The sequence below is a fragment of the Bradyrhizobium sp. UFLA05-108 genome (assembly GCF_059803455.1).
Genome location: NZ_JBANAZ010000009.1, coordinates 55410 through 107244, shown reverse-complemented (window position 1 = coordinate 107244; position 51835 = coordinate 55410). Strand labels below are relative to the sequence as shown.

The 51835-nt window shown below is 61.9% G+C and carries 73 protein-coding genes (2 of these 73 only partly in view); 70 read left to right on the top strand and 3 right to left on the bottom strand.

The window, feature by feature from the left end:
- Nucleotides 1-113: the beginning of an XRE family transcriptional regulator gene (locus SO140_RS09320; protein WP_498542505.1), read on the bottom strand. Its footprint begins 622 nt before the window's first position; 113 of the gene's 735 nt are visible here — the first part of the coding sequence; it begins with the start codon at nucleotides 111-113; the stop codon falls past the left edge of the window.
- 15 nt (nucleotides 114-128) lie between these two features.
- On the opposite strand from SO140_RS09320, the gene SO140_RS09315 reads away from it, so the two are divergent.
- The 38 genes from SO140_RS09315 to SO140_RS09130 all read left to right on the top strand — a co-directional run bounded on the left by SO140_RS09315 (nucleotide 129) and on the right by SO140_RS09130 (nucleotide 27071).
- Complete coding sequence (locus SO140_RS09315; protein WP_498542504.1) at nucleotides 129-383, top strand: hypothetical protein; 255 nt, start codon at nucleotides 129-131, stop codon at nucleotides 381-383.
- Nucleotides 380-793 carry a hypothetical protein gene (locus SO140_RS09310; protein WP_498542503.1) on the top strand — a complete coding sequence of 138 codons (414 nt, stop codon included), beginning with the start codon at nucleotides 380-382 and terminating at the stop codon, nucleotides 791-793. Before SO140_RS09315 ends, SO140_RS09310 begins: the two co-directional genes overlap by 4 nt.
- Nucleotides 790-957: a hypothetical protein gene (locus SO140_RS09305; RefSeq protein WP_498542502.1), complete on the top strand. Its 168-nt coding sequence runs from the start codon at nucleotides 790-792 to the stop codon at nucleotides 955-957. Before SO140_RS09310 ends, SO140_RS09305 begins: the two co-directional genes overlap by 4 nt.
- A gap of 107 nt (nucleotides 958-1064) precedes the next feature.
- Nucleotides 1065-1358, top strand: a complete 294-nt coding sequence (locus SO140_RS09300; RefSeq protein WP_498542501.1) for a hypothetical protein — start codon at nucleotides 1065-1067, stop codon at nucleotides 1356-1358.
- Between the two features lies 1 nt (nucleotide 1359).
- Nucleotides 1360-1698: a hypothetical protein gene (locus SO140_RS09295; protein WP_498542500.1), complete on the top strand. Its 339-nt coding sequence runs from the start codon at nucleotides 1360-1362 to the stop codon at nucleotides 1696-1698.
- On the top strand, nucleotides 1695-2228 hold the full coding sequence (locus tag SO140_RS09290) for a hypothetical protein (protein WP_498542499.1): 534 nt from the start codon (nucleotides 1695-1697) through the stop codon (nucleotides 2226-2228). The genes SO140_RS09295 and SO140_RS09290 overlap by 4 nt, the downstream gene beginning before the upstream one ends.
- Nucleotides 2225-2413: a hypothetical protein gene (locus tag SO140_RS09285; protein ID WP_498542498.1), complete on the top strand. Its 189-nt coding sequence runs from the start codon at nucleotides 2225-2227 to the stop codon at nucleotides 2411-2413. The genes SO140_RS09290 and SO140_RS09285 overlap by 4 nt, the downstream gene beginning before the upstream one ends.
- Before the next feature lie 40 nt (nucleotides 2414-2453).
- Nucleotides 2454-3356 (top strand): hypothetical protein, encoded by a 903-nt coding sequence (locus SO140_RS09280; RefSeq protein WP_498542497.1) that lies wholly within the window; start codon nucleotides 2454-2456, stop codon nucleotides 3354-3356.
- A gap of 21 nt (nucleotides 3357-3377) precedes the next feature.
- On the top strand, nucleotides 3378-3815 hold the full coding sequence (avd, locus tag SO140_RS09275; protein WP_498542496.1) for a diversity-generating retroelement protein Avd: 438 nt from the start codon (nucleotides 3378-3380) through the stop codon (nucleotides 3813-3815).
- A 365-nt stretch (nucleotides 3816-4180) separates the two neighbouring features.
- Nucleotides 4181-5188: a reverse transcriptase domain-containing protein gene (locus tag SO140_RS09270; RefSeq protein WP_498542495.1), complete on the top strand. Its 1008-nt coding sequence runs from the start codon at nucleotides 4181-4183 to the stop codon at nucleotides 5186-5188.
- A complete protein-coding gene (locus SO140_RS09265; RefSeq protein WP_498542494.1) occupies nucleotides 5188-6264 on the top strand; it encodes a DUF5131 family protein in 1077 nt (358 codons plus the stop codon). Before SO140_RS09270 ends, SO140_RS09265 begins: the two co-directional genes overlap by 1 nt.
- Nucleotides 6254-7009, top strand: coding sequence for a hypothetical protein (locus SO140_RS09260; RefSeq protein ID WP_498542493.1), 756 nt, complete (start codon nucleotides 6254-6256; stop codon nucleotides 7007-7009). The genes SO140_RS09265 and SO140_RS09260 overlap by 11 nt, the downstream gene beginning before the upstream one ends.
- Nucleotides 7010-7015: 6 nt before the next feature.
- Nucleotides 7016-8110: a hypothetical protein gene (locus tag SO140_RS09255; protein WP_498542492.1), complete on the top strand. Its 1095-nt coding sequence runs from the start codon at nucleotides 7016-7018 to the stop codon at nucleotides 8108-8110.
- A complete protein-coding gene (locus SO140_RS09250; RefSeq protein ID WP_498542491.1) occupies nucleotides 8107-8544 on the top strand; it encodes a hypothetical protein in 438 nt (145 codons plus the stop codon). The genes SO140_RS09255 and SO140_RS09250 overlap by 4 nt, the downstream gene beginning before the upstream one ends.
- A 24-nt stretch (nucleotides 8545-8568) precedes the next feature.
- Nucleotides 8569-8874, top strand: a complete 306-nt coding sequence (locus SO140_RS09245) for a hypothetical protein (protein ID WP_498542490.1) — start codon at nucleotides 8569-8571, stop codon at nucleotides 8872-8874.
- Nucleotides 8874-9371, top strand: a complete 498-nt coding sequence (locus tag SO140_RS09240) for a hypothetical protein (protein WP_498542489.1) — start codon at nucleotides 8874-8876, stop codon at nucleotides 9369-9371. Before SO140_RS09245 ends, SO140_RS09240 begins: the two co-directional genes overlap by 1 nt.
- Nucleotides 9368-9592, top strand: a complete 225-nt coding sequence (locus SO140_RS09235) for a hypothetical protein (protein WP_498542488.1) — start codon at nucleotides 9368-9370, stop codon at nucleotides 9590-9592. Before SO140_RS09240 ends, SO140_RS09235 begins: the two co-directional genes overlap by 4 nt.
- On the top strand, nucleotides 9592-9813 hold the full coding sequence (locus tag SO140_RS09230; RefSeq protein WP_498542487.1) for a hypothetical protein: 222 nt from the start codon (nucleotides 9592-9594) through the stop codon (nucleotides 9811-9813). Before SO140_RS09235 ends, SO140_RS09230 begins: the two co-directional genes overlap by 1 nt.
- A complete protein-coding gene (locus SO140_RS09225) occupies nucleotides 9813-10361 on the top strand; it encodes a hypothetical protein (RefSeq protein WP_498542486.1) in 549 nt (182 codons plus the stop codon). The genes SO140_RS09230 and SO140_RS09225 overlap by 1 nt, the downstream gene beginning before the upstream one ends.
- Nucleotides 10358-10888 carry a hypothetical protein gene (locus tag SO140_RS09220; protein WP_498542485.1) on the top strand — a complete coding sequence of 177 codons (531 nt, stop codon included), beginning with the start codon at nucleotides 10358-10360 and terminating at the stop codon, nucleotides 10886-10888. Before SO140_RS09225 ends, SO140_RS09220 begins: the two co-directional genes overlap by 4 nt.
- Nucleotides 10885-11229 carry a hypothetical protein gene (locus SO140_RS09215; protein WP_498542484.1) on the top strand — a complete coding sequence of 115 codons (345 nt, stop codon included), beginning with the start codon at nucleotides 10885-10887 and terminating at the stop codon, nucleotides 11227-11229. Before SO140_RS09220 ends, SO140_RS09215 begins: the two co-directional genes overlap by 4 nt.
- On the top strand, nucleotides 11229-11501 hold the full coding sequence (locus tag SO140_RS09210; RefSeq protein ID WP_498542483.1) for a hypothetical protein: 273 nt from the start codon (nucleotides 11229-11231) through the stop codon (nucleotides 11499-11501). Before SO140_RS09215 ends, SO140_RS09210 begins: the two co-directional genes overlap by 1 nt.
- Nucleotides 11502-11566: 65 nt before the next feature.
- Nucleotides 11567-12070, top strand: a complete 504-nt coding sequence (locus SO140_RS09205; protein WP_498542482.1) for a hypothetical protein — start codon at nucleotides 11567-11569, stop codon at nucleotides 12068-12070.
- Nucleotides 12071-12077: 7 nt separating this feature from the next.
- A complete protein-coding gene (locus SO140_RS09200; RefSeq protein ID WP_498542481.1) occupies nucleotides 12078-14000 on the top strand; it encodes a ParB/RepB/Spo0J family partition protein in 1923 nt (640 codons plus the stop codon).
- Between the two features lie 30 nt (nucleotides 14001-14030).
- Nucleotides 14031-14303, top strand: coding sequence for a hypothetical protein (locus tag SO140_RS09195; RefSeq protein ID WP_498542480.1), 273 nt, complete (start codon nucleotides 14031-14033; stop codon nucleotides 14301-14303).
- A gap of 151 nt (nucleotides 14304-14454) precedes the next feature.
- The gene (locus tag SO140_RS09190; protein WP_498542479.1) at nucleotides 14455-14742 is read left to right on the top strand and encodes a hypothetical protein; all 288 of its coding nucleotides are present in this window, start codon (nucleotides 14455-14457) and stop codon (nucleotides 14740-14742) included.
- Nucleotides 14732-15454: a hypothetical protein gene (locus SO140_RS09185; RefSeq protein WP_498542478.1), complete on the top strand. Its 723-nt coding sequence runs from the start codon at nucleotides 14732-14734 to the stop codon at nucleotides 15452-15454. The genes SO140_RS09190 and SO140_RS09185 overlap by 11 nt, the downstream gene beginning before the upstream one ends.
- A 3-nt stretch (nucleotides 15455-15457) precedes the next feature.
- A complete protein-coding gene (locus SO140_RS09180) occupies nucleotides 15458-16312 on the top strand; it encodes a phosphoadenosine phosphosulfate reductase domain-containing protein (RefSeq protein WP_498542477.1) in 855 nt (284 codons plus the stop codon).
- Nucleotides 16309-16596, top strand: a complete 288-nt coding sequence (locus SO140_RS09175; RefSeq protein ID WP_498542476.1) for a hypothetical protein — start codon at nucleotides 16309-16311, stop codon at nucleotides 16594-16596. The genes SO140_RS09180 and SO140_RS09175 overlap by 4 nt, the downstream gene beginning before the upstream one ends.
- The gene (locus tag SO140_RS09170) at nucleotides 16593-19382 is read left to right on the top strand and encodes a phage/plasmid primase, P4 family (RefSeq protein ID WP_498542475.1); all 2790 of its coding nucleotides are present in this window, start codon (nucleotides 16593-16595) and stop codon (nucleotides 19380-19382) included. The genes SO140_RS09175 and SO140_RS09170 overlap by 4 nt, the downstream gene beginning before the upstream one ends.
- Nucleotides 19383-19704: 322 nt before the next feature.
- Nucleotides 19705-20286 carry a transcription termination/antitermination NusG family protein gene (locus tag SO140_RS09165; protein WP_498542474.1) on the top strand — a complete coding sequence of 194 codons (582 nt, stop codon included), beginning with the start codon at nucleotides 19705-19707 and terminating at the stop codon, nucleotides 20284-20286.
- Between the two features lie 188 nt (nucleotides 20287-20474).
- Nucleotides 20475-20819: an HNH endonuclease signature motif containing protein gene (locus SO140_RS09160; RefSeq protein ID WP_498542473.1), complete on the top strand. Its 345-nt coding sequence runs from the start codon at nucleotides 20475-20477 to the stop codon at nucleotides 20817-20819.
- A gap of 61 nt (nucleotides 20820-20880) precedes the next feature.
- Nucleotides 20881-21363, top strand: coding sequence for a hypothetical protein (locus SO140_RS09155; protein WP_498542472.1), 483 nt, complete (start codon nucleotides 20881-20883; stop codon nucleotides 21361-21363).
- The gene (locus SO140_RS09150) at nucleotides 21347-23140 is read left to right on the top strand and encodes a terminase large subunit domain-containing protein (protein WP_498542471.1); all 1794 of its coding nucleotides are present in this window, start codon (nucleotides 21347-21349) and stop codon (nucleotides 23138-23140) included. The genes SO140_RS09155 and SO140_RS09150 overlap by 17 nt, the downstream gene beginning before the upstream one ends.
- A complete protein-coding gene (locus tag SO140_RS09145) occupies nucleotides 23100-23336 on the top strand; it encodes a hypothetical protein (protein WP_498542470.1) in 237 nt (78 codons plus the stop codon). The genes SO140_RS09150 and SO140_RS09145 overlap by 41 nt, the downstream gene beginning before the upstream one ends.
- Complete coding sequence (locus SO140_RS09140; RefSeq protein ID WP_498542469.1) at nucleotides 23333-24616, top strand: phage portal protein; 1284 nt, start codon at nucleotides 23333-23335, stop codon at nucleotides 24614-24616. Before SO140_RS09145 ends, SO140_RS09140 begins: the two co-directional genes overlap by 4 nt.
- An 8-nt stretch (nucleotides 24617-24624) precedes the next feature.
- A complete protein-coding gene (locus tag SO140_RS09135; protein ID WP_498542468.1) occupies nucleotides 24625-25119 on the top strand; it encodes a hypothetical protein in 495 nt (164 codons plus the stop codon).
- 164 nt (nucleotides 25120-25283) lie between these two features.
- Nucleotides 25284-27071 carry a hypothetical protein gene (locus tag SO140_RS09130; RefSeq protein ID WP_498542467.1) on the top strand — a complete coding sequence of 596 codons (1788 nt, stop codon included), beginning with the start codon at nucleotides 25284-25286 and terminating at the stop codon, nucleotides 27069-27071.
- Nucleotides 27072-27087: 16 nt separating this feature from the next.
- On the opposite strand, the gene SO140_RS09125 is transcribed toward SO140_RS09130, so the two are convergent.
- Complete coding sequence (locus tag SO140_RS09125) at nucleotides 27088-27273, bottom strand: hypothetical protein (RefSeq protein ID WP_498542466.1); 186 nt, start codon at nucleotides 27271-27273, stop codon at nucleotides 27088-27090.
- A 125-nt stretch (nucleotides 27274-27398) separates the two neighbouring features.
- Between SO140_RS09125 and SO140_RS09120 the strand changes: the two genes are divergently transcribed.
- The 32 genes from SO140_RS09120 (at nucleotide 27399) to SO140_RS08965 (ending at nucleotide 51702) form a co-directional block, all read left to right on the top strand.
- A complete protein-coding gene (locus SO140_RS09120; protein ID WP_498542465.1) occupies nucleotides 27399-28472 on the top strand; it encodes a site-specific integrase in 1074 nt (357 codons plus the stop codon).
- Between the two features lie 14 nt (nucleotides 28473-28486).
- A complete protein-coding gene (locus SO140_RS09115; protein ID WP_498542464.1) occupies nucleotides 28487-28744 on the top strand; it encodes a hypothetical protein in 258 nt (85 codons plus the stop codon).
- Entirely contained in the window at nucleotides 28741-29496 is a 756-nt protein-coding gene (locus tag SO140_RS09110) for an HK97 family phage prohead protease (RefSeq protein WP_498542463.1), read from the top strand. Before SO140_RS09115 ends, SO140_RS09110 begins: the two co-directional genes overlap by 4 nt.
- 10 nt (nucleotides 29497-29506) lie before the next feature.
- Nucleotides 29507-30886, top strand: a complete 1380-nt coding sequence (locus SO140_RS09105; protein WP_498542462.1) for a phage major capsid protein — start codon at nucleotides 29507-29509, stop codon at nucleotides 30884-30886.
- Nucleotides 30887-30970: 84 nt separating this feature from the next.
- On the top strand, nucleotides 30971-31408 hold the full coding sequence (locus SO140_RS09100) for a hypothetical protein (RefSeq protein ID WP_498542461.1): 438 nt from the start codon (nucleotides 30971-30973) through the stop codon (nucleotides 31406-31408).
- An 80-nt stretch (nucleotides 31409-31488) separates the two neighbouring features.
- Complete coding sequence (locus SO140_RS09095; RefSeq protein WP_498542460.1) at nucleotides 31489-31935, top strand: hypothetical protein; 447 nt, start codon at nucleotides 31489-31491, stop codon at nucleotides 31933-31935.
- Between the two features lie 15 nt (nucleotides 31936-31950).
- On the top strand, nucleotides 31951-32637 hold the full coding sequence (locus SO140_RS09090) for a phage head-tail connector protein (protein ID WP_498542459.1): 687 nt from the start codon (nucleotides 31951-31953) through the stop codon (nucleotides 32635-32637).
- 17 nt (nucleotides 32638-32654) lie between these two features.
- Nucleotides 32655-32888 (top strand): hypothetical protein, encoded by a 234-nt coding sequence (locus SO140_RS09085; protein ID WP_498542458.1) that lies wholly within the window; start codon nucleotides 32655-32657, stop codon nucleotides 32886-32888.
- Between the two features lie 2 nt (nucleotides 32889-32890).
- Complete coding sequence (locus SO140_RS09080; protein WP_498542457.1) at nucleotides 32891-33292, top strand: hypothetical protein; 402 nt, start codon at nucleotides 32891-32893, stop codon at nucleotides 33290-33292.
- Nucleotides 33293-33342: 50 nt separating this feature from the next.
- Nucleotides 33343-33726 (top strand): hypothetical protein, encoded by a 384-nt coding sequence (locus tag SO140_RS09075; protein ID WP_498542456.1) that lies wholly within the window; start codon nucleotides 33343-33345, stop codon nucleotides 33724-33726.
- A 7-nt stretch (nucleotides 33727-33733) separates the two neighbouring features.
- Nucleotides 33734-34201, top strand: coding sequence for a hypothetical protein (locus SO140_RS09070; protein ID WP_498542455.1), 468 nt, complete (start codon nucleotides 33734-33736; stop codon nucleotides 34199-34201).
- 2 nt (nucleotides 34202-34203) lie between these two features.
- Entirely contained in the window at nucleotides 34204-34596 is a 393-nt protein-coding gene (locus SO140_RS09065) for a hypothetical protein (protein WP_498542454.1), read from the top strand.
- A complete protein-coding gene (locus SO140_RS09060) occupies nucleotides 34596-35207 on the top strand; it encodes a hypothetical protein (protein ID WP_498542453.1) in 612 nt (203 codons plus the stop codon). The genes SO140_RS09065 and SO140_RS09060 overlap by 1 nt, the downstream gene beginning before the upstream one ends.
- A gap of 3 nt (nucleotides 35208-35210) precedes the next feature.
- Entirely contained in the window at nucleotides 35211-35621 is a 411-nt protein-coding gene (locus tag SO140_RS09055; protein WP_498542452.1) for a phage tail terminator-like protein, read from the top strand.
- A 42-nt stretch (nucleotides 35622-35663) separates the two neighbouring features.
- Nucleotides 35664-37154 (top strand): phage tail tube protein, encoded by a 1491-nt coding sequence (locus SO140_RS09050; protein WP_498542451.1) that lies wholly within the window; start codon nucleotides 35664-35666, stop codon nucleotides 37152-37154.
- 41 nt (nucleotides 37155-37195) lie between these two features.
- On the top strand, nucleotides 37196-37627 hold the full coding sequence (locus tag SO140_RS09045) for a phage-derived protein YdaY family protein (RefSeq protein WP_498542450.1): 432 nt from the start codon (nucleotides 37196-37198) through the stop codon (nucleotides 37625-37627).
- 86 nt (nucleotides 37628-37713) lie between these two features.
- Nucleotides 37714-37956: a phage tail assembly chaperone gene (locus SO140_RS09040; RefSeq protein WP_498542449.1), complete on the top strand. Its 243-nt coding sequence runs from the start codon at nucleotides 37714-37716 to the stop codon at nucleotides 37954-37956.
- Nucleotides 37943-40459, top strand: coding sequence for a hypothetical protein (locus SO140_RS09035; protein WP_498542448.1), 2517 nt, complete (start codon nucleotides 37943-37945; stop codon nucleotides 40457-40459). The genes SO140_RS09040 and SO140_RS09035 overlap by 14 nt, the downstream gene beginning before the upstream one ends.
- A gap of 24 nt (nucleotides 40460-40483) precedes the next feature.
- Nucleotides 40484-40837 (top strand): hypothetical protein, encoded by a 354-nt coding sequence (locus SO140_RS09030; protein WP_498542447.1) that lies wholly within the window; start codon nucleotides 40484-40486, stop codon nucleotides 40835-40837.
- A complete protein-coding gene (locus SO140_RS09025) occupies nucleotides 40837-41364 on the top strand; it encodes a DUF1833 family protein (protein ID WP_498542446.1) in 528 nt (175 codons plus the stop codon). Before SO140_RS09030 ends, SO140_RS09025 begins: the two co-directional genes overlap by 1 nt.
- Nucleotides 41361-41627 (top strand): hypothetical protein, encoded by a 267-nt coding sequence (locus SO140_RS09020; RefSeq protein ID WP_498542445.1) that lies wholly within the window; start codon nucleotides 41361-41363, stop codon nucleotides 41625-41627. Before SO140_RS09025 ends, SO140_RS09020 begins: the two co-directional genes overlap by 4 nt.
- A complete protein-coding gene (locus SO140_RS09015; RefSeq protein WP_498542444.1) occupies nucleotides 41624-42043 on the top strand; it encodes a hypothetical protein in 420 nt (139 codons plus the stop codon). Before SO140_RS09020 ends, SO140_RS09015 begins: the two co-directional genes overlap by 4 nt.
- A 219-nt stretch (nucleotides 42044-42262) precedes the next feature.
- Nucleotides 42263-45805: a host specificity factor TipJ family phage tail protein gene (locus tag SO140_RS09010; protein WP_498542443.1), complete on the top strand. Its 3543-nt coding sequence runs from the start codon at nucleotides 42263-42265 to the stop codon at nucleotides 45803-45805.
- Nucleotides 45802-46245, top strand: coding sequence for a hypothetical protein (locus SO140_RS09005; RefSeq protein WP_498542442.1), 444 nt, complete (start codon nucleotides 45802-45804; stop codon nucleotides 46243-46245). The genes SO140_RS09010 and SO140_RS09005 overlap by 4 nt, the downstream gene beginning before the upstream one ends.
- Nucleotides 46245-46661 carry a hypothetical protein gene (locus SO140_RS09000; RefSeq protein WP_498542441.1) on the top strand — a complete coding sequence of 139 codons (417 nt, stop codon included), beginning with the start codon at nucleotides 46245-46247 and terminating at the stop codon, nucleotides 46659-46661. The genes SO140_RS09005 and SO140_RS09000 overlap by 1 nt, the downstream gene beginning before the upstream one ends.
- On the top strand, nucleotides 46662-47069 hold the full coding sequence (locus SO140_RS08995) for a hypothetical protein (RefSeq protein WP_498542440.1): 408 nt from the start codon (nucleotides 46662-46664) through the stop codon (nucleotides 47067-47069). It abuts the gene before it with no gap.
- A 2-nt stretch (nucleotides 47070-47071) separates the two neighbouring features.
- Nucleotides 47072-47500, top strand: a complete 429-nt coding sequence (locus SO140_RS08990) for a hypothetical protein (protein WP_498542439.1) — start codon at nucleotides 47072-47074, stop codon at nucleotides 47498-47500.
- A complete protein-coding gene (locus SO140_RS08985) occupies nucleotides 47497-47862 on the top strand; it encodes a hypothetical protein (protein ID WP_498542438.1) in 366 nt (121 codons plus the stop codon). Before SO140_RS08990 ends, SO140_RS08985 begins: the two co-directional genes overlap by 4 nt.
- 1 nt (nucleotide 47863) lies before the next feature.
- On the top strand, nucleotides 47864-49231 hold the full coding sequence (locus SO140_RS08980) for a hypothetical protein (RefSeq protein ID WP_498542437.1): 1368 nt from the start codon (nucleotides 47864-47866) through the stop codon (nucleotides 49229-49231).
- Nucleotides 49228-49467, top strand: a complete 240-nt coding sequence (locus SO140_RS08975) for a hyaluronate lyase N-terminal domain-containing protein (RefSeq protein ID WP_498542436.1) — start codon at nucleotides 49228-49230, stop codon at nucleotides 49465-49467. The genes SO140_RS08980 and SO140_RS08975 overlap by 4 nt, the downstream gene beginning before the upstream one ends.
- 12 nt (nucleotides 49468-49479) lie before the next feature.
- The gene (locus SO140_RS08970; RefSeq protein ID WP_498542435.1) at nucleotides 49480-49866 is read left to right on the top strand and encodes a hypothetical protein; all 387 of its coding nucleotides are present in this window, start codon (nucleotides 49480-49482) and stop codon (nucleotides 49864-49866) included.
- A 15-nt stretch (nucleotides 49867-49881) separates the two neighbouring features.
- On the top strand, nucleotides 49882-51702 hold the full coding sequence (locus tag SO140_RS08965) for a hypothetical protein (RefSeq protein WP_498542434.1): 1821 nt from the start codon (nucleotides 49882-49884) through the stop codon (nucleotides 51700-51702).
- Here the strand turns inward: SO140_RS08965 and SO140_RS08960 are convergent.
- Nucleotides 51677-51835, bottom strand: partial view of a class I SAM-dependent methyltransferase gene (locus SO140_RS08960; RefSeq protein WP_498542433.1) — the 3' end only. 468 nt of this gene lie beyond the right edge of the window; 159 of the gene's 627 nt are visible here — the last part of the coding sequence; its start codon lies off the right edge, out of view — the gene reads right to left on this strand; its stop codon occupies nucleotides 51677-51679. The two genes, SO140_RS08965 and SO140_RS08960, sit on opposite strands and share 26 nt — an antisense overlap.

The following is a 51835-nucleotide window of genomic DNA, read 5'->3' as shown; positions in this document are numbered from 1 at the left end:
TCAAATCCAGCATTTTTGCGCGCGCGGCGCAGTCGATCGCCCATGGTCTGCATGGGCCAAGGATCACAAATCGTGTTGACACAAGTCATGTTGACCAATTCAACACGAATCATGTAGGCACCATTGACATGGGACAGGGTGATTCGGAAAAGACGGTGTCGGACGTGTTCGCCGTATTCGGCGGTCCCGCCAAATTTGCTCGCACATTTGGGCTGAAGGCCTCATCGACCGCTTCGGAGATGAAGCGCCGCGAGAGCATCTCGATCAACCTGTGGCCTTCGATCGTTGCCGTGGCCTCCCAGCGTGGCATCGATTGGCTCACCTACGAATGTTTGACCCTGATGCATGCAAAGCCCCTCCAGTCGGTGGGAGAACAGCCATGACAGGCAAGGTACGTTCCCGCCGCGGAACTAGCAAATTTGACGACTTCCAAAACCGGAATCACGACTTCCAAACCGGGAATCAGATTTCCCCAGTCATGCAAAAAGTGAAGAGCTTGCTGACTGAAGGTAACGCCGCGAAAACGCTCAGCTTTTTGATCGATGAGGAGGTCAATACCTGCCAGAAGCTGCTCTGCGGAGCGCGCGCCGAAAACGCGCAGATTCTGGCCAAGCTGCTCTGCGTCAATGAGCACGATATCGGCCGCGAGGTGCTGCTCACGATCGGTGAGGGCAAGGCTACTGGCTACATCGAAGAGGTCCGCCGTCGCAGCGCTTTGCGCGCGATGAAGAAGAGCCTCGACGAAGCAACCCAGAGTTATGCGCGCGCACTCAAGGCGGAGCTCGCCGAATGAATTGTCGCGTCGACCAGCTTTATTACGTCACCGGCGAGCCGCCGGCACAAACGATTCTCATCAATGGTGAGAATGATCCTGTCCGTGAGGCTGGATTCCCCGGCGGCTCACCCGTGACGTCACACGACATCCGCGAGGGGCCGATCATCCATCTGCCGCCATAGCCCAATGGGCGAAGGCGCATAGGTCCCTCGCTTCTTAGTAACCCACCGCGTTTCGAGCCAACCCCGCCGCAGGACCATCCGTCCTGCGAACGAGGAGTCTTGTCCCGATGATTGTCGCCAAGATCCTGATCTCGATTGCTTTGGTTTTCACCGCGCTCAGTCTTGCGTGCGCGGTATGGGCCTCGCGCGAGCGCGAGCCCGGGACCGCCCGGCGTCAGCGACACACGCCGGGCGGTCCCCATGTTCGTTCGCTCGGCGATATGCCCGGCTTCACGCCTTCTCAACTGAGGCGATCGCTGACGAGAGACTCCGCCGGCGCCCTCCGACGGATCGTGGACGGCGGGGGCTTCGACATCCCCTCGGAAGCGCCCGCCGTCCGCGTCTCCTCGTCGGAGGCCTGACATGAAGCCGCTGTCTCAGACTCTCAATGAGCTGATCGGGCTCGTCCAGGACACGCTGACGCGGCCGGCGCTTTGGGCTTTTCCGGATGCTCGCTTTGGCGAGCTCCCAGCCGCAATCCGCCACGCCGATAGCCAGCCCACCGAGGGCATCCGCTGCACGCGCGCGGCAATGGCCGTCGTGATCATCCTGGAGGCGTTTTACGCCAGCGCCGATCGCGAGCCGACTTCGCGCTGGCTGATGGCCCTCGGCGTGATGCTGCCGCTATTGCGCGGCGAGGCCTGGCAGGCATTCCGCCACGAGAAAGGGCAATCGACGACAACTGAGGAGTATCAGCGATGAAGGGGCCCGTGACGCAGGCGTGGTGCCACGCGATTCCGTTCATGCAGCAGACGGTGCTGCTGACGGCGGTGCGCGGCCCGGACGGCATCGCGAAATATCATCCGTCAAAGTATCTGCTGCGCTGGTTTCGCCGATGCGTGCTGGTCTCGGCGATGGATGGTCGCGTGCTGTTCACGCCGTTCGAGCCGGGCGGCGGCTCCTTCACGGGGCCGAGTTACGACATCTCGATTCACGGCGCGGTCGAAAGCCGCGTCGCGACCTGGATGGAATGGATGGACGAACTCGCGGGCCTATATCTGCGCTCGCTCGATGAGCTGCCGCATCATTTCCAGATGCACTTCATGCATGCGGCCGAGATCCTCGGCTACAAACATCCTGATCCCGACATCGCTGCCTGGTGGCTGAAGACTTATGACCGCTTGGTGCACGATATGCACCTTTGGCCCGAAACCGAGGCGCAGCTCGACAAGCGCCTCGGTGACGACCGCGCCGGCTGGCTCGCCCGCAATGATGAAGCGACCATCGCATGAGCGCGCGCCCGATGTCTCTCGCGGAAGCCAACGAATGCTGCGGGCAATGCCTGATCGGCATCGCTCTCGACCATTACGGCGCGATGGAGCCGATGAGGTTCGACCGCGTCTGCGAAAACTGCCCGCTGCTCATTGAGCGGCCGAGCATCAATGATGAAGCCCTGCGCGAGGCTCGCGCACACTGAAATTCCGGCCTTGAGCCGGTGAACCTGGAGAACGTGACACATGAACGTACTTGCGAGAACGGATGGGGCAGGCGCCCTTTTGACAAAGCTTGATGCAACATCGCCGGCGCTGATGATCGACGGCCTCAGCCGCCTGCTGGTCAAGGCCGGGACGGTCTTTGCCGGCGTGAGCTTTGGCGGTGATACCGAGGTGAAGATCACGAGCCTCGAGCCCGGCAACGACTACCTCGTCCAGATTGTCGACGGCGCGCCTGTTGCAGTGAAATTTGCCGAGGGCGGCGGCGATAGCTGCTTAGGCGGATTTCATTTCGCGCCAGGTGGCAATGCCGCGGCACGCGCGGGCGGCGATATCGACCCGGCTATCAATCCGTATTCGCTGCATGACCGTAATTTTGGTCCCGCCTGCGCCGATCCGCGCGGCATGGTGCTGGTGACGGCGCCGGGGCGCCAATTCTGGTGCGACATCTACCTGACCGGCGTCGATCATTTGAAGGTCGGCACGAGTGCTTTCGACGCGCTCATTGCCGACGGCAATGATCTTCCGATCGATCCGTCGACACGGACGGGGCAACCGTTCGAGCGCTTCGATTATGCCGCAGCTCGTGCATTGATGCAGCATCATGGCAAGAGCCTGCTTTCCTTCGAGGAATTTGCGATCGCCGCTTATGGCGTCACCGAGAAAACGTCGGCGAGCAAGGATCCGCGTAAGACAGGTCTCGATGCCGCGCGCACCAGCCGCTTTGGCCTGATGCAGGCAACCGGCAATCTCTGGGTCTGGGGTCATGATGGCGATCCCGATGAGCCGCGCGCTTCGCTCCTCGGCGGGTCCTGGTGGCGCGAGGGCGACGCGGGCTCGCGCTGCGCGGACCTCGACTACTGGGCGGACTACTCGGTCGAGCTCATCGGCGCCCGCGGCCGCAGTGACCACCTGCAGCTTGGTTAGCGGCGCGACAGCGACGCCATTGTGACCACGCATTCGACGATCGTCAGGGACGACAACTCGGCCACCGAGGCCCTGGCGATCGTCGAGAAATACGAGGCCTTCGTGACCTATCTCTATCCGATCCTGCAGACGAGCCCCCGCAAGCATGGCGTCCTCCGCGACACCGTGCTTGCGGCGCTGTTTGCTCCGATTGGTGGCCTCTATCATGCGGCGAAGTCGCGGCAGGTCTCTCGGCTTTATGCCATTGATGCCGAGTTCGCGACTTTGCGGGCCTATATGCGCTTCCTTGCTCGCGGTGACGTCAAGATCCTGACGCCGCGGCAGCACGCAGCGGCACTGGCGCTCCTCGCACAGCCGGGCGGGATGCTGAATGCCTGGCAGCGGAAGCTCAAGCTACAAGATAACAATCAGAGAAATTCGCGTGGCTCGGCTGCGCGGATGGGGCAGGCGGGGCAATGATGTCGCCGCGCGCTTCGATCCTCGGCGGGTCCTGGTGGAACGAGGGCAACGCGGGCTCGCGCTACGCGAACCTCGACAACTGGGCGGACAACTCGAACGAGAACATCGGCGCCCGCGGCCGCAGTGACCATTCGGTACAATTGCTCGGCATCGACTACGGTGTTGCCGGCAGGCCTGCGCGCGTTGGCGCGAGAGCGTCAACGTTGCGATCGGTATTTCGGGCTTCGGCCGAAAACCGGTGGTCAGCCCGCCTGTCCCGCTTCGGCGAACACACTGCGCGGTCCGGCAGAGCGGGGCGTAGCGGCGATTCCGCAAGGATCTGCCGTCGAGACCCGCGGCCGGCTTTTTACCGGGAATGCAAGCCAATGGCGCGGCGCTACCGCAACCTCATCGGCCGGATAACCTCGCCCCAAAACATGGAAGCCGCGCTTCGGCTGACAGCCCGCAGCAAGCGCCTGACGCCTGGCTATCTCGCATTCAAGGAATTCTCTGCGCTCAACCTCGCAGACCTCGCCCGGGACATGGCCAGAGGGTGTTACGCGCCAGGCGAGCCGCACGAGTTCTACATCCTCGATCCCAAGCGCCGGCTGATCTCGGCCCTACCGTTCCGCGATCGCATCGCGCAGCAGGCGCTCTGCCTGGTGATCGCACCAATCTTTGATACCGCGCTTCTGCCGCGGGCGTTCGCCTGCCGGCCGGGCAAGGGCACGCACGCCGGCGTGATCTGCCTGCAGAGCGACCTTCGGCGTGAGGCAACAGGCGGCGAGCTCTATTTCCTCAAGACCGATTTTTCGCGCTACTTCGCTTCGATCGAGCGCAGTGTGCTGTGGCGGCTGATCGAGGCGAAGATCTCCTGTCGCGCCACGCTTGGCCTGATCGAGGCCATGGTGCCGCGCACCGGCATTGGGCTTCCGATCGGCAGCCTGACTTCGCAGATCTTCGCCAATCTGTACGCCGGCGCCACGCTCGATCGACATCTGCAGCAAGAGCTCGGCGAGCGGCTCTGGTACCGCTACATGGACGATCTCGTCGTGCTCGGTCGCTCGGCCGATCATCTACGGCGCTTGAAAGATGCGATCGAGATCTATGCCGCGCGCGAGCTCGGGCTTCGCTTCTCCAAATGGCAGGTCGCGAACGTCTCCCGCGGCGTCAATTTCCTCGGCTACCGTATCTGGGCCAGCCACAAGCTGCTCCGCCGCGACAGTGTGATCCGCGCGCGGCGCAAGATCGCTGCCTTGCGCGCCCGCGGTGATGACGAGCAGCTGCAGCAATTCCTTGCCGCATGGCTCGGCCATGCCGGCTGGGCCGATAGCGGCAACCTGATCGAAAGCTTCGGGCTGCCGGCGCGATATCCAACGGAGGGGCAGCACTGATGGCCGATCGTTCCAAGATCGAATGGACGGATGCCTCCTGGAATCCGATCCGCGCGCGCAATAGGAAAACCGGCAAGGTCGGCTGGCATTGCGAGCATGCCACGACCGGCTGCGCCGGCTGCTACGCGGAAGGTTTTAACCTGCGCCTTGGCACCGGGCTGCCATTCAAGCCAGGTCACCGCAACGATATTGAGCTTTTCCTCGACGAGAAGATGCTGACGCAACCGCTGCGCTGGAAAAAGCCGCGGATGATCTTCGTCTGCTCGATGACGGATCTGTTCGCCGACTTTGTGCCGGAAGAGTGGATCGACAAGATCTTCGCGGTGATGGCGCTTTCGCCGCAGCATACGTTCCAGGTGCTGACAAAGCGAGCGAAGCGAATGCGGGGCTATGTCTCTGCCGCTGTCGAGACCTTCCATGCGAGCTCCGACTCGATGGACGAATGGTTCGGACCGCTCTGCGTCGAGCTGACAAATTCTCCCTGCGCGGCAGCTGCTTTCGAGCAGGTCGACTGGCCTTTGCCCAATGTCTGGCTCGGTGTCTCGGCCGAGCGACAGCCGGAGACAGATGAGCGCGTTCCACATCTGCAGGCGACACCCGCGGCTGTGCGCTTCGTCTCGATCGAGCCGCTGCTCGGGCATGTCGCGCTGCATGCGCTGAATCTGGCAACGCCAGAGCCCACAGATGCGCTTCGTGGTATGCAGTGCGTGCCAGACGACAGTCCCGAAGGTTCGCATAATAAACCGATCAACAGGCTCAACTGGGTCATCGTAGGCGGCGAATCTGGCCCCGGCGCCCGCCCGATGCACCCGGACTGGGCACGCTCGCTGCGCGATCAATGCGCTGCAGCGGGCGTGCCGTTCTTCTTCAAACAGTGGGGCAACTTTCGGCCTCTAACCGAGGCGGAAAAGGTCTCGGCTTGCGGGGCCACGCTCGTCTACCGCGAGCCGGAGCTTCAGCGTGGTTCGCAGGCCGCAGCCTACATGCTTGGCGTCGGCAAGGCCAAGGCCGGCCGCCTCCTCGACGGCGTCGAGCACAATGGATTTCCAATCAGGGAGACTGGCAATGGCGTTTGAGCGCATAGTGCTGGCTGTCGGCAAGACGAAAGCGCCGGCGGGCCTCAGCATCAGCAAGCACGGCAAGACCATCGTTGCGATCCGCAGCGAGCTGGTGAAACAGGTCGGCTTCAAGGCGAGCGCGACATACAGCGTTTTGCTCGGCACCGAGGACGATGCCGGCAAGCTCCGCATCGTCCACGACAAGGACGGCATTCCGATCGCCTGCGAGCTGAAGCGGACCGGCGCCTTCTTCTTCAATCTTGGCACGGTGCCGGCGATCGGGGTGACGCCACGTAAGCAGCAGCCCACGGATGCGCGCGCGATCGAAGGCGGCGTCGAGATCGATATCCCGGAGGATACCGGTCCGAAGCTCCTTCCGCCCCCGACCCCGAAGAGTGAGGTCGCCGAGCAGGACGCGCCGGCGGACGAGCCCGATGATGAGCGCCCCAGTGATGAGCCGGCGGGTGAGAAAATCGGTGATGTCTGGATCAACCAGGCCGAGGACCAGGAAAGCATCACCTATGCCGGCAAGTCGATCGCGGTTGCCGATCGCGAGGCGCAATTCCTGGCAATCCTGGCGCGGGCGCGGCCGAACGTCGTCGCGATCTCCTTCATCAACGACAAGCTCTGGAACGGCAAACCGCCGGCGACTGCCGGCCTGATGGTCGGCCGCCTGGCTGCCGATCTGAAGCAATCGCTTCCGAGCATCGGTCTGACCGTCAACCTGGTCAAAGGCGCCGGATACCAGCTGAGGAACGCTTGACGCGCCATGACCATGCTCGCCGCCTATGATCGTGCCCGGGTCGCGCTTGCGGAAGCAACGCGCGTCGACCAGGTGCTAGCGCTGCGCGACGAGTTCGCGCACGTCAAGCTCTATGCCCGGCAGATCCAGGACCGGGCGCTGCTGGCGGATGCGACCGAGATCCAGATGCGCACCGAGCGGCGGCTCGGCACGCTGCTTCTGGCGGCAAAGGAAGCAGGCCAGATCGCGGAGGGGCGTCGGCGCAAGGCCGACGACACAATCCGCGTAACGCTGGATGAGGTCGGCGTCGATCGCAAGCTCTCGGCCAAGGCGCAGAAGGCAGCCGGTCTCGCGGAGGATGTGTTCGAGCATCTCTGTATCGCTACCCGCGATCGGATCAAAAGCAGCCGCGCCATCCTGGTTGACCCAATCGACGATGGCGGCGTGATCAACGGCGCGCGCGCCATCATGGGATCGCGTGTCGAGCCGGACGATAGCCTTGACTATTTCCCGACGCCTCCTTGGGCAACACGGGCGCTGATTGAGCGGGTGTTTGCGCATTTGAAGATCGACGCCCAGCGCTATTCCGCCTGGGAGCCGGCCTGCGGCGAGGGGCACATCGCCGAGGTGCTTGAAGAGTATTTTGCCGAGGTCCTCGCCAGCGACATCTTCAAGTACGGCTATGGCGATTTCGGTGATTTCCTGTCCGAGCAGGCATGCGACCAGATGACCGGTGAGACCGACTGGATCATCACCAACCCCCCCTTTGGCGAGAAGGCCGAGGCCTTCGTGCTGCGCGCGATCAGGCAGGCCAACGTCGGCGTTGCGATGTTCATGCGTCTGCAATGGCTGGAGACCGAGGGGCGCTATGAGCGCATCTTTCAGGTCCACCCGCCGACGGTTATCGCCTTCTTCGCCGAACGCGTCAATTGCTGCAAGGGCCGCTGGGAGCCCGAGGGCGGCACAGCGACCGCCTACATCTGGCTCGTCTGGATCAAGGGCCGCCGTCCCCAGGCGCCTTACTGGATCGCGCCTGGCTGCCGCGACGCGCTCACGCGGCCTGACGATGTCGAGAGATTTACCGCCCATCCCGTTCTTAAGCGATCACTGGAGGCCGCATGAAACTGCTCTTTTGCGAGGACTGTCTCGATATCGTCGCGCCGTCCAGGACCGACTTCAAGGTGCGCTGGTGTGATTGCGGTCGGCACGCCCTTTGGTGGGAGAACGGCGCCGCGGGCAAACTCGTGCTGCATGACAAACTGCGCGGGAAGGAGATCCCGGGCAGCATCTATGACGGCTTCCCCCTCGACGGGAAGCCGCGTGCCTGGGTGCTCGGCCTGCATAACGCAATCTTGCAACATGAGCTGAGCGCGGCAGATGCGCGGGCTGTTATCGATGCCGCCGACGGCTTTCTTTTCAAGACGCGCGGCTCGCTCATCATCAAATTCCGACCGCTCGGAACCAGCGACACGCGCTGGAGCTCGAAATTGCCCGAACGGGCGAGCAGCGGACCTCCGCGTCCCAGTGCGCCGCCCAGCCACCGTCCCGCCGGCTAGTTGTAAATCAGACAGGACCAGGCAATGCCGCAACCCAATAGCATGCGGGAATATCTCGAGCGCTTCGAGCGTAACAAACGCATCGAAGGCTTTGGCCTCGATGTCAGCTGCATCGTGCCATGCCCGTTCTGTGCAGCGGCCGACTTCACCAGCTGGAAAGTGCTCGAGGTCGAGAAGGCGATGCAGGCGCCAGTCACCTGCAGGGAGTGCGGGCGATCGGCGAAGGCGATCTTCCAGCGCACACCACTCCGGACCTCGTTTGAGATCGTGCAGACGGCCGGCCCCGATCAGCCGGATTGGCTCGAGCCGAAACTGCGGAGGCTATCCTGATGACCCGTTGCACCGTGAGCGGCGAAGAGCCGACCAATGACGCTTCAGCGCCTGTGCCGAACAGCGCCACGCGCGCCGACGGCCAGCACGTTGACCACTGGACGATGTGTCCAACCGAGATCATGAAGTCCGGCTTCAAACGGCCGGTGCGGCTTTCTTACGTGCATGTCGGTACAGCGGCACCCGCGAGCCTGCGCGACCTGACTGAGGAAGAGCGCGACCGCTATGCCAAGTATGGCTACGTCAAGTTCGAGCCGAATCCAGACCATCCGGAAAAAACAGCCATTACGGGGAGGTTCTGGACCCAGGCAATGCTCGACAAGGTCGGCAAGGGCTGCGGCGTGAAGACCTCGATGCCGCGCCAGATCGCCGAAACCTATGCTGCCAATCCTGGCTATTACGGTTCGACCTTCTGCTGTGGCTGCAACAAGTACCTGCCGGTCGGCGCCCATGGCGAGTTCGTTTGGGACGGCACGGATGAGAGGGTCGGAACATGAGCTACTTGCGCACCCCTGAGCCGACCACCTCGATCGATGATCTGCGGCGCTGGCGCGCCTACCGCTCGATCTCTATGCACCACATGCCTGAAGGATTCAGAGCGAATTGTGCCTGCTGCGATCGGGCTGTGTCGGTCATGCGCGAATTCAACTTCGTCAATGTTCACGTCTGCCTGTCTTGTGATGCGGAAGCGCTTCACAACAACAAGGTTCGCAAGTGATGGCGACCAACCCTCCAGGACATCCCTGCTTTATCTGCGGCGGCAAGCTCGAATGGGAAATCGTGCCACAGCACCGAGAGCCATGGCAGCCGCCGCTCTTTGGTCCGACGGAATACCGGCAGCTGCCGCATGAATGTCCGCCCGGTGCGGCGGAGGCCTATTTCGAACGCATAGTCACTCGCTCGCCGCGCGAGCCGCTGTTCAAGAAGGTGGACACCTGATGGCCGGGGACATCGAAAAGAAGTTCGTGTTCGCGATCTCGCCGGAAGGACAGGGCGACGGTGTGCCGGTGCTGCTGATCGGCCTGCCTCGCGGCGCGTGGCTCCACATGAAAGACGGCAAGACGCACCACCTCGATCTCTCCTCGATCGGCATCCCGGTCAAGTTGATGCTGTTCGGCGCCAAGAGCCACGACGATGCGATGAAAATGTTGAGCGGCACCATCGCGGCGAGCGGGCAGGCTTACGTCGATGAGCGACGTAGTGACTTCTCCATGAAGCCAAAGGAGACCTGCTCGACCTGCACGCATTGCTTGGGGCCGCTCCTGCTCCAGTGCGGCAACAAAGAAAGCGAGTTTTCCGGCAGCCCGGTGCACCCGCTCGGCTGGTGCGAACAATGGAAGAAGGCGGACGAAGCGACCGCGCCAGACTGGCCGCCGCAGGCCTCCGCGATCGGCCGCCCCGATGGTGAGCGGCGGCGCGGCTCGACTGGGCAACTCTTCGAGGTGAAGAACGGCCGCTGGGAGCGCGTGCGGGGAGAGGACGCGTGAGCGACACCATAGAACCGCATCGCTTCCGGCCGCGGCTGTGGCGCGCACGGGACGCCTGGAGCGAGCATGAGGTGCGCCCTTGTGGCCTGCGAGGCAAGCTCGGCTGGGTCTATCACAACGCGATCAAGCGGCTGACGCCGCCAGACATCAGCGATTGCCTGGTGGCGCGGCCGCGGCCCTCGCAGCTCGTGATCTGGGAGCCGATCCTCACCAAGGCGCCGGGCCCGCAACTGGCGCGCCCGCACTGCTGCTACATCAACACGGTGATCTTCTATCACAGCCTCTACGTGGTCAGGCCCTGGCGCAGGATCTGGCGCTGCAACGGGCGCCTGACCCACTCCTCGGGCGGCTTCGAGCAATGGGACCAGCTCGAGACCCGCTTCACCTGGGACGATCGCGTGTCGTTCGCCGGCGACGTCTTCGAGATCCACGGCGGCCGTGTGATCTGGGCCAATGCACCAGGCGAGCCGCGGCGCTGGTGGATGCGCCGCGGCGCGCGGCGGCTGCGGCAGGAACAGCCGGCATGAATATTCGTCGCCGTCCCGCCAATCGGCGCTCGCACGAAACCATCGCGATCGAGCACGAAGGCCAGCGTTACAAGGTTGGTCTTGGTCGCGAGCTGACCTGTGTGGAGCGGGAAATCCTGGGGCCAATCATGGAAGTGTTCTGTAACGCCCAGAAGGTCAACTCGCCGATCGACGTACTGGTCTCGGACGGCGCGATTTTGATGTCGATGCTACTGCAATATGGCTGCCCGCCGGCGGACATCTTTCACGCCATGAAACGGAATCCGGATGGCTCGGCAGCCTCGCCGCTCGGCAGAGCCGCTAGCTATCTCATCGAAACCACCAACCAAGGAGAAGACTAATGCATCCAAGCTTCAAACTGCTCGGCCGCCGCGTTCGCGATGTCGTGACCAACATTGAGGGCGTCTGCGAATCCATTTGTTTCGACCTTTATGGGTGTGTCCAGGCAATTGTTCGGCCCATCGGAGAGGACGAGAAGAGCGGTGGACCCAAGAGCGGCCACTGGTTCGACGTGAAGCGGCTCGTGCCCTCCCAGGCGAACAGCCAGCCGGTGATGCAGATCCCGGATTTCACCAAGCCCGAGATCGGTTGCGCGGACAAGCCAACGCGCTGAAGCGCAATCCGGACGGTTCGTCGGCCTCGCCGCTGGCGCGCCGCCTGTCTCAAGGAGGGTGATCCATGCTGATCAGTTTCTCGGTTTCGGACATGTTGCCCTATATCCGCGCCGGCCTGCGCCAGCGCCGCGGCGAAGATATCGGCGATGCACGTGTCAAGCGTCAGACCATGCGCCGATTGGGCGCGCGCGGCCGAAAACTCCTGGAGTGGGATCCGATCGGGCACTCGATTCCCTACGATCTCCAGCTCTGGTGGAAATCGCGCACGCCTGATCGCGAGCTAATCGGCGATGTCCGCGTCGCGGACGGCGGTGTGCGCGTCTACCAGCTTGAGATCCTGCACAGTGAAGTCGTGCCGCCGAATGGCGAGCGTTACCCGGTTTGCCGGATCAACGGCCCGCGCTGCTGGCGCGCCGGCGACAGTGTGGTGTTCTGGTCGCCCGGCGACACTGCAAACGACTTCTGTGCGGAAGCCCATGCCGACGGCTTCGACAGCCCGGAAGCTTTTCGCGATTTCTTCGTCCCCAACTTTGGCGATCGCTTCGATGCGATCCTTTTCAAATGGTGATAGATCAATGTCTGACCTGCAGATCCCGCTAAACAAGCTGAAATTCGGCCATGAGGATGGCGAGGGCATCAATGCCCGCATTGCTGGCCGCGATGCGCGTATTGCCGAGCTCGCCGCGAACCTGCATGCGCAGGGCCAGATCGAAAACTTGATCGTCAAGGATGCGGGCGGCGGCTTCTATTCCGTCGCCAACGGCAATCGGCGCTTGGCGGCGTTTCGCATGATCTACGGCGAGGGCGCCGACCACCTGGTGAACTGCACGTTGCACGACGTCGACGCGACCCGGGCCTTCGAATACTCGCTCGTCACCGCGATCACGGCCGAGCAGCTACATCCCGTCGACCAGTACGAGGCTTTCGCCAGACTCGAGGAGCGCGGCAAGACGCATGAGGAGATCGCCCAGCAATACGGGATGACGGAAAAGCAGGTGCGCCAGGCGCTCGCGCTCGGGCGCTTGTCGCCGACCATTCGTGATGTATGGCGCAAAGGCGAGATCAAGGCCGAGATCGCGCAGGCGTTCACGTTGGCGGCCGATCATAAGAGCCAGGACAAGCTCTACAAGAAGCTTTCGAAAGAGAACGATCTCGATCGGCACAGCATCCGGGCTGAGCTCGGGGTCAAGCCCAACGAGGATATCGGCGCCCTGGTGAATTTCGTCGGGATCGACTCCTATCGACACCGCGGCGGTCACGTCACCGAGGACCTGTTCAAGGAGCAGCATATCGTCTCCGATGATGTGCTGCTCAAGGCCATGGTCGGCGAGCGCCTGACAAAGGAATGCGATCGGCTAGTCGTTGAGCAGGGTTGGCAATGGGCGGCGATCGAGGATGACCTGCCGAAGTCGTGGCGTAGCTGGCCGACAACGCGCGTCGACGTCACGAAATTCTTTACGCCGGAGGAGGCGGAGCAGGCCAAGCAGCTCTCCAAACGGCACGAGGAGATCGAATGCGCGCAGGATTATGATTGGGAGGCCGAGCGGGCGGCGAGCGACGAGATCGAGCGGCTCGAGGCATCCGTGCTCCCGCGCGCCTTCACCGACAAGCAGAAGGCGAAGCTTGGCTGCATGGTCGCCGTCAATGAGGACGGTGCGCTCGAGATCATGTACGGCATCAGCCGGCCGCCGGCGGCAACGAAGTCGGAAGCCGCGGCGCGGCCGCCGACGGCCGGTGAGGCGCCGGAGATCAAAGCCGCGCCGAAGAAAGCCACCAAGGCCGCCGAGCCCGATCTTTCGCAGGCACTGATCCAGCGCCTCTCGGTTCAATTGACAATCGCGGCCCAGACGGCTCTGGTTCAGGATCAAGATCTCGCGATCTCCGCTCTGCTGGCAGCGCTTGCCTCAAACGCGAACTGCGACGGCATTCGCGCCCACGTCTCCGGTCTCGGCGCATCAAAGCTTGATCTGCTCGGTTCGAAGAAATTCGCTGACAACCTTGATCTCGCCAAGGCCCTGAAGCCTGCCGAGCGTATCGCACTGCTCGCGCTTGTCGCCGGCGCGGCGCTCGATTTCCAGCGTTTCTCCAGCAATGACGACAACCTCCTGAAGGGCAATACCGGCCTGATTTGCGATGCCATCAAGCCGGAGGCGATGAATGCGGCTCTTCGCGGCGCGTTCGACGCCAAGGATTATTTCGCCAGCGTGCCCAAGGCGCTGTGTCTGGCGGCCATCAAGGAAGCCGTCGGCGCCGATGCTGCGCGTCAGCAAGAAGGCAAGAAGGGGCAGGAGATCGCGGCATTTGCGATCGCCAACGTCCCCGCAACCGGGTGGCTGCCGCCGCCGCTCCGCACCAAGGGCTATGATGGGCCACCTCTGAAGGCGAAGAAGCCGGATACGCCTGCGAAGGGCAAGTCGGCGGCAAAGAAGGCGGCGCCGGCGAAGAAGGCAAGCCCTGCCAAGGCGGCAAAGAAAGCCTCGGCGAAAAAGAAGCGCTAAGCGGAACACGGGGCTGGGCCGGGACAGATCATGAGCGGGGAATTGCACGAGGGCGTGGTGGCGTTTCAGCCGATCGCGCTCGGCCGTGAGGTCATCATGCTCGGCCGCGTCCAGGTCGGCGAGATCATGCCGGCGCAAGGCGCGCGTGCCAGAGCCTGCTTCCGCCTTCGGTTGCCCGATGCGAGTGCCAGCCTCGCTTGGTGGCCGGCCGTTGACATCATGGACGCGCGGCGGCTCGCCGCGATCAAGATCAACGATTGGTTGAACGCGGCCGGCGTTGTGCCGGCGGGGGGAGTGACATGAGCCCATACCAAGTAGCAGGCGGACTGATGCTGACCGTCGCTTTTCTCGCAGTTCTGTTCTGGGCATTCGGTGAGCCCGGTCGCGCGCGACCCACTCCAGCTCAACTCTACGGCTGCACCGTCGAGCAAGAAGCGCCTAATGGAGAATGCCGGTGACCGACGCTCCTGCTCAAGATGCGAACATCTACGAACCGAGGCCATCGCTGGAAACGAGGATTAGGGCGGAAACGCGCGCTCCGCTGATCAAGATCGCTGCCGCCTGCCACACCAAGAAGCGGCAGTTCGATCGTAACGATGAAACACGAATGCCCGCCGCCGAGGCTCGAAGGCTAGTCCGCGCCGCCTTTGATGTGCTCCACAACATCGGGGACATGGCGCATAAAGCCGCGGAGGCCCTTCGCTTGGAGCCCGCAAGCAGGGAGCCGCGAAATGGCAATTAGAGTCCGCGGCGACGGAACAATGTGGTGCGCCGCGAAAACGCAGCCGATGGACGGCGACACGTACATTGATGATGGCCTGCACTATGAAATGAGCGTTATCAATGGCGTGCTAGTCTCTCTCCCGCTTCCTGAGCACAACGACAACCCGCAATGGTGGTGGGCGTCTGCAGCTCCAGTCGGCGCAGACATGACGTTCGCTCGCGCTCCGGCAGGACGGGAAGCGCCGACCGACGACAATGACCAGATGGTCAAGATCGAGAAATTGATCGCTGACCTACAGTCGATCAAAGATCGTTTCGGCAATACCTGCGTCTATATCCGTCGTGGCGGCCTGTCATGGGGCGCCGTCGCTCTCAACCGGCGCGATGACGACAAAAAGCATGGGGTATTTGACCTGCAAACTCAGCATGACAGAGACATGCTGGCGCGCGCCGAACAGGTCGAACGACTGACCGCAGCTCGAAACCAAGCCGAGCAGGAGAACGCTCGGCTTGTCTCGCAGGTCGAGAAGTGGAGAGCGGCCGAAAATGAGCTGTCGGACGCGTATATTCGCCTGCGGCAATTAATTCCTGGGGCGCTCAACACTCCCGATGGCCCCAGTTGCAAGCAGGTCTGGGAGCTAACGGAAATCGCTCTTAGACGGCTTGTCAATCTGATCGACGAAGCCACCAAGGACAAGGCGCGCCTGTCGAAACACGGATCGAGGCCGTAGAAAATGACGCGGCCCAATCCCTACCTCATTGAAGGTCCGGCAATGATCTCGTTCAGCGGTGGCCGCACGTCGGCCTATATGTTGCACGAAATCTTGCGGGCCCATGATGGGAAACTCCCGTCCGACTTCCAAGTAGTTTTCGCCAATACCGGCAAAGAGCGAGAGGAAACACTGCGCTTCGTCCACGAATGCGCCTCGCGCTGGGGATGTCGAGTCAACTGGGTCGAATATCGAGACAATGACGCCGGCTTCGAACTCGTCGAATACAACTTGGCAAGCCGGCTCGGTGAGCCATTCCAGGCGATGATCGATCGCAAGAAGCGCCTCCCGAACTGGAAAGAGCGCTGGTGTACAGACCGCCTCAAGGTCCAGCCGATGACGGATTTTGCTGCGTCACTCGGCCTTGTACCCGGCCATTATGCTGAGGTGATCGGGCTTCGCTATGACGAGGGGCTCAGAATCTTCAAGGGAATGGAGAACGCTGAGAAGCGCGGTCGGAAATGCATTTACCCTCTGTCTAAGGCAAAGGTTGTCAAGGCTGGCATCAAGGCATTCTGGCGCGAGCAGCCGTTCGACCTTGGCCTGGAGCCATGGGAAGGCAACTGCGACCTGTGTTTCCTGAAGGGGCGCGCCATCAAAAAGCGGATCATCCGGAGCGACCCATCGCGAGCCGCGTGGTGGATCGCCAACGAGAGCGAGCACAAGGGCAAACAGGAGCGTGGTTGGTTCGATAAGCGGGACAGCATCGCTGGCCTCCTCGAGGAGGTTCGGCGCACACCTGGGTTTTTCGATGATGCCGACGATTTAGAATTCGACGCCGAATGCGGCCTGACGTGCGCTTCGGAGGGCCGCCAATGAAGCCGCCCGGCAAGACCAATCTCGCGCGCATGCAGCAGTCCGCGATCGAGGAGATGGAGCGCATCCAGATTGTCCAGGACTTCTGGGTGAGGGATGGCGCGCGGAAGGAACCTGACCCGGGTCAGGTCTGCAAGCGAGACGACTTCGCCGGTATCGTCCGGCTGATCGATCTGATCCAGAGCGATCGCATCATCCTCGATCGACTCGAGGAGGCGAAGAAGCGTGGCACGGCAGCCCGCACCGCGGCCGTACCGGCTGATGATGTCGAGGTCGAGCCGGAATGAGCATGCTTGAGCACGCGCTCACCTATGCCGCCCGCGGCTGGCCGATTTTCCCTTGTCATCCCAAATCCAAGCAGCCGCTGGTCAAGGGCGACGTCGAGGGTGAGGGCGGGCTGAAGCTGGCAACCACCGACGAGGCACAAATTCGCGCCTGGTGGCAGCGCTGGCCGCAGGCCATGATTGGCTTGCCAACCGGTGCGCCGATCGGCGCGTTCATCGTCGATGTCGACGCTGGCGAGGACAAGACGACAGGCGAGGTCTTCGAGGCGGCCGCGCTGCAGCTCAACCTCGAGCGCGCGATCGGCGAGCAGTTGCCGTCGACCAGGTTCGCTCGGACGCCGCGCGGCGGCGTGCACCTGTATTTTCAGCTGCCCGATGAGGCCGAGATCGGTAATCGCGCCAACCTGCTCGGCAAGGGCTCACGAATCGATATCCGCGGCGACGGCGGCTACGTCATTGCGCCGCCCTCGGTGCGCAATGACGGCGTGGCGTATGCCTGGGGCGACGAGCAGCTCGACGTGGCGTCCGCGCCTGGTGCGCTTGTCGACCTGATCCTGCGCCGCGGTGTCTTCGAGGAGAAGCCGTCGGCATCCGGCATCGGCGCGCGTGCGGCCGCCGGCGTGAAGCCGCCACCAGGCAAGGGCGAGGCCTCGATCGCGGCCGGTGATGATGCGGTCCGAAAATACGGCCTCTCGGCCCTCGATGCCGAGCTGCAGGGCGTGCGGACGGCCGGGCAGGGCGGTCGCAATGATGCTCTCAACATCGCCGCCCTGAAGCTGGCGCAGCTCGTCGCCGCCGGCGCGCTCAATGAGAGCTTCGTTCGCGCCGCGCTCGAGAACGCAGCCGCCGATTGCGGGCTGATCAAGGACGATGGTCTGCGCGCGGTTCGCGCCACGATCGAGAGCGGATTCCGCAAGGGCCGATCGCAACCGCGCGACCTTAACGAGATCCGCCGCGCCGCGGCGGATCGCCAAAGCCGGTCGCGCGGCCAGGCAAAAGGCGCGCGCGTGACTCGCGATGACGGCCGCAGGGAGGATGCCGACGCGGCCGACCGCATATCCTCTGCCGGCCACTCCTCCTTCCCCGGCGATGCGCCGCCGCCCGACGATTTCAATCCTCCCGATTCGTCCGCCGCCCCCGCGCCCCCGCAGGAGTCGAATGGCAAGCCAAGGTCCCAAACGGGAGCTGTGGCGTCATCGCCCGGCGGCCGGGGTGCGGGGGGCGAGCCTCCGAAGCCGGCGGCGGAGACCGACGAGGCGCGCAACATGCGCTTAGGCTTCTTTCCGCTGACCGACCTTGGCAACGCCGAGCGTTTCCGCGAGCGATACAAAGAGCGGCTGCTGTGGTGCCCGGCGATCGGGTGGTTATCGTGGGACGGTCGCCGCTGGAGCCGCGAGGGCGCCGAAGAGCTCGTCAAGATCGCTGAGCACGATACCGTGCGGTCGATCCAGGATGAGGCCGAGACGATCCGCGAGAGCGGCTGCAAGGATGATCCGGACCCGCCGCGGGGCGCACGCGACTTCGTCTTCAAGGAAGATCGCGAGGGCAACAAGACGCTCTATTCCGACAAGGTCGCGGCATGGGGTCGCAGCTCGGAGGCGGTCAACAAGTTAGGGGCGCTGTCCAAGCGCGGCGCGCCGTACTTCGCTGTCTCGATCGACAAGCTCGACGCGGACAAGATGAAGATCAACGTCCGCAACGGCACGCTGGTGATCGCGAAGCGCGATGAGGGCGACTATGTCGAGTTCCGGCCGCATGATCCGGCCGACATGATCACCAAGTTGGCGCCGGTCGATTATGATCCGGCATCCGCGCGCGCCGTGTTCGATACTTTCCTCGAGCGCGTGCAGCCGCGGCCGGAGATGCGGGCCTTTCTGCAGCAGTGGCTCGGTGTCTCTCTCACCGGCGTCACCGAGCAACTGCTCGCGTTTCTCTATGGCAAGGGATCGAACGGCAAGTCCGTCCTGATGGATGCCGTCTCCTATGTCGCCGGCGACTATGGCGAGACCGTTCCGATCGAAACCTTCCTTGATCATGGCAAATCGCGCGGGGCCGGCCAGGCGACGCCGGATCTCGCCATACTGCCGGGCGTGCGCATGCTTCGCACGTCCGAGCCAGAGAAGGGCGCGAAGCTCGCCGAAGCGCTGGTCAAGTTGGTGACCGGCGGCGAGCCGATCCAGGCGCGGCACCTCAACCGCGACTTCTTCAAGTTCTATCCGCAGTTCAAACTGACGATGAGCGGAAACTACCGGCCGACGATCTCCGGCACTGATGAGGGCATCTGGCGCCGCGTGCGCCTCGTGCCCTTCAGCGTCACCATTCCGAAGGAAGATCGCGACATCCACCTCGGCGACAAACTGCGCGGCGAGGCCTCCGGCATTCTCAACTGGCTTCTCGACGGTCTGCGGATCTGGCTCGACAAGGGCCTGCAGGAGCCTGAGGAGGTCGTGCAGGCCACGGCAGAGTATAGGGCGGCCTCCGATCCGCTCGGCCGCTTCTTGGCCGCCTGCGTCAGCGACAGCCTCGGCGATCGCGTGCAGTCGTCAGTGCTGCATCAAGTCTACGAGGCATGGTGCAAGGCCTCCGGCGAGAACGCCTGGAAGAACCGCGGCCTATCTCTCGCCATGAGCGAGCGAGGCTACAAGAGCAAGCAATCCAACGTGATGTGGTGGCTCGACATTAAGCTCACGAAGGGCGTGAACGACTTCGTCGACCATGAAGGCAACCCGCTGCGCATGCGCGATGACGGCGAAAAGGAGACCATAGATGCGGCCGAGATCGAAATCTGATCCTCCCAACCTCCCAATTTTGGGAGGAATTGATTCGCGATAAGCCGTTGAGTTTTCAGCGTTTGGGAGTTTGAGGGAATTTCGGGAGCTTGTTTCCATACGTTACATGCGCGCCGCGTGCGCGCGCGCAGGCACACATATTACATCTGGAAATAAGCTCCCAATCCTCCCAACCTCCCAAATGGGTTTCTAAGGCATTGGTCTTCAATGCCAATTCGAGATGGGAAGATTGTTTTGGGGCCTTAGGCAAGCTCCCAACCATCCTCCCGGAGAAACTGTTCCTACTGAGTACAGTTTCCGAAGACGAACCGCCGATCGGCGGATGACCAGCAAATCGAGGGGAGATCGAGATTGTTGGAGCGAACGAATGAAGTTGCCGGATGCGTTCTCGCCGGAGGTCCTGGCGGAGCTATTGTCTGCCGATGCGCGTGCCGAGATGGCGCGGCCCTACTCGCCGATCGATCCGCGAGTGATGGAGCTAGTGCTGGGCAGGGAGCCGAAATGGTACGTCGTCGAGGTCAGATCGCGCGAGGCGGAGGCCGAACTCGCGAAGCGGCGCTTCGGCATCTATGTGCCGGCATACCAGGAGACCACCGTTATCCGCGGCCGCAAGGTCGAACGTTGGATCCCGCTGGTCAGTGGATACGTGTTTGTACTGTTCTGGGAGAGTGATGCCAATTGGCAGCGCCTTGCGCATACATTCGGCGTGATCTCAATTCTTGGTTGGATTGAGGATGAAGAGGTCGACAAGCTCCGTTATCAGGAAAGCTGCGAGAGTCTGACGGCGGCTGCGCGTGAGGAATTGAAGCAGGATCTGCTGCGCAAGGTACATCGATCATCGCGGCGCAGCCGCCGTAGGTCGCGCAAGGCTCATCGGAAGAAGCCAGTTGACACAACTCCATGATCAGCTTGACTCGTTGAGGTAGAATCAGCCATTCGCAAAACACTGCAAAGCCTCTCTCCTCGAGCTCCCGTAAGGTGTGTGCTCGGATAGTTGGTGGACCGAAGCGAAAAGCGCGCTTCATCAATCCCTCACTGCGTATCGAGCCCCGTGGCCGAAAAGGCACGGGGGCTTTTGTTTACGAGGATAGGATGGCTCGGATTCCGACATTGATGCCGCTAATACCCAAGGGCGATGGGCGCACCGTCCAGCCGGCGCCAAAGAGCGCCGATCCGCACTATCAGTCGGAGGCGCATCGTCAGTGGCGTGAGCAGGTCCTGCGTCGTGCGGGTTATCGTTGCGAATGGGTTGAGCGGGGTGTCCGCTGCGAGAAGGCCGCACCTCAGCATCGCATGTTCGCCGACCACAAGGATGAACTGTCGGACGGCGGTGACAAGTTCGATCCCGACAACGGCGAGTGTCTGTGCGGGGCTCATCACACGAAGAAGACGATGCAGGCGCGCGCGCGCAGATTTCGCGGACCCCTGGGGGGGTAGAAATCCCTGGAGCCTTAAGGGCGGCAACCGCGCAAATACCCAGTCAGGGATTTTTTTCTCGATGGACCAAATTTTCGACTTGTTCGGTGACCCGGTGCCGGCCAATTGGGGCCAGCGCGGTCGCCCCGAGCACATCCCGACCCAGCAAAACCGGAATCGCGTCAGCATGTTAGTCGCGCTCGGTTGGAGCAATCCGCGGATTGCCGCTGCGATGTTCGTCACGCTGCCGACTTTGCGGAAGCATTATTTTTCTGAGCTGAAATTCCGCGAGGTCGCTCGTGACCGGCTTGATGCCAACATTGCGATGAAGCTCTGGGATGGCGTGATGGCCGGCAACGTTACAGCCATCCGCGAGTTCCAGGCGTTCAAGGATCGCAACGACCGCATGGAGGTCGAGCGCACCATGGGCGAGATGCCGGCCAGGGATAGTGCGGCCGCGCAGAAGCCGATCGGCAAGAAGATCGTCGACCGGCAATTGGCGATGGATGCCGATGCGGATCTGACGGCTGAACTGGAGCAGGAAGCGAATGGCGCCGTCCACTGACCGGATGCCGCGCTTCGCGTGTCCGGACTGGTGGGAGAAAATCAAGGCCCGCCAAACGCCGATGGCAAGCGTACCGGTCAATGAGAAGAGGGCGGCGAAGGCGCTTGCGTTCTTTAACCGCCTGAAGCTTCCCGACGTCGCTGGCACGCCGCCGTTGTCGGAGGCCTGCGGCGATTGGTTTCGTGACGTCCTAGTCGCCTTCCTCGCAAGCGAGGATCCAGAGACGAAGCGACGACTCGTCTGGGAGCTGCTGTGCATGGTCCCGAAGAAGAACTCGAAGACGACCTATGTCGCCGCGCTCGGGCTCACCGCGCTGTTCATGGAGGAAGCGCCGAACCGGCAAATGCTGATCGTGGCGCCGAGCCAGAACATCTCGGACCGCTGCTTCGACCAGGCGCAGGGCATGATCCGGTTGGACAGCCGGCTCGACAAGATCTTCAAGGTGCAGGATCACCTGAAATGCATTACGAGGCGTAAGACCGAGACGCAGCTCGAGGTCAAGACCTTCGATACTTCGATCATGACCGGAGAAATCCCGGTACTCACGATCATCGACGAGCTGCACGAGCTCGGCAAGAAAGCGAAGGCCGCGGCCGTCATGCAGCAGATCCGCGGTGGCGGCATCACCATGCAGGGCGGCCAGGTCCTGATGATCACGACGCAGTCCGATGAGCAACCGGCCGGCATCTGGAAGACCGAACTAACCAAGGCGCGAAACATTCGCGACGGGAAGGGCGGCCCCGCTCCGATCTTGCTGCCGGTGCTATATGAATTCCCGATTGATCTGCAGCGCGATGAGAAGTACTGGCGCGACCAGCGCAACTGGCCGCTGCTTCTGCCGAACCTCGGTAAGTCTATCGATCCGGAGCGCCTGATCGAGGACTATCAGAACAACGGCAAGGTCAACAAAGAGGCCGAGACCATCTGGGTCTCGCAGCACCTCAACATCGAGATCGGGACCGGGCTCAAGATTGATGGATGGGCCGGCGCCGAGTTCTGGGCCAGAGGCGAGGATGCCGCCTTGACCCTTCAGGACATCCTTGATCGCTGCGACGTCGTGGTTGTCGGACTTGACGGGGGCGGCCTCGACGACCTTTACGGCGCCAACGTCCTCGGCCGCGAGCGCGATACGCGAGATTGGTTATCCTGGTCTCATGCCTGGGCGCATGCGTCAGTATGGGAGAGACGTCAGTCGATCGCTACGCGGCTAACCGACCTCGAGGGCGAGGGCGAACTCACCAAGGTCGAGCATGCCGGCGAGGATACGGCCGCGATCGTTGAGCTGATCGCAGACATCAAGAGCCGAGGTCTCCTCGGCGGCGTTTCGGTCGACCCGGCCGGGCTTGGCGAGCTTGTTGAAGCGCTGGTTGCAATCGAGGTCACCGTCGAGAACAAACTGCTGGTCGGCGCGCCGCAAGGCTTCGGCATGATGAATGCCATCAAGACAGCGGAGCGAAAGCTCGAGAACGGCTCGCTTCGCCACGCGCCATCCGCCCTGATGGACTGGTGCGTAGGCAACGTCAGGATCGAGCCGACCGCGACCGCGATCCGCGCCACAAAGCAGAACGCGGGCGACGCCAAGATCGACCCATGGGCGGCGCTGATGAACTCGGTTGCGCTGATGGTGCGCAATCCGGCGGCGACCGGCAACTCGGGCTGGAATACCGACGATATCGACGGCCTGATGGCGAAGATCGACGCCGCAACCGAGGCCATGACCGCAGGAGATCCCGATCATGGCAGGCAGATGGTCCACGGCGTTGCGCGGTCTGCGTAAGGTAGTCGCCGCGGCACTGCGCCGCGCGCCGCACGTTATCCTCGACGCGTTCGGCTTCGCCGGCGCCGTTTTGATCGCCTATGGCGCCTGGCTGATCTATGTGCCGGCCGGTTTTCTGACCGGCGGCGCGCTGCTCCTGGTGCTTTCCATGTTGTTTGGCCGCAAGCTCGAGTCGAAGGGGGCGGACGCTCGATGAGCCTGTTTGGTTCGCTCGCGCGTGATTTCAAGAGCGCCGATGGTCTCAGCTGGGGCGAGATCAACTCGCTCTGGGCGGGCCTGCTCGGCGGCGGCTATCAGTCGAGGTCAGGCGTTGCTGTCGGTTGGAAGACCGCGCTGCGTGTCTCGACCTTTCTGGCCTGCACACGCCGCATTGCCGAGGCGGTCTCGACAGTACCGACGAAGCTCTACGTCAAACGCCGCGGGCAATCCCGGCAGGAGGCCGTCGACCATCCGATCTATGACCTCCTCGATTCCGAGCCGAACGAGTGGCAGGATCCGCTGCAGTTCAAGGAGACGCTGGCGGTCCACTGCGCTGTCACCAACAACGCCTATGCGTTCAAGAACAAGGTACGGGGCAAGCTCGTCGAGTTGATCCCGATCGTCCCGACCCATGTGCAGCCGAAGTGGTCGCCCGATCGCGTCCCGTACTACATCGTCACGGCGCCTGACGGTTCGCAGGAGACGTTCACGACCGACGAGATCCTGCACATCCGCGGGCTCTCCTGGGACGGTCTCAACGGGCTTGACGCGGTTCAGCTGTTGCAGGAGCCGCTCGGCCTCGCGCTCGCCGCCGAGCAGACCCACGCGATGCTGCATGCGCACGGCGCGCGCCCCTCCGGCATCGTGTCCGTGACGAAGAACTTGGACGAGAAGGAGCTCGTCCGTCTCGCTGCCTGGGTGAAGAAGCACTATACGGGACTCGACAACGTCTCGCGCGTGATGATCCTCGACAATGACGCAAAGTTTACGCCCTTCGACATGAAGGGCGTTGATGCCGAGCACATCGCACTGCGCAAGTTCGAGATCGAAGGCATCTGCCACGGCATGGGCGTGCTGCCGATCGCGATCGGCTATCCGGCCGAGATGGCGGCGCGCGCAGCGGCAGAGACGCTGATCTCGATGCACCTGGTGCACACGATCCGGCCCTGGCATCGCCGCTTCGAGCATGCCTTCGATCGCCAACTGCTCACGCGCAAGGAGCGCAGCAGCGCGAGCGCGGAGAAGTACTACACCAAGTTCATCGATGGCGAATTCCTACGCGCGACGGCCAAGGACCGCGCCGAGTACAACAAGGTGGCGCTCGGCGGTGGCGGCAATGTCGGCTGGGCGCGCGTCAACGATGTCCGCGGTTGGGACGACATGGACGAGATCGAGGGTGGCGATCACATCTACGCGCCGATCAATGCCGGCCCGATCGGGCCGGATGGCGTGCCGATCACACCGCAGGCAAAGCCAGCCACCCCGGAACCGAAGTAGAGGCCCCGATGTCCGAGAACATGTTCATCAACGGCACCTTTGTGAAGGCCAACGCGAGCTTCACGCCATCGGCTGCGTCGTATACCGCAGGCAACATCATCGACACGGCGAAGGAATTCGTGTTCGGGGATCGCCAGGGCCGGCTCGTTCCGCCCGGTTCACTCGTCCGAATCCTGAGCGCGGTGATGAAGGTTGACGCCGGCGCGCTGATTTCCGGGGAGGGCGCTTACACGGTGCACACCTACAGCATCACCCCGCCGAGCGCGCGCGCCAACAACAGCGCCTGGGCGCGCGCATCAGGCGATCTGCCATCCTATCGCGGCTCGCTGGCGCTGGGCACGCCTGTGGCCGCCGGCGGCACCTGTTACATCAAGACCCAATTCACTGATGTGCAGGATTTCGAACTCGCCGGCAACAGCCTCTTCCTCGAGCTAATCAACGCCGGCACCTTCACCGCCGCTGCCGTGGCGCGGCAGGTCTGGCTCTACGGCTTCCTGGTCTGATCAGTGGCGACGAATCCCAATACCGCGAGGCGGATGCTGCTCGGTCCCCTTGGGGGAGCGCCAGAGTACATCACCGTGAACGGTGTTCTTGCCCGCTTACTATTTGGTGCGGACGGTCAGCCGCTTCAGGGAGTGGACGGTCAATTTCTCTATGGGGTGGCGTGATGGGGCGCTTGGTATTGGCGAGCGATCTGTTCAAGGTCAACGCGCTCGACTGGATTTCTGCGCTCCAAGATAAGCAGGCGTTCCGTGCGGGGACCGCGACTTTCGATTTTGGTGCAATCTTGCAGCAAATCCACGACGCGGCTCCCGCAAGTGGTTGGTCCGTAGAGATACCGGATGGTGTTGGTCTATTCACGACGTTTCCGGTTTTCACGAAGCCGATGCGGCTTGTTGGCGCCGGACGTGAGCGGACGTCGTTTCAGACGGCGTCGACCACGGGCACGCTGATTACCACGAGTGCCGCCATAGATGTTCGAGACATTCAATTCAAGTGCACGGCTTCGCTCGCGTCTATCGCATCAACTCGCGGTGTCTTGGTTACTGGAGGCTACGAGCCTTCGTTCTACAGATGCGACTTCATTGATCTGAATATCGGGATTGAGCTGACGGCAGCGTGGCGTTTCGAGGCTGCCTTCTGCCGCTTTTGGGACTTCATCACCAACGGCATTAAGATTGCCAACGTCGGCAGTCCTGACACGGGCGATCATATCATTCACGGCTGTGAGTTCGCTAACGGCCAGTCGCAGACGCTGCACGCTGAGGCAGCTATCAAATGGCTGTCCAGCGGTGGCTTGAAGGTCATCGGCAACAAGAACCTTGCCTCGAATTATTTCCTTTTGATGGACCCGACCGGCATTTCAACGTCGGACATCATCGTCGAAGGCAACTCAATCGAGGGCTATTATCTTGGCGGCGTCCGAGCGTTGCGCTCTGGCGGCACCGGCAGTCTGAACAGCATCATCGTTAACGGCAATCAGTTCGCGGGAGCCTCTACGGCGAAAGTCATTTCGTTCGGGCCCGGCATAACCAATGTGGTCGTCGCGGGTAACGACACGAACGGCGGTCAGTATGGCGTCTATTTCGAGGACAGCTACACAGGCAAGGGGGCTGTCGGAAAAAACAACTGGACTGATGTCAACACGTTGGTCAGAGAGCCCGACCTCGGAGCGAACGTTTCGATTGAGGCGCAAGCGTACACGGGAGCTACGCAAGTCATCTGGAGCGGCCGAAGAGATGCAGGTTCGCCCCGACCTCTACTTGACCAGCGGGACTCTGTCAGTCTGGAGTCCTATCTTAGCTCCAATGTGATGCCGGACTGGCTTTACAAAATCTACGTGGCCAACAACCGCGCGGCGTTCATAGAAGCGTTCTTTACGGGCATCCAGAACGGACAGGGAGGTGCCGGCCTATCGGCGCGTCTCGGCGTCTACAACAACGGTTCCATTCAGACGGCGTATGAAAACGGCACCGGCGCGGTGATCTACAACAGCGCGAGCGCGCCAATAACGTTCCAAACGTCGGGCGCTGTTGTTGGAACGAGCAACAATGACGAAGACGGAATTGCGATTGGCATTCGCGGGTCCGCTTCTCAGCGATTGCAAGGCACGTTTGAGATTGGCGTAAAGGGCGGCTGGAAGCTAAGACGGCTTTCAAAAATCAACATCCGCACCACCGGTTACACTTGGGTGCTCAGTGCTAACGGCACTTCTGAGTACTACCTGACCGGGCCAAGCGGTAATCCGGGCTTTCTGTTTCCCGGCGCCATCAATCGCGCGCTGAGCTCTACCAACTACACCGCCATGACGCGAGGAACGCCGGGCTCCCTAGCGGCTGACCGTTGGGGGTTCGCTGATAACGACGGGCTCGGCTATTCTACGGTCTACGTCCGATTGTCGGATAGCAGTAACCCGAACGCAGCATCTGACGGTTGGCTGTACGCTTACGTTTAGCGGGCCGTTCACTCCCTCAGGGGGTGCGGACGTTGCGCGGTTTCTTCTTGCTGGTGCGAACTCGCCGCGCGAGCTCGTTCTCGACGGCCTCTCGGATGAACTGGGACATGCCGCGGTCGCCGACGAGCGCACGGATGCGGTCACGGGTCTCCTCGGAGAGCCGGACGATCGTCGGTTGAACGCCTAGGGAGGGTCTGCCCATTCTGGACTCGCTCATAGGACCTCACGGTTAAAATTGCGTAATCGCGTTAACCCTGCGCTTAGCATTTCGACTCGATAAACGATATCTTTATTGAGGCCATAAAAGATATCGTTTAGTCGGGCCTGATGAGGTTACGGAAGCTCATCAGGCTCTATCAGAAAGACCCGCTTTCGCGCTGGCATGGCCTGCGCCATTCGACGCGGAAAAATCACATCAATCTGCTGCGGCAGATCGATCGAAAGTACGGCCGGACCAAGCTCAAGAAAATCAAGGGGCGGACGCTGCTGAAGTGGCACGCCGAATGGCTTGACGGAACGAAGTTCGCGGCCGCGCGCTCGTTCATTAAGAAGATCCGGGTGGTATTTGGCTTCGGTCTAACGATCCTTGAAAATAAGGAGTGCGCGCGGATCCGACAGGTGATGTCGGCGATGCGCTTTCAAGGTTCGCCCAAGCGTAACGAGCGCATTACTGTCGAGCAGGCCGTTGCTGTTCGCAGGCGCGCCTGGCGCGGCGGCTGGGGCTCGGTGGCGTTGGCGCAAGCCTTCCAATTCGACGTCATGCTGCGCCAGAAGGATGTGATAGGCGAATATCTGCCGGCGGAGCTCAAGGAAGGTGGCGCGGGTCTCATCATCGGCGAAGAAAAATGGGTGCGGGGTCTTCTGTGGTCCGAGATAGACGACAACCTGATCCTGCGGCATCAGACGTCCAAGACCGGCAAGCCCGTCGTCGTGGACCTGAAGCTGGCGCCGATGGTGCTGGAAGATCTCAGGCGGATGGGCGTCGTCTCCCGCCGCGGCCCGGTGCGCTTGATCGAGCGGCGCCAGGGCCCGGTGATCGTGAGTGAGGCGACCGGATTGCCGTACTATGCTTACGAATTCCGGCGCCTCTGGCGATCTAGCGCCCGCGCCGAGGGCATCCCGGACAATGTCTGCAACATGCATAGTCGCCACGGCGGCATCAGCGAGGGCTTCACTGCCGGCGCGAACCCCGATGATATTCGCGCCGCCGCGACCCACAGTGATCTCGCAACGACACAAGGTTACAACCGCGGCGAAGAGCTCGAGCGATCGTCAGCAGTGCTGCGCGCGCGGGCGAGGAAGCGCGGACGCTCCCTGGAAGCGCCACCGAGAAGGGTGCGCGGACCAGCGAGGCCCAGCGGCCGTCGGACGCCGGCGCGCCGCACTGCCCGTGCAGCATAGTTAGAGAGGACGCCATGCATATCGCCCGTATCGAAAATGCCACCCGCGTTCTCGGCAAATCCCAAGGTTATTTCGGCCTGCCGATACGCGATGAAGTGATCAATTGCAGCGTCAATGGCGAGCAGACGCCGGCGATGGTGACCGCGTGGCTGCCGACGCCGGAGGAGCTCGCGGCGCTCAACGCCGGCGCCGCCGTGCATGTACGCATTCTCGGCACCGAGCATCCGCCGATCATGCTGGGCGCAGGCCCCGTTCCAGGAGAAGACCGATGACCGCCCGAGCGATGACGGAATATAAATCCACTGCCTCCCGCCCGCAGCGCAAGGCCGTCAGCTTCGAGTTCAAGTTCGTCGACGAGCAGTCGGCGCCTGGTACGTTCGAAGGCTATGGCTCCGTCTTCAACAACGAGGACGACGGCGGCGACCTGATCCAGCCCGGCGCCTTCGCCGGCGTGATTCAGCGCCACCAGGCCAAGGGCACCATGCCGAAGATGCTGCTCAACCATGGCAGCATGGGCGGTGGGTTCTTCGGCGGCAACGACCCGATGGCGGATCTGCCGATCGGCTGCTGGAGCACGATGAGCGAGGACACCCACGGCCTGCAGTGCAAGGGCCGGCTGATCAATCTCGACACGGAGTCCGGCAAGCGCATTTATGGCGCCATGAGGGAGAAGGCCCTCGACGGTCTCTCGATCGGCTACTCCGTCGGCGACTATGTGCGCGGCACCAAGCCGAACGAGCCGCGCCGCACGATCAAGACGATCAAGAGCCTGCCCGAGGTATCGCTGGTGACGTTCCCGATGAACGAGCTGGCGCGCACCTCGACCGTCAAGGCGGGCTCCATCACTACCATCAGGGAATTCGAGGACTTCCTACGGGATGTAGGCGGTTTCTCGCATGCCGCGGCCAAGGCGATCGCCTGCCACGGCTTCAAGTCGTCGGAGTCTCGGGATGAGAACGGCGCGAACAGGTTGCTCGAAGGGCTGAAGGCGCTTCGGGCTATTTCGCAACCCACTTCATCCTAGAGAGGCTGACATGCCCGAACTGAGCGACGTGCTGGAAGATGCCCAGCGCGAGATCAAGGCCATTGGCGATAACGTCAAGAGCCTGAAGGAATCGACCGACAAGAGCCTTGCCGACGTGCGCAAGCTGGTCGAGGACGCCCCGAAGTCGCTGGCCAATTCCGACCAGTTCAAGAAGGACGTCGAGAACGTCATCGCCGGCGTTCTCGAGAAGAACGACGCGCTGACGAAGCAGGTCAAGACGCTGATGGATACGGCGCTCAAGCCCATCACCGAGCGCACTGACGACATCGAGAAGAAGTTCAACCGCAGCAAGCTTGGCGGCGGCTGGGGCGATACTGACGAGGGCACGAAGGCTGCGCAGGCGTTTGCTCGCAATGCCAAGGCATGCAAAGGCGAGCTCCGGGCGGATTTCGATCCGGACAAGGTCGACCTCGAGGAGGTCAAGTCCTATTGCAAGGCCTTCCCCGTCTATCTGCGCAAGGACGACAAGGGCCTGCAGGGCGCCGAAGTCAAGGCGATGAGCGTCGGCTCGGATCCGGATGGCGGCTACATGGTGACGCCGACGATCGGCCAGATCATCACCGGCGTGCAGTTCGAGACCTCGCCGATGCGCGCGATCGCCAACATCGAGACCATCTCCTCGGATGCAATCGAATATCCGCGCGATGACGATGAAGCTTCCTGCGGCTGGGTCGGTGAGCAGGAGACCCGTGCCGAAACCGGGACGCCCAAGGCTGGCTTGCAGCGTATCCCGGTCCACGAGCTCTACGCAAACCCGAAGGTCACCCAGAAGCTCCTGGAGGACAACGCCTGGGACGTCGAGCGCTGGCTCGGCAACAAGATCGGTGACAAGTTCGGCCGCACCGAGGCGAATGGCTTTGTCGTCGGCAACGGCATCAAGAAGCCGCGGGGCTTTACGACCTATGCCAGTGGCACTTACGCCGCCGGCGGCACCGGCAAGATCGAGCAGATTTCGGCCGGAACTGCCGCGCAGATCTCCTGGGACGACTTCATCAACGTCATGACGGCGCTGAAGGAGTTTTATCTCGGCGGCGCCATCTGGATGATGCAGCGCGCGACTGTCGGCAAGGCGATGCTGCTCAAGGATGGTGAGGGCCGCTATATCTGGCAGCAGAACCAGCAAGCCGGCAAGCCCTCGATCTTGCTCGGCCACGAAGTGCGCCAGGCGGCCGACATGGCCGCGGTCGGTGCATCGGCGGTGCCGGTCGCGTTCGGTAACTTCAAGATGGGCTACACGATCGTCGATCGCGTCGGCACCTCAACCTTGCGCGATCCCTATACTGCCAAGCCCTTCGTGCAGTTCTACACGCGCAAGCGCGTGGGCGGCGACGTCACCAACTTCGAGGCCATCAAGCTTCTCGCGACTTAAGCAGCAGCTTTCCCGCCAACGATCGCCCGGTCGCGCAAATCGGCGCGGCCGGCTCCCAGCAACCCATTCGGAGACCAATTCGCCATGCGCGATTTTCTTCACTCCGTTCTCGCCAAGCGGGCGATCTCCTCGACCCGCGTCAGCGACAACACCGCCCAGGTGTCGCAGATCATCGACATGCAGGGTTTTGAGGCCGCTCTCTTCGTCATCAACATCGGCACCGTGGCCGACGCCGACGTCACCTTCGCCGCATTGCTCGAGGAGGGCGATGCCGCCAACCTCTCGGACGCCGCGACCGTCGCCAACACCGACATGATCAGCATGTCGAGCGCAGCGCCACTCACTGCTGCCGGCTTCCAGTTCGACAGCGATAACCAGGTGCGTACCCTCGGCTATATCGGCGGCAAGCGGTACATCCGCCTGACCCTCACGCCGGCCAACAACACCGGTAACGCCGACATTGGCGCGACCTGCCTCCAGAGCCGCGCGGGTCTGCGTCCGACCGTGCAAGGCACGTCGTAAGAGGCTTTCGGCCTGTCCGGAAGGCGCCGGCCTTACCCGGCGCCTTCGCTTTCCCTTTCACATAACTGGAGGACGCGTCCATGACGACGCAATCGGCAAGTCAGAACGTATTGGTCGGTACCGAGCAGGGCGGCGCCCGCGGCTTCGTCAAAAGCGGCGGCGCCTTCGACATCGAGAGTGGCGGCGCATTGAAGATCGCCGGCACCGACGTTACGGCGCAGCTCGCCAAGGCGATGGCCGCGCCGAGCGCCGGCACCCGCTTTGTCGCAGGCCAGATGACGACTGCGACCGCGACGGATACGGTGGTCACCGGCCTCACCACTATCGTGGCCTGCGGCGCGACGCTGGACTCTGATCCCGGCGACGACCCGATGCTGGTCTCGGCCACCATCGGCGACCAGGCGGGCTCGCCGGCGGCTGGCTCGATCATCGTCAAGACCTGGAAGAACACCGGCGGCACCGACCCGACGCCGCTTGCCGCCACGACCTTCACCAAGAAGGTCAATTGGTGGGCGTTCGGCACGTAAGGGTCGGCCGCTGCCATGCGCTCCCTCGTCGAAATCCTCACTCCTGCGCCCTCGTTGGCCTTGACGACGCTCGCCCGCATTAAGGGCGAGCTCAACATCAAGACCAAGGATGACGATGAGGTGCTGCTCGCCAAGATCAACGAGGCGTCGAGCGACGTGCAGGCGGCACTCAGTTTCCGCGTCCCCAAGGAGGATGTGCGCGAGACGTTTTGGCACGACACGGTGAGCCTGCCCGCCGCTCCGGTCTCGCTCACGGGCTTTGGCGCGCCGCCAGAAACCACACTGTTTCTGTCACGAAAGAAGGTGAAGTCGATCGCGAGCGTCGTGGTCGATGATGAGACGCTGGACCCGTCAGAGTATCGGCTCGACGGCGATGCGGGCCTGCTCGATCGGCTTGATGCAAACGGCTATCCGTGCGTCTGGCACTTCTGCAAGTCCGTCATCATCACCATGACGGCCGGCTACGTGCTGCCGGGCCAGCCCGGACGCGATCTCGACTATGGCATTGAGGGTGCCGTCGTGGCGCTGGTGTCCTCCTACTGGGCGAGTCGCGGACGCGATCCGACGCTGCGTGGCGAGGAAATCCCCGGCGTGATCCGGCGCGATTATTGGGTGGGCGCCGTCGGCGATCCCGAGCTTCTGCCGCCGCGGGTGCTGGCATCGCTTTCGCAATATCGCCGGCCGATGGTGGCCGTAGCCTAAAAGGGTTGATTATGGACATGCTCGATGACGTGGAATTTGAGGTGGCAAAGCTCGAGCTCGGGCGCCGCGACGTGCTGGTGGTGAGAACGGAGCAGCGGCTGCCCTCGGTGGTCGCCAGCGAGCTCCGGGCCCAGCTCGAGCGCCGGCTCGATCTGCCCGGCCGCGTCCTGGTGGTCGACCCGGCTGTCGAGCTTGCGGTGGTCTCGCGCGGCGAGGCGAAGAAGCTTGCGGACAAGCGCGAGGAGACCTGATCATGGACAATGCCGGCGTCTATGACCTCGCTGTTCTGGATTCCAGCGCGTTCGTCCCGAGCGGGATCCTCAGCGCGATCGGGGATCTCGACGGCATGTCATCGGTCACCCTGGAGGCGAACCTCAAATATGGCTCCGGAGGAACCACGATCTCCGCGATCGTGATGACGACCTTCGATAACGGCCAGACCTGGCGCCATATCGCGCGATTCGATTTCGGGACAGCCTCGGCGACGAAGCTTGCGAATATTCAAGCCGCCGGCGCCAAAGCCGTCACCGCCTATGCCGACCTCGCCTCCGAAGGCGTCAATGATGGCTTTCTTGGCGATCAACTCGCGGTCAAGCTGATCTCGAGCGGCTCTTATAGCAACACCGTACTCACAATCCGCGCTAGCGTTCGGTAGCCCTTCGGTTATTCCGGCTCGCGCGACACTCATCCAAAGAAGGTTTTACGATGAAAGTTCAGGTTTTGACGGACGATGGGCGTGTTGTCCTCGATTTCGACGGCAAGTCAGCATCGGGGCTGGTCTCGTCCGATCTCAGGGGCGACATCGCGCTCGCGCTGGCCGATGCGAGGGCTCATCTGTCGCAGGATAAGGTCATCGAATCGATCAAGGCGGATATTTCGGCTGTGATCGGACGCATCGAGCACCAACTTGGCGCGCATCCGGCATTCACCTGGGCCCAGACCAAGCTCGGCACCGCCGCGGCGCATCTTGAGGCCTATGTAGCCGGCAACTGGGAGGAGCCGAAGCAGTCGCTCGTTCCGCCCGGCACTGCGTATGACGCGCGCGGCGTCCTGGTGCAAGTCGCGCCGGCCGCGGCCGCTCAGGGCTGAGACCTTCTTGGACCGGCTCACGTTCTGGGTCGCCTCGAACCACCTGATCTTGCGGCTTCAGATTCTGAACCGCCATCCTGAACTCCTGGAGAGAACAGCCATGGATAAGCGTCCTTTGAGCATTCCGCGGCCAGTTGAGCTCGCCGGCATGCGCTCACGTCTTCTCCGAGCGAAAGAGCAGGAGAAGGCTGTTGCCGCGACCGGCGCGGCATATGATGCGGTCATGGATGGCATCGATGAGGCACATACTGCCATCAAGAGCCATGTGGGCGATCTGCAGACGGTCGAGTATTCGCTGCGCTCCACGATCGAGGGGATGGTGGAGCGCTCAAATGGCGCCCCTACCGATGGCGCATCCGATGGCCGCCAATCGTCATCGGGAGAGGTCGGGCAACAGCAGGCCCCGCCGGTGCAGGCGGAGGCCTCGGCGCCGCCGGTCCGTCTCTCCGTCAACGGCGTGGCTGAGGGCGCCTGAGCATGTCCGGCCTTATCGATGCGCTCGACCAGGCGCTGCAGCTCGTCGGCGAGGACATCATTCTGCGCCGCACGGTCGGCGCGGCGCCGAACAGTGTCTCGATCGACGTTAAGTGCCGCGCCAAGGTGAATGCTGCAACGACCGAGCAGATCCAAGCGGGTATTTCGGCAACCGAGCTGAACGTCATCATCTCGCCGAGCGAAATCAATGGCGCGCAATGGCCGGGCGGGACCATTCCAGCGCAGCCGCCCTTCAACGTCGACCAGCGGATTCCGCGCGCCGGCGTCACCGACAAGATCCTGATGCGCGGCCAGCCGCCGAAAACGATCACCCATGTGGATCCGCAGATCGTTGGGGGCGAGCTCGTGCGTATCAACATGAGGGTGCAGGGCTGATGCTCTCCGGGTCCATCGAGCCGCTCGATCTCGACTTTCACGCTCTGATTGATGAGACGCTATCGCCGAAGGCCCAGAGCAAGGCCTTGGCGGATTTCGCGCGCGAGCAGCTCGTGGAGGCCGAAAACACCAATGCCAGGGCATTGGGCTTTGTGCCGGCGCATCACGTGGAGGTCGATGGTGCCGAGGGTGTCTCGGAGGACCGGGTAAGACCGGACGGCACGATCGTCTATATCTTCGATCTCCATGCGGATGCCTTGAGCTGGATCATTGGCGTGCTTCGTCAGTTCGCGCCCATCCTGTCTGGGCGGTTCAAGGATTCTTTCGAGTTGTTCGTTGATGGCGTACTTGCAGATATTGAGCAGGAGGAGATCCCGGAGGGTCGCCAGTTCGTGTTCATGTCCAGCACGCCTTATGCCGGCAAGATCGAAGGCGAACACCGGCGGCCGGAGTCTGCACAGGCGCCGGACGGCGTTTTCGAGGCAGTGGCCGCGCTCGCGCGCCTGCGGTTCCCCGAACTTGATATTGCGTTCTCCTACATTGTGCCGCTCGGGGGCCCCGGCTCGAGCCGCCCCGACACGCCGGCCATCACGATTTCCGCGCGGTCCTGATACATGGCAAGCAAGAACGTGAAGGATGCCTTTGCGGCGCGCCTGGCTGCGAACTGGACCGCGACAGTGATCATCCCGCCGGACCAGGTGGCCTCTGGGCCCGCTGATGGCTCGGCCTACGTGACGATCGAATACCCGGTCGCTAAGGAGGAGCAGATCACGATCGGGGCGCCGGGTAGCAACGTCTTTCGCGAAACCGGCGTGGCCCGACTGGTACTGAATTCGCCGAGCGGGCAGGGGACGGACCAGGCAACCACTTGGATGGATGATCTCCGCGCGATTTTTCGGAGCAAGCAGTTTTCCAGCGTCACGACTTTCGCGCCGTCGCCGGGAATTGAGAACAAGTCCAACTATCAGGCTGGGCGCTACGTGATCTCGTCCGCCATTCCCTACCAGTTCGATCTTTTCGCCTAAACCTCGACCGGCGCGGCCGGCAAGCCCCCAAGGGAGTCCGTAATGACTGACCTCCAATCGACTAACCGCGTCAAGATTTCGAAGGTGCGCGAAGCGACCTTCGGAGTCACGCCTGCCAATCCGGCATTCAAGGCAGTCCGGATGACGCAGTCCGGTCTCAACGCCAACCCGAAGACGACCACGACCAATGAGATCCGCGGCGATCGCCAGGTGACAGACCTTATCCTGATCGACCAGGACGCCGGCGGCGACGTCGGCGGCGAGCTTGCCTTCGGGGTGGCCGATGATGATCTCGAGGAGGCGCTGCAGGGCACCTGGTCGAATAATCCGTCTATCACTGTGGTCACACTCGACACCGAGATCAGCGATCTCTCCGCGACCACGGCGACGGTCTCCGCCGGCGGCGCCGCCTTCGTCGCAGGCATGTTGACGCTGCTCTCGGGCTTCCCGACCGCAGCGAATAACAAGCTTGCCGCGGTGTCCTCGAGCACGTCGACCACGATCGTCTATCCGGGGGCGACCTTCACCGCGGAGACGTCGCCGATTCCGGTGGGCGCCACCATCCGTAGCGTCGGCCTTCAGGGCGCCAGCGGCGATCTCGCCGCGGTCACCGCTGGCGGCAACGGCGTCACATCATCGGCGCTCGACTTCACCACCATTCCGCAACTGGCCGCCGGCAAGTGGATAAAGGTTGGCGACGGCGACAACGCCGGCTGCAGCTTCGCGACGGCGGCCGATAACGGCTTCTGCCGCATCTCGGCCGTCGCGGCTCACAAGATCACGTTCGACGTCGTGCCTGCAGGATGGGTGGCGGATACCGGGACAGGCAAGACCATCCGCCTGTTCATGGCCGATTTTCTCATCAATGGCTCGACCAAGCGGTCCAACACGTTCGAGCGGCAATATCTCGATCACTCACCGGTGACTTACGAATATCTCCGAGGTCAGACCGTGAATACGCTCGCGGTCGACGGCAAGCCCGGCGCCGTCGCAACCTATACGAAGAGCTATATGGGTAAGGATGCCTATCTGCCGAACCCGATGGCGCGGGTCTCTGGCGCGACTGATATCACAGCTCCGACCTATGGCGTACTGAACACGTCGAGCAACGTTGGGCGTATCGGTTTCAACGGTTCGGCGGTCACGGGACCGAACTTCATTCTCGGCGCCTCCTTCAACATCAACAACAACCTGCGGGCACAGAAGGCGATCGGCTTCATCGGCGCCGTCGGCATCGGCAATGGCGAGTTCACCGTAACCGGCAAGCTGAATACATATTTCGGCGATCCAACGGTCTATCAGCAGGTCCTCAACAACACCCTAGTTTCCTTCGATATGAGGGTTGGCCGGCTCGACGGCAATCGTGAAAGCCTGCTGTTCGACTTTCCGTCGATCAAGCTGTCGAGCGGCGCGCCGACCACTCCGGCCAAGAATCAGGACGTTACGATTGATGCCGGCTTCCAAGCCATCATGCATGCAACGCTCGGCTATACCGTATCGGTCAGTCGCTTCTGGTATCTGCCGACCTCGTAAATCAACGATCTGTCTTTTCAACATCTTCAACAGGAGCATTTATGAAGCTGTCCGATGTCAAGGTCGATTCCAAGCTGATCGAAAGTAAGGAAGGCGATTGGGTGGACGATATTCCCGATCTCCCGGGAATTCGCATCAAGGCGCGCGCGACCAACAATGCAGACTACCGCCTCCTCGAGGCAAAACTGGTCCGCGAGATCCCGCGCGCACGGCGCATCGAAGGTATTTCTCCCGCGGACCAGGACCGCATCGCTGGGACTCTGCTCCTGGAAACCGTCGTGGTCGACGTCGAGGGTTTCACCGAAGACGACGGCGAGACGCCGCTGAAGTACAGCAAGGATCTGGGCAAGACGCTATTGCTCGATCCTGACTACCGTGTCTTCCAGGCCGGTGCCGCCCATGCTGGGGCAGTCGTCGCGCAACGACGCAAGGCCGATCAGGAGCTGGAAGTAAAAAACTCACAGACGCCCTGATCTGGCATCTCGATTGGGGCAAGAAATTCGACACCATCGTCAAGGCTGCGACAGAGGCCAAAGTTCCTTTGGACTCGCTGCCTTGCGTGGCGAGCCGCATCGATCCATTTGAGCATCTCTTGTTCGAATGGGAAGCGTTCGATGACCTATCTACTGATCGCCCCGTCGCATTCGACCGCGGCGCCATCCCCTGGGGCTCGATCGATCGCTACGCCCAGCGTTACGCGATCGACGGCGACGACTTCGACCGCTTCAGCCGGCTGATCCGCGCGATGGACACCACCTATCTCGCCTATTTCCGAGAGAAGAATCAAAATGCCCAGCCTTGAGACCATTCGCACCGTCCGGGTGAAGGGCGAGACCGACGGCGTTGACGCCGCGACCGCGGCGCTCAATCGCCTTACGGCCTCAATCCAGGCGGCGAATGACAACCTTGCCAAGGCGAATGCCTCGGCAAAGGCCAACAGCGACGGCTGGCAGATCACGGGCGAGGGCGCGATCTCGGCCGCGAACCACCTGCGCCAGGCGGCGGAGGCGGCCTACGTGTTCTCGCCAGCCTTCCGCGAAGTAGTCAATGGCCTCGCCGCGCCAGCACTGAAGGGCGCCGCGGGCGCGCTAGAGATGGTTGCCGAAGGCATTGTGGCCGCGACCAATGTGGCTGGCACTGGCGTTGTTCGCCTCGGCAGCGCGATCGAGACCACCTTCCCGGCACTGGCGCTGCTCGGCACGAATCTGAAGGCAGCCGGCGCCTGGATGGAGGCCTTCAGCCCAAGCCTGGCCGGCGTGGCGACCACGATTCTGTCGAAACTTCTGCCGGCCCTGAGTCTCCTCGGCAAGGGTCTATTGATCGTTGATGCGATCAGGCTAGCGACCGAGGCGTGGCGCCTCGGCGGCGAGGCGCTCGCCAACTATGTCTCGATTGCTGAGAAGGCGCGCGACGCCAATGTCTCGACCGACTTTTTTCAGCGGATTAGCAAGGCCGCTGAAGATGCCAAGCGGCCGGTTGATGATCTCACGAATGCATTTAAGGCGCTGAACGCCGCCGCTGCTCCGACTCTAGGAGGCACCGCTGCGCAGAACCGGCTTGATGAGCTCGTGAAGGCCGGCAACTTCTCCGGCAACGCTGGCGTCGGCGAGCTGAAGAATGCCAACTCGAACGAGGAGCGGCTCCGGGCGCTCGCCGATCTCTATGACCAGGCCCTCGAAAGAGGCCAGCGCCTGGCCGCACTCGATATTGCGAAGGCGTTCGGCGGCGATCAGCTCGCGGCTAACCTCGCGAAGGATTCTAGCTATCTCGACAAGATGATCGAGGCGGCCGACGAGATCTCAGGCAAGGAACTGATCTCGGCGGGCGACATTCAGCGCGCGACAGATCTGCAGAACCGGCTCGACGCCGCTGAGAAGATCCTCTCGCAGCGCTGGCACCCGATCCAGGATCTATTGACGCAGCTCGGCATCAAGATGCGCGAAGTCTGGGTCGATATCGTCGAGGCGATCGCGAAAGCAGTCGACGCAGTCTTCCGGCTCGGCCAGCGCATTGTCGAGGCGCTCGCACCGGTCTTTAGCTTGTTGCAGACTGCGGGGCAGCTGATCGGAAAAGCCGCGCCGTATCTTGCGCTGGCACCTGGGGGCGTCGGCGTCCCGTTGGCGGCCGGAGCCTTCACGATCGGCAAGATTTCCGAGTCGAGTAATATCAATCAGGATGAAGCGCGGCGCGAGGCGCTGCTTGCGGATGCGCGTAGACGGCTTGCCGAGGGCATGAACCGTAAATTCGACACTTCCAAGCCACCTCCGGTCGCCGAAGAGGCGGGCGCTTACGATCGAGCGGTCGAGTCGATCAACAAATATATTGAAGTCACCAAGGCCTCGGCTGCCACAGTCGGTTTGTCGGTTGCCGAGCAGGAGAAGGCGAAGGTCGTCGCGCAGCTTACCGCTGCGGCGATGAAGGACGGCACGCCGATTACGGCAGCCATGCGCGATGAGATGCAGAAGCTCGGCGAAAAGGCCGCCGCTGCCGCTCAGGCGCTCGAGAAGGCCAAGATCGCTGCTGATATCAAGTTCAACCGCGATACGGCACTGTTGAGCTCCGAAGACGTCCAGATCGCGCAGCAACTTAAGGGCCTGTATCCGGATGTCGCGACCGCACTTGGTAGCGTCGAGGCGAACGGGATCCGGACCAACAATGCCTTCAAGGCGATGGCGTCCGCGATCGAGGGAAATCTGACAACTGGGCTTTCCGATATCGTCGACGGCACCAAGTCCGTCAGCCAGGGCTTCGCCGACATGTCGAAGTCCATCATTCGCGCGATCGAGGAGATGATCATCAAGCTCACGATCGTCACACCCTTGATGCGAGCGCTGCAGCAGGTGGCTGGCGGGATCAACCTGCTCGGGGGCAGCGGCGGCGCCAGCGCCGGCACGGGTCTGAGCCTCACGACCACGGGCGGACTCTATCATTCCGGCGGCATCGTCGGTTCGGAACCGACCGCCATGCGCTACATCCATCCTGCCTATTTCGATGACGCGCCTCGGTTTCACACGGGGGGCATCGCCGGCGACGAGGTGCCGATCATCGCGAAGAAAGGCGAGGGCGTCTTCACACCAGGGCAGATGGCGGCGCTCGGTGGTGGCGCGCGGCCGAGCATCAACGTCACTGTCATCAATCAGACCGGCGTGCAGGCCGACGTGCAGACGACGACCGCCGCGAACGGCGACGTGACCGTGACCCTGAAGAAACTGATGGACGGAGCTGTCGGGGAATCGCTTGCCAGCGGTGCAGGCATGCGTGTCTTGGCCCAGCAGTACGGCGTCAAGCCGTTCATGGGGACGTGATCCATGACGCTACCAGCGTGGCCCGTGACGCCGTTTCATCCGGTCCCGGATAATTTCCAACCGCTGCAACGGATGCTCGATCCGATCTCGACCGACATGGAGGGCGGCAACACCCGCCAACGGCCGCGGCCGGGTGATAACGTCGGCATCATCGGCCAGACGATTTGGATGAGCATGGCTGACCACGATACCTTAGTGAACTGGGTCAAGACCACGCTCAACAACGGCACGGCTCGATTCACGATGAACGTCTGGCTGGGTTCCTCCTACGTCAACAAGGTCTGCCAGTTCATCAAGCCGGGAACGAATCTGAAATATTCGTATCTGTCGGCAACTGAGGTCGCGGTCACGATGACGCTGCGAGTATACGACGTCTGATGCCTACTCACAGCGAAGCCCTGCTCGAGGCCTATGCCTCCTGTCCGCCGAGTGCGCGGGTCTATCATACCGTGGAGATATGGCAGTCGTCGTTCGTGCAGCCGGCGCGCGTCGTTGCCAACGTCGGCGACGACATGAATTTCGGCATCGAGGTCGGCGCGCCCCGTGACGGCGGGTCGACTGTGACTTTCACAGCCTGCCCCTTCACGGCCGGCTATCCCGAGCAGCGCGAAGGCCAACCGCCATCGACCAAGATCAAGATCGACAATGTCAATCGCGAGCTCGTGCCTCAGATCCGCGCCGCGCAGGCGGTCCGCGAGTACATCCAGGTGCTCTATCGAGAATACTCGAACAGCGACCTGACCGAGCCGGCCTACGGCCCGGTCGAGTTCGAGCTCCGCAATGTACAGATGGTTGGCGCATCTCTCACCGGCACGGTGATGGTGAAGAACCTGCAGAACAAGCGCTTCCCGCGCATCACGAAGAACTACGACTATAACCAGTTCCCGAGCCTGCTACCGACATGATGAACATACTGCGAAAAATCGAAGATTGGGTATTTGAATCATTCTGGCGTTACATGGTGATTATCGTGATCTTCACCCTTGCGATCGTTGGATCGATGTTTCTTATGGCATGCATCGTCGGAGATTCGGTGGGTGACGCCAAGAGGGATTGGTGCAGGGATCATGGTCTCGCCATCGCTGGAGTGAGCAGCGGTAGCGGGAAGTTCAAAGTCAACGAGGTTGTCTGCGTTGACGATCAGCGCCGTTTGGTCCTTCCCGAATGACGCGCGCGGAATTTCTAGCCCCCCTGATTGGCGAACCCTGGGCCTGGCAGTCACGCAATTGCTGGGATTTCGTCTGCCATGTGCAGCGCGAACTGTTCGGCCGCGAGTTGCCGCGCATAGGGGTGCCGGGTGGCTTCTCCAAGCGCTGGGTGCTGGATGAATTCGCTGGTCACCCGGAACGGGCGCGCTGGCGCGAGGTCCCGGACGGTCCTGGCGGCCTCGTGGTGGCCGCCGATGGCGCGCTGGTCTTGATGGCGCACCTGCGCTTTCCCGCGCATATCGGCGTCTGGTTGCAGCCGGAGGCGCGGGTCATCCACTGCGATGAAAAGAGTGGCGTCGCTTGCGAGGCGCCGTTCGCGCTGCGCCAGATGGGCTGGAAGAAGCTGACGTTCTATGAGCCACAAATTCCCGGCTAACTGCTTTATCGTGGCGCTCATCTGCGGGGCCGGTCGAATGAGAAGAACGCGCAATCGGCGCGGTCGCTGGCACTTCTATTGGCTCGACAGCGCCGGCCGCGCGTTTGAGTTTTACGGACGAGGCGCGAGCGCGCGCTCTTACCTGGGCAACGCGATTTATCTCGGCGAAATCCGCCGAGTTCCCACTCTTGACGAGCTGTACCCTCAATGCATAGCACCTTGAAACAGCTTCCTGCGCGCAAGCCTGGACAGCGACCTCGCGGCCGCCGTGAGCGCCGCGGCGAGGCTGCGCGCCGCCCGGTACTGCATGTCGTCATGCCGGGCCTCGAGGTCGCGCGCGCCGAGCCCAGACCGCGCGAGACGGTGACAGCCTTCCTGCGCCGCACCGGCTGGGCCTGGCGCGACCGCAAATATGGGTGGCAGTTCAGGAAGGGGTTGCCGACCATCCTCGAGATCAACGGCGAGGCCGTGCTGCGCAAGGGGTGGGCGCGGCGCAAGATCGCAGCCAATGACAACGTCCGTTTCGTGTCGTATCCGCTGGGTGGTGGCGGGGGCAACAGTACGAAGCAGATCATCGGTCTGGTCGCCCTGGTCGCTGTCTCGGCATTTGCGCTGTGGGCGGGCCCGGCGCTCGCCGGCGCGATCGGTCTGACTGGCAGTGCAGCGACCATCGCCGGCGGCTTGGCGACGGCGGCGATCGGCATCGGCGGCTCGCTCCTGATCAATGCATTGGTCGCGCCGAAGCAGGGCGCCACCAACGCCCCGAGCTCCACGCAGGACCAGATCTATTCCGTCCTGGCCGCCGGTAACACGGCCAAGCTCGGCCAGCCGCTGCCGGTCTGGTACGGTCGGCTGAAGGACTACCCGGATTTTGCCGCTACGCCCTGGGCGGAGTTCGTCGGCAACGACCAATATCTCAACGTGCTGCTGTCGGCCTCGATGGGCAGCATGGAATATGAGAAGCTTTATGTCGACGATACCGTCCTGTGGGACTCGAGCACGGGGATCCAGAGCGGCTTCGAGACGGCACAGGTCGCGTTCTATGAGCCCGGCGCCGCGGTCACGCTGTTTCCGGTCAACGTCGACGCCTCGATCGAGGTAACTGGCCAGCAGTTACCAGATGGCTCGGGGACGTTGGGCGGCCAATACGTCGGGGCCAGCGGGGCATTTCCAGGGGCTTGGCTCGGACCGTTCGCAGCCAATCCGCCGGGTACACAGGCGCAGGCGCTTGCGATCGATTTTGTGCTGCCTGCGGGCTGCTTCACCGTCGACACATCGAATAACAATATCGGTTCGGCGAACGTCGGCATCACCGCTGAATACGCGCCATGCGATGATGCTGGTGCTCAGACCGGTCCCTTCGCGACGCTGTTCTCCGTCACGAAGAGCTATAGCTCGCAGGCGCCGATCCGCGACTCCATCAAGGTCGATGTCAGTGCGGGCCGATACCTCGTGCGCTACCGCCGCAATGATGCGGCGCTATCCGGCACGCAGGGCTCCAATTCGGTCATCTGGGCCGGTCTACGCTCGTTCCTGAAGGGCAACAATTCCTTTCCGGACGTCTCGACGGTCGCCATTCGGATCAAGGCCTCCCAGTCGACGCAGGGCTCCTACAAATTCGGCGTGCTGGCCACCCGCAAGCTGCCGGTCTGGAACGGTTCGGCCTTCGTGACGCAGGCCACCCGGAGCAATGCATGGGCGTTCCTCGATGCAGCGACGAATGGGCAATATGGTTCGGGGCTGTCAATTGCCAAGGCGGATTTCAATGCCGTGGTGGCGCATGCTGCCGGCTGCGCGACACGCGGCGACACGTTCGACTATCGCTTCACCACCGCTGTCCCGGTGCCGGAGGCGTTCGACAAGATCCTGACCCCCTCACGTGCACGGCACTTCTGGCTCGGTGACGTCGTCTCGATCGTGCGCGACGAATGGCGTGACGTTCCAACCATGATGCTGACGGATCGCGAGATCGTTCGCGATTCGACGCAGGTCTCCTGGACCATGCTAGGAGAGGATGATCCGGACGCCGTCCTCGTCGAGTACTTGGACGAAAACACATGGCGGCCGGCATCGGTGCAGTATCCGCCGGACAGCGATATATTCACCGCCGCCAACCCGGAGGTGAAGCGAGTCGACGGCATCGTCAACCGCGACCTGGCCTATCGCGAGTGCGCGTTCTACTACCTGCAATCCATCTACCGGCGCGAGAATGTCCAGATCGGCGTCGAGTATGAGGGCCGGGCGATTACTTTCGGCTCCGCGGTTCGCGTGCAGTCCGAGCTGCCGCAGGCTTATGGTTATGGTGGTGCCGTTGTCGACGCCTCTGGCACCACGCTGACGCTCGACCCGGCGCCGACCTGGGATACCGGGCCGTTCTATATCCGGCTACGGCAACCGAACGGAACCTTCTTTGGTCCAGTGCAGGTGACACGTGGCGCTAGCGACGCACTGGCGGTGCTCAATTCCACCTCGCTCGCGACCGCCGAGACGGCACAATCGACCACCTTGTCCGCGGTTCTGGCGCGCGAGGATGGCGGCGAAGATCCGTCATTCGAATTCGGCACTGGCACGACGGAATCGAAACTATGCGTGGTATTGGGCGGTGCGCCAAACGGCGAGACCTTCACCCTCAGCCTTGTCGTCGACGATGAGCGCGTTCATGCGACCGATCTCGGCGATCCGCCGGTGCTACCAACGCCTCAATATCCGTCTGATGCCAAGGTGCCGCTGATTATCGGGTTGACTGCCCTGTTTGCGCAAGGGATCGCGGAGCCCAAGCTCTCTGCGAGTTGGTTTCCTGCGCCGGGCGCCGAATATTATGTCGCAGACGCCTCATATGACGGAGGTCAATCCTGGGCACAAGTCTATGAGGGGCAGGATAATAAGTTCGATGTCGTCGTGACGCTCGCCGCGCTCAAAGTACGCGTGCAGGCTATCACTGTGGGCCGGCTGCGCGGTCCGTACGCGACAGCCGATGTTGATGCGCCGACGATCATAATCGCGCCGGGAACTGTCGCTCTGAACTCGGTAATAGCCGGCGTCAGGGACCAGATCACGAAGATCCAAAGCCAATTTAATGACGAACTAGAACGCATCCGTCAGGACATGGCGACGGTTATCAAGAGCGTTGCCTCGCGCACCTGGCTCGACAAAAAGGAAATCCGCTCCCAGCTCTCGTCACGATCCGATGCTGCTTTTGCCGAGATATCAAGCGTGCAGAGCGTGCTCACTGCGGCAGATGCCGCAATGGCTTCAGATATCGAGACTCTTGATGCCGAGGTCGCTGGAAATACTGCCGATATCACGCTGAACGCGACAGCGATCGCAACGCTCGACAGCAGTTTCTCCAGCTACCAGACCACGGTCAACGCTCATCTCGGATCGCTCGATTCCTCTGTGTCGACCAATTCGAGCGCCATTGCCACACTGGATGGCTATGTTGCGGCATCCTATAGCGTGGCACTCGATGTTAATGGCTATGCGACCGGCTTTGAGTTGATCAATGGTGGCGCAGGCGTATCAGCCTTCACGGTGACGGTCGATAAGTTTCAGATCGCCGCGCCAGGCGTGACCGGCGGCACGCCGGTGCCGATCTTTACCGTTGGCAGCGTCGGCGGTTCGGCAAAGGTGGCGTTGCGCGGCGACATGATCATCGACGGATCGATCACCAGCCTTGGCACGGTGACAACTGGCACACTGAGAGGTCTGAGCGGAAAGGTCGTGTTCGATCTCAACGCCGGAACGTTGATCATCTCACAATGACCAATCGCGTTTATATCGGCCCTGATCGCGTCACGGTGTCCAAGCCCGGTTATGACGCGGTCAGCCCGCCGGCGATCGACTATCGCTATCTTGCGCTTGACTCGCGTCTTCTGACGGGTAGGCCCCTTGAGGTCGGAGTTATCCCAAACTACGCCTTCGGCAACACCGTGACCTTCAGCGGCGGACCCTATGCGCAGCCGCCCGCGATCGACATCATGGCCTATACGTTCGTCAACGATGCTTCCGGCCCGCGCATCATCTACAACATGAGCATTGGCATGCGCGACTCCAACGGCTCCATCACGATCCAGCGCACCTCGTTCTTCATCAAGCCGACGACGTCGGGTTTCAGCATTGCGGATGATTCCTTTGTCACGCGGTCCAGCATGTTCAGCTCGACCTATCCGGGCCTCTACTATATCGCCTGGCAGGTGCGCTGATGGTCCGGAGATTTGTTGCGGGGCTCCACCCGAACTTTGGATCCTACGGTGTCTGGCTTTCGAAGCCGGGCGTTGATGCTGTGACCGCCAGCAATAGCGGGGCCAACTTCCTGCTCAAGCCTGATCTGAAGAATGAGCAGGTCATCTTGTCTGGCACTGTCGTTTGCACAAATGTCAATCCGACCCAGGCGGTCCCTTTTCCCGCGACATTTGATAAGCGCCCCTATGTCTGGATGCGTCCCTATGCGCCGCAATACCCGCACGATCTCGGTCTGGTCGGCACGACTGCCGGCATAGAGGTAGTTTGCAGAGCGACGATTTTCTCCGACAGGATGTTGTTCCTATTCAGCATCGACGCCTCCAGCTTCGCGATTCCAGTCGACTACATGGTCTTCAACAGGAGCGTGGGAAGCTAATTGGTTCAGCGCGTTCTTATCCAGGGCGGCATCAACAGCGCCATGCGGGTCTCCAAGCCCGGCATCGATGTCACGACCGCCGGCATTGACGACACGATCTTCGATTCGCGCTGGTCGGGCCTTGTGCCCTATCGAAGCAACGTTGTCGTTTCCGTGACCGGTTCGGGGACGGCTACTGCATCCTACTCTTTCGGCGAGACGCTGCCCGATACCCCCTTGTTCATGGGCTATTTCCGACAAACGGCGGCCGGCGTCGAAACGGGCCCTTTCATGACGACCAAGATGTATCGCGGCGGCGGCGCGGATCTCTGGTTCTACTGCAACGTCGGCATGACCGGGGTCTCCTTTAGTTGCGCCGGCGGCAACGCCAACTTCTACTTCTCACTCTTTCGAAAGCCAGCTGGATAGTCATGCTTATCGCCTATGACGACAACGGTCAGATTACCCAGGTCACGATGGATGCAGACTGTGGCCTCGGTACGCTATCCGATCGCTATAAGGGGATGGGCATCAAGCACATCCTTCATGAGGGGCCGAGCGATCAGCTCGTGATCTTCACCTCCTATGTCAAGGAGGGAAAGCTGGAGATCAGGCCGAGCATCGAGATCAGCGGCGACATTCGTCCGATCAAGGCAGACGGCATCGATACCCTTACTCTTGAAATTCAGCCGGCGAGCTTCCGCGTGATGATCTTTCTGGGCGACAGCCTGGTCCACGACGAGCAGGTGACCGACGATAAGATCGAGTTCGCGACCGATCATGCCGGCTCCTATCGGGTCGTCATCATTCCCGAGTTTCCCTACCAGCATCTCGAGATCATCATCGAGGCCACGGCATGAAGCTGAGGATCAATCCGATGGCGCAGCTCGTGAAGAGGGCGGAGCGGCGCATCAATGTCGCCTTCATGGTGACACCCCAGGACCTTGCGCATGACCGCAAGCGGACTTTGGCGCAGGCCGTAATTAACGGCGCGCCGCCCTCTGCCGAATTTGCCAAAGCGGCGTCGATCGAGGGTCTGACCTCGATCGAGCTCGCCAAACTGATCGTTTCCAAGCCGGACGTCTTGATGGAGCGAGAGAATTCGCGGCGAGCGATCATCGTCACCTTGAGGGCATGCAGGACGGCTTCTGACGTCCAGGCGGTTCTGGACCAGAACAACATTATGAGCCAGGCGACGGATTTCGCGCAGGAGCTATTGTGAGATGACCGCACTTTCGAGCTATTCGACCGGGACGGTCTCGGTCGCTTCCGACGGCACGACGGTCACCGGCTCAGGTCCATTGTGGTTGACCACCGGGAATGTAAAGCCGGGCGATATCTTTCAGAGCGGACATTTTTGCGCATTCATCACTGATGTAACTGACGACACGCATCTCATCATCACCCCATGGCCGGGTTCGACGTTGAGCGGCTCCGCCTACAACATTTATAAGGTGTCGCAACAACGCATCGTCGGTGAGACCAGCGCTAAAGACGTCGATAAGCTCGTTGGCGTTCTCAATGGCACGGGTACAATCTATGCGGTTGACGGCGATTTACCCGATCCATCGATCGGCGATGACGGTCAGTACGCCCTGAAGACCAACACCGGTCAATGGAAGCTATGGTTAAAAACAGGTGGCGTATGGGTGATTCAGGGTACGCCGGTGGGCACAACTTATCGAGGGGTATGGAGCAGTGCTGTCAGCTACGCATCTGGCGATACCGTAACGCGGCTTGGTGCGGGTTACATCACCAATGCACCGAACACCAATACTCCGCCCGAGTCCAACCCATCCGTGTGGCAACTGCTCGCCGCCCCGGGCGCAAACGGAGCAACATGGTATTCCGGCGGCGGGGTGCCATCGAGCGGTCTCGGCACCAACGGCGATTTCTATCTACGCACCGATACCAATGACGTCTACGTCAAGTCCGCTGGCTCATGGTCGGTAATAGCGAATATCAGAGGCGCAACCGGCCCGGTTCCGGTGATCGCAGGTACCAGTAATTCGCTTGTTTCGGTTGGCGCGGGTGCAAAGAGTTTTACGACACAAGCGAACATTGCCTGGTCACTCGGCCAGCGCCTCCGCGCAGTGAATGCGGGCGGAGACAGGGTGCTGACCGGTCTAGTCACCTCCTACAACGCTTCGACAGGTGGCCTTACGTTAAACGTCGACCTATTCCAAGGCGTCGGCTCCGACAATGTCTGGATTATCACAATTGCCGGCGAGCAAGGTCAGCAAGGTGGGACAGGCTCATCGGGCCCGACTGGCGCAACGGGGTCGCAGGGGCCCATCGGACCGGCCGGCCCGGCGAGCACGGTAGCGGGACCGCAGGGACCGCAAGGCCTTGGGCTCGATCCGGACGCGACCGGCAGCTTCGCCGATCGATCGACCTATGACGGTCAGGGCAAGGGCTTCAAATTCTTGCAGACCGACATCTCGCCATTTCGCCTCTGGGTGAAGGCCTCTAACACGTCGGCCGATTGGGCCGGCCCGACCTACATCGCGGGCAGCGCGGCAGTCGGTGATTGGGGTCTCATCACGCAAAGCGTGGTTGATCAATTCGATTACGGGAGCATCGCAGCATGACAACGGCAACTCAGGTTCAACATCGACGCGGCACAACCGCCCAACACGCGGCATTCACCGGCGCGGTCGGCGAGGTCACAGTGGATACCGACACCAATAGCCTCATCGTTCATGATGGCTCGACAGCTGGCGGTCGCCGCCAGGCTAGCGAGGCATATGTGCAGGCGCAGGTCGCCTCGATCCAGGCCGGTGCCCCGGCGCTGCTCTACATCCAGCTCAACACCTTCTATCCGTAAGGAGCCGAACCGATGTCCTATTCATCTTCCCCCATCATGGTCGCCACGCCGAAGACGTGGCAGGCCGCGCTGTCTGCCGCCAACACCAACCGCGACGGCACCGGCACCATCGTCGATGTCGTTACGGCTGGCACGAATGGCACGAGGCTGGACAAGCTGCGCGCGGCGGCAACGGGCTCCACGACCGCAGGCGTGCTGCGCTTCTATCTCTATGACGGCACCAACACCTATCTGATCAAGGAAATGCTCGTTGCCGCGATCACGCCCGGCACCGGCACCGAAGTGTGGTCCGATGAGTGGGACCTCGACGGCTATGTACTGCCAAACACCTGGAAGCTGCGCGCCTCGACGCACAACGCCGAGGCATTCAAGGTCTTCGTCAAGGGCGGCGATCTCTAACGAATAGGTATCTTCATGGACACGCGTTCTTCCCATCCGGTGGTAGCTCCAGCGCCGGCGATCGGTCATGGCGGCATCATTCCGTCCGGCCGCAACCTGCCTGTCAATCGCATGCACGCGAGCTACACGGTGAGCGGAAGTCAGGCGATCGCAAAGCTCACGTCACTCCCGCGCGGAACCATTATCTGGCTGTCGTTTCTCGGCGCGGCCATCCTCTCGAATTCGTCGAAGCTGCTTTGCCCGAATAGCATTGACATTCGGCTGTCTGCAGGAGACACGGCCGTCGTGCGCTCCAAGGGCAACGGCATCTGGCAGGTGGTTTCTTATATGCCCGCCAATCCCGGCGGTGAGGTGATCTTTGCCGCGCAGTATGGCGTCGTCGGCGACGGATCGACGAACAACGACTCTGCGCTTGCAGCGATATCGACTGCGATCGGCAGCGGCGGGAAGACGGTCATCTTCCCACCCGGCGTGTTCTGCTTCACGACATGGGATCTTTCCAGCAAGACCAGCGTCCGGATCGTCGGGGCCGGTGGCATCGATCTGACTTACAGCGGCTCGTTTGGCACGGTGTTGAAGTGTACTGCGGGAGCTGGTGGTGGCCGCGCTATCGATATGCGCAACCATCGCGGCGTCTGGTTATCTGACCTACAGATCGTCTATTCGAGCGCTACATTTGATGGATATATCGTCGATGCATCGTCGTCATTCTCGACCGGAAACGGCAGTGGGTTTGTCAGATTTCAGGTCTATCAGGTCTCGTCAACCAGCCATACGGCGCGTGCTGCGTTCTATGTAAAGAACAACGTCGATATGGTCTTTGACAGTGTGCACCTGTCGCACTGCCAATATGGCTGGATTGGTCTCGAGTCGAGCGACGTAGGCACCGGTGCTGAGACCAATGTCATCCGATGCTATAGCTGCACAACTATTGCCTTGGCTCAAGCGGCCGCTATCAACATAACTACGGGGTGGAGTTTCTATCACTGCAATTTCGAGACATCAGACAGCAACAAGCCGTGCGGAATTACCGTCACGGACGTGACAACTGTCATTACGCAGAATTTGACGCTCGTTGGGTGCGTTTGCGCAGATACAAGTGTAAACGGCACGTGGATATCTCTGGGGGATGTTTTCGGACTAACCATTCATGGTGGAGCATTCGGAAGCCTGAACACGACCGGGACAGCACTCCAAATCGGACATAGCTTTGTTTCTGGCGTCAGCATTGAGGGTGTGTTGTTTTCCGCACTCGGTATTGGCATTCAGTTTAACTCGTCCGCTGTTGGCGTGAGTGTGAATGGAAACAGCTTTGTCAACGTAACCACTCCCATCATTGGGATAAGCAATTGCGACTCCGGCAGTACGTTCGCAGCCAATAATCCAGCTATTCCTTTTGCGACAGCCCATTACGGGACGCAGACCAACGATTCGGCGGCGGCCGGCTACGTCGGCGAGTATTTGTCATCGAGCGTGGCGTCCGGCGCGGCGGTCGCCCTCACAACGAACGTGGCGGCCAATGTCACGAGCATTGTATTGACGCCAGGCGATTGGGACGTGAGCGGGAGCGTCTCTTGGGCGTTTGCCGGTTCTCCGACCGTCACTTTGCTTGCAGGGTCGATCGGTACGGCATCTGGTACGCTTGGAAATGGGCCCGGCGGTCGCACCGATTGCCCATTGCCATCCAGCACGCAATTCAATTGTGGAGCAGCTATCGCCCGTCAGAGGATCAGCGTGAACACGAATACGACTGTGTATTTGGTTGGGTTCACGCTGTTCTCTGGAGGAACTTCAGTGAAGGCTTTTGGCTTCATTGACGCAAGGCGCGTGAGATAGTCGTCCGCTTATAGTATGCTGGTATCTCTTGCTTGCGGGCGATCAGGAGCGCTTGGTTGCCCTCCGGCTCCCAGTGGATCACAGAAAAATCGTTTTGCGTTACAATTCTATGCAGAACATCGCCAAAGAAGTG

What these genes read in the sequence shown, in the direction of transcription:
- SO140_RS09250 (WP_498542491.1), top strand. Translation starts at nt 8,107, where the DNA reads ATGAAACTGCTCTTTTGCGAGGACTGTCTCGATATCGTCGCGCCGTCC.
- SO140_RS09195 (WP_498542480.1), top strand. Translation starts at nt 14,031, where the DNA reads ATGAGCGGGGAATTGCACGAGGGCGTGGTGGCGTTTCAGCCGATCGCG.
- SO140_RS09170 (WP_498542475.1), top strand. Translation starts at nt 16,593, where the DNA reads ATGAGCATGCTTGAGCACGCGCTCACCTATGCCGCCCGCGGCTGGCCG.
- SO140_RS09150 (WP_498542471.1), top strand. Translation starts at nt 21,347, where the DNA reads ATGGCGCCGTCCACTGACCGGATGCCGCGCTTCGCGTGTCCGGACTGG.
- SO140_RS09285 (WP_498542498.1), top strand. Translation starts at nt 2,225, where the DNA reads ATGAGCGCGCGCCCGATGTCTCTCGCGGAAGCCAACGAATGCTGCGGG.
- SO140_RS09210 (WP_498542483.1), top strand. Translation starts at nt 11,229, where the DNA reads ATGCATCCAAGCTTCAAACTGCTCGGCCGCCGCGTTCGCGATGTCGTG.
- SO140_RS09035 (WP_498542448.1), top strand. Translation starts at nt 37,943, where the DNA reads ATGCCCAGCCTTGAGACCATTCGCACCGTCCGGGTGAAGGGCGAGACC.
- SO140_RS09120 (WP_498542465.1), top strand. Translation starts at nt 27,399, where the DNA reads ATGAGGTTACGGAAGCTCATCAGGCTCTATCAGAAAGACCCGCTTTCG.
- SO140_RS09105 (WP_498542462.1), top strand. Translation starts at nt 29,507, where the DNA reads ATGCCCGAACTGAGCGACGTGCTGGAAGATGCCCAGCGCGAGATCAAG.
- SO140_RS09085 (WP_498542458.1), top strand. Translation starts at nt 32,655, where the DNA reads ATGCTCGATGACGTGGAATTTGAGGTGGCAAAGCTCGAGCTCGGGCGC.
- SO140_RS09225 (WP_498542486.1), top strand. Translation starts at nt 9,813, where the DNA reads ATGGCCGGGGACATCGAAAAGAAGTTCGTGTTCGCGATCTCGCCGGAA.
- SO140_RS09245 (WP_498542490.1), top strand. Translation starts at nt 8,569, where the DNA reads ATGCCGCAACCCAATAGCATGCGGGAATATCTCGAGCGCTTCGAGCGT.
- SO140_RS09145 (WP_498542470.1), top strand. Translation starts at nt 23,100, where the DNA reads ATGGCAGGCAGATGGTCCACGGCGTTGCGCGGTCTGCGTAAGGTAGTC.
- SO140_RS09115 (WP_498542464.1), top strand. Translation starts at nt 28,487, where the DNA reads ATGCATATCGCCCGTATCGAAAATGCCACCCGCGTTCTCGGCAAATCC.
- SO140_RS08990 (WP_498542439.1), top strand. Translation starts at nt 47,072, where the DNA reads ATGCTTATCGCCTATGACGACAACGGTCAGATTACCCAGGTCACGATG.
- SO140_RS09205 (WP_498542482.1), top strand. Translation starts at nt 11,567, where the DNA reads ATGCTGATCAGTTTCTCGGTTTCGGACATGTTGCCCTATATCCGCGCC.
- SO140_RS09100 (WP_498542461.1), top strand. Translation starts at nt 30,971, where the DNA reads ATGCGCGATTTTCTTCACTCCGTTCTCGCCAAGCGGGCGATCTCCTCG.
- SO140_RS09255 (WP_498542492.1), top strand. Translation starts at nt 7,016, where the DNA reads ATGACCATGCTCGCCGCCTATGATCGTGCCCGGGTCGCGCTTGCGGAA.
- SO140_RS09130 (WP_498542467.1), top strand. Translation starts at nt 25,284, where the DNA reads ATGGGGCGCTTGGTATTGGCGAGCGATCTGTTCAAGGTCAACGCGCTC.
- SO140_RS09185 (WP_498542478.1), top strand. Translation starts at nt 14,732, where the DNA reads ATGGCAATTAGAGTCCGCGGCGACGGAACAATGTGGTGCGCCGCGAAA.
- SO140_RS09305 (WP_498542502.1), top strand. Translation starts at nt 790, where the DNA reads ATGAATTGTCGCGTCGACCAGCTTTATTACGTCACCGGCGAGCCGCCG.
- SO140_RS08985 (WP_498542438.1), top strand. Translation starts at nt 47,497, where the DNA reads ATGAAGCTGAGGATCAATCCGATGGCGCAGCTCGTGAAGAGGGCGGAG.
- SO140_RS09165 (WP_498542474.1), top strand. Translation starts at nt 19,705, where the DNA reads ATGACCAGCAAATCGAGGGGAGATCGAGATTGTTGGAGCGAACGAATG.
- SO140_RS09180 (WP_498542477.1), top strand. Translation starts at nt 15,458, where the DNA reads ATGACGCGGCCCAATCCCTACCTCATTGAAGGTCCGGCAATGATCTCG.
- SO140_RS09065 (WP_498542454.1), top strand. Translation starts at nt 34,204, where the DNA reads ATGTCCGGCCTTATCGATGCGCTCGACCAGGCGCTGCAGCTCGTCGGC.
- SO140_RS09060 (WP_498542453.1), top strand. Translation starts at nt 34,596, where the DNA reads ATGCTCTCCGGGTCCATCGAGCCGCTCGATCTCGACTTTCACGCTCTG.
- SO140_RS09215 (WP_498542484.1), top strand. Translation starts at nt 10,885, where the DNA reads ATGAATATTCGTCGCCGTCCCGCCAATCGGCGCTCGCACGAAACCATC.
- SO140_RS09135 (WP_498542468.1), top strand. Translation starts at nt 24,625, where the DNA reads ATGTCCGAGAACATGTTCATCAACGGCACCTTTGTGAAGGCCAACGCG.
- SO140_RS09005 (WP_498542442.1), top strand. Translation starts at nt 45,802, where the DNA reads ATGACCAATCGCGTTTATATCGGCCCTGATCGCGTCACGGTGTCCAAG.
- SO140_RS09075 (WP_498542456.1), top strand. Translation starts at nt 33,343, where the DNA reads ATGAAAGTTCAGGTTTTGACGGACGATGGGCGTGTTGTCCTCGATTTC.
- SO140_RS09095 (WP_498542460.1), top strand. Translation starts at nt 31,489, where the DNA reads ATGACGACGCAATCGGCAAGTCAGAACGTATTGGTCGGTACCGAGCAG.
- SO140_RS09090 (WP_498542459.1), top strand. Translation starts at nt 31,951, where the DNA reads ATGCGCTCCCTCGTCGAAATCCTCACTCCTGCGCCCTCGTTGGCCTTG.
- SO140_RS09265 (WP_498542494.1), top strand. Translation starts at nt 5,188, where the DNA reads ATGGCCGATCGTTCCAAGATCGAATGGACGGATGCCTCCTGGAATCCG.
- SO140_RS09160 (WP_498542473.1), top strand. Translation starts at nt 20,475, where the DNA reads ATGGCTCGGATTCCGACATTGATGCCGCTAATACCCAAGGGCGATGGG.
- SO140_RS09290 (WP_498542499.1), top strand. Translation starts at nt 1,695, where the DNA reads ATGAAGGGGCCCGTGACGCAGGCGTGGTGCCACGCGATTCCGTTCATG.
- SO140_RS09260 (WP_498542493.1), top strand. Translation starts at nt 6,254, where the DNA reads ATGGCGTTTGAGCGCATAGTGCTGGCTGTCGGCAAGACGAAAGCGCCG.
- SO140_RS09020 (WP_498542445.1), top strand. Translation starts at nt 41,361, where the DNA reads ATGATGAACATACTGCGAAAAATCGAAGATTGGGTATTTGAATCATTC.
- SO140_RS09310 (WP_498542503.1), top strand. Translation starts at nt 380, where the DNA reads ATGACAGGCAAGGTACGTTCCCGCCGCGGAACTAGCAAATTTGACGAC.
- SO140_RS09230 (WP_498542487.1), top strand. Translation starts at nt 9,592, where the DNA reads ATGGCGACCAACCCTCCAGGACATCCCTGCTTTATCTGCGGCGGCAAG.
- SO140_RS08975 (WP_498542436.1), top strand. Translation starts at nt 49,228, where the DNA reads ATGACAACGGCAACTCAGGTTCAACATCGACGCGGCACAACCGCCCAA.
- SO140_RS09175 (WP_498542476.1), top strand. Translation starts at nt 16,309, where the DNA reads ATGAAGCCGCCCGGCAAGACCAATCTCGCGCGCATGCAGCAGTCCGCG.
- SO140_RS09295 (WP_498542500.1), top strand. Translation starts at nt 1,360, where the DNA reads ATGAAGCCGCTGTCTCAGACTCTCAATGAGCTGATCGGGCTCGTCCAG.
- SO140_RS09015 (WP_498542444.1), top strand. Translation starts at nt 41,624, where the DNA reads ATGACGCGCGCGGAATTTCTAGCCCCCCTGATTGGCGAACCCTGGGCC.
- SO140_RS09080 (WP_498542457.1), top strand. Translation starts at nt 32,891, where the DNA reads ATGGACAATGCCGGCGTCTATGACCTCGCTGTTCTGGATTCCAGCGCG.
- SO140_RS08980 (WP_498542437.1), top strand. Translation starts at nt 47,864, where the DNA reads ATGACCGCACTTTCGAGCTATTCGACCGGGACGGTCTCGGTCGCTTCC.
- SO140_RS09055 (WP_498542452.1), top strand. Translation starts at nt 35,211, where the DNA reads ATGGCAAGCAAGAACGTGAAGGATGCCTTTGCGGCGCGCCTGGCTGCG.
- SO140_RS09110 (WP_498542463.1), top strand. Translation starts at nt 28,741, where the DNA reads ATGACCGCCCGAGCGATGACGGAATATAAATCCACTGCCTCCCGCCCG.
- SO140_RS09270 (WP_498542495.1), top strand. Translation starts at nt 4,181, where the DNA reads ATGGCGCGGCGCTACCGCAACCTCATCGGCCGGATAACCTCGCCCCAA.
- SO140_RS08965 (WP_498542434.1), top strand. Translation starts at nt 49,882, where the DNA reads ATGGACACGCGTTCTTCCCATCCGGTGGTAGCTCCAGCGCCGGCGATC.
- SO140_RS09235 (WP_498542488.1), top strand. Translation starts at nt 9,368, where the DNA reads ATGAGCTACTTGCGCACCCCTGAGCCGACCACCTCGATCGATGATCTG.
- SO140_RS09050 (WP_498542451.1), top strand. Translation starts at nt 35,664, where the DNA reads ATGACTGACCTCCAATCGACTAACCGCGTCAAGATTTCGAAGGTGCGC.
- SO140_RS09125 (WP_498542466.1), bottom strand. Translation starts at nt 27,273, where the DNA reads ATGGGCAGACCCTCCCTAGGCGTTCAACCGACGATCGTCCGGCTCTCC.
- SO140_RS08970 (WP_498542435.1), top strand. Translation starts at nt 49,480, where the DNA reads ATGTCCTATTCATCTTCCCCCATCATGGTCGCCACGCCGAAGACGTGG.
- SO140_RS09200 (WP_498542481.1), top strand. Translation starts at nt 12,078, where the DNA reads ATGTCTGACCTGCAGATCCCGCTAAACAAGCTGAAATTCGGCCATGAG.
- SO140_RS09045 (WP_498542450.1), top strand. Translation starts at nt 37,196, where the DNA reads ATGAAGCTGTCCGATGTCAAGGTCGATTCCAAGCTGATCGAAAGTAAG.
- SO140_RS09140 (WP_498542469.1), top strand. Translation starts at nt 23,333, where the DNA reads ATGAGCCTGTTTGGTTCGCTCGCGCGTGATTTCAAGAGCGCCGATGGT.
- SO140_RS09240 (WP_498542489.1), top strand. Translation starts at nt 8,874, where the DNA reads ATGACCCGTTGCACCGTGAGCGGCGAAGAGCCGACCAATGACGCTTCA.
- SO140_RS09000 (WP_498542441.1), top strand. Translation starts at nt 46,245, where the DNA reads ATGGTCCGGAGATTTGTTGCGGGGCTCCACCCGAACTTTGGATCCTAC.
- SO140_RS09280 (WP_498542497.1), top strand. Translation starts at nt 2,454, where the DNA reads ATGAACGTACTTGCGAGAACGGATGGGGCAGGCGCCCTTTTGACAAAG.
- SO140_RS09300 (WP_498542501.1), top strand. Translation starts at nt 1,065, where the DNA reads ATGATTGTCGCCAAGATCCTGATCTCGATTGCTTTGGTTTTCACCGCG.
- SO140_RS09155 (WP_498542472.1), top strand. Translation starts at nt 20,881, where the DNA reads ATGGACCAAATTTTCGACTTGTTCGGTGACCCGGTGCCGGCCAATTGG.
- SO140_RS09025 (WP_498542446.1), top strand. Translation starts at nt 40,837, where the DNA reads ATGCCTACTCACAGCGAAGCCCTGCTCGAGGCCTATGCCTCCTGTCCG.
- SO140_RS09315 (WP_498542504.1), top strand. Translation starts at nt 129, where the DNA reads ATGGGACAGGGTGATTCGGAAAAGACGGTGTCGGACGTGTTCGCCGTA.